The 56,661-nt window shown below is 74.9% G+C and carries 50 protein-coding genes, 1 tRNA gene, 1 pseudogene and 1 riboswitch (1 of these 53 only partly in view); of the genes and pseudogenes, 22 read left to right on the plus strand and 30 right to left on the minus strand.

Annotated elements, in window-relative coordinates; genetic code table 11:
- Positions 1 to 508 (minus strand): hypothetical protein (locus tag AB0O29_RS08735; RefSeq protein WP_365148231.1); only part of this gene is annotated, 508 nt, incomplete at its 3' end.
- Complete coding sequence (locus AB0O29_RS08740; RefSeq protein ID WP_365148234.1) at positions 505 to 1,281, minus strand: MBL fold metallo-hydrolase; 777 nt, start codon at positions 1,279 to 1,281, stop codon at positions 505 to 507. The genes AB0O29_RS08740 and AB0O29_RS08735, both read right to left, overlap by 4 nt.
- A 117-nt stretch (positions 1,282 to 1,398) precedes the next feature.
- Here AB0O29_RS08740 and AB0O29_RS08745 point away from each other — a divergent pair, with 117 nt between their 5' ends.
- From AB0O29_RS08745 to AB0O29_RS08755, 3 genes are all read left to right on the plus strand, one after another.
- Positions 1,399 to 1,803 carry a hypothetical protein gene (locus tag AB0O29_RS08745; RefSeq protein ID WP_365148236.1) on the plus strand — a complete coding sequence of 135 codons (405 nt, stop codon included), beginning with the start codon at positions 1,399 to 1,401 and terminating at the stop codon, positions 1,801 to 1,803.
- Between the two features lie 165 nt (positions 1,804 to 1,968).
- Positions 1,969 to 4,095, plus strand: coding sequence for an alkaline phosphatase family protein (locus AB0O29_RS08750; protein WP_365148412.1), 2,127 nt, complete (start codon positions 1,969 to 1,971; stop codon positions 4,093 to 4,095).
- A 75-nt stretch (positions 4,096 to 4,170) separates the two neighbouring features.
- Positions 4,171 to 5,583 (plus strand): amino acid permease, encoded by a 1,413-nt coding sequence (locus tag AB0O29_RS08755; RefSeq protein WP_365148239.1) that lies wholly within the window; start codon positions 4,171 to 4,173, stop codon positions 5,581 to 5,583.
- 78 nt (positions 5,584 to 5,661) lie between these two features.
- Here AB0O29_RS08755 and AB0O29_RS08760 read toward each other — a convergent pair whose 3' ends face one another.
- Together AB0O29_RS08760 and AB0O29_RS08765 are read right to left on the minus strand one after the other, a co-directional pair.
- The gene (locus AB0O29_RS08760) at positions 5,662 to 7,239 is read right to left on the minus strand and encodes an RNA polymerase sigma factor (RefSeq protein ID WP_365148242.1); all 1,578 of its coding nucleotides are present in this window, start codon (positions 7,237 to 7,239) and stop codon (positions 5,662 to 5,664) included.
- Between the two features lie 247 nt (positions 7,240 to 7,486).
- Positions 7,487 to 8,248, minus strand: a complete 762-nt coding sequence (locus AB0O29_RS08765) for a methyltransferase domain-containing protein (protein WP_365148245.1) — start codon at positions 8,246 to 8,248, stop codon at positions 7,487 to 7,489.
- A 70-nt stretch (positions 8,249 to 8,318) separates the two neighbouring features.
- A riboswitch (ZMP/ZTP riboswitch) is annotated at positions 8,319 to 8,418 on the plus strand.
- A 74-nt stretch (positions 8,419 to 8,492) separates the two neighbouring features.
- Here AB0O29_RS08765 and AB0O29_RS08770 point away from each other — a divergent pair.
- Complete coding sequence (locus AB0O29_RS08770) at positions 8,493 to 9,338, plus strand: bifunctional 5,10-methylenetetrahydrofolate dehydrogenase/5,10-methenyltetrahydrofolate cyclohydrolase (RefSeq protein ID WP_365148415.1); 846 nt, start codon at positions 8,493 to 8,495, stop codon at positions 9,336 to 9,338.
- A 35-nt stretch (positions 9,339 to 9,373) separates the two neighbouring features.
- Here the strand turns inward: AB0O29_RS08770 and AB0O29_RS08775 are convergent, their stop codons facing one another.
- From AB0O29_RS08775 to AB0O29_RS08785, 3 genes are all read right to left on the minus strand, one after another.
- The gene (locus AB0O29_RS08775; RefSeq protein ID WP_365148248.1) at positions 9,374 to 10,585 is read right to left on the minus strand and encodes an MAB_1171c family putative transporter; all 1,212 of its coding nucleotides are present in this window, start codon (positions 10,583 to 10,585) and stop codon (positions 9,374 to 9,376) included.
- Positions 10,582 to 12,063 (minus strand): pyridine nucleotide-disulfide oxidoreductase, encoded by a 1,482-nt coding sequence (locus AB0O29_RS08780; RefSeq protein ID WP_365148250.1) that lies wholly within the window; start codon positions 12,061 to 12,063, stop codon positions 10,582 to 10,584. Before AB0O29_RS08780 ends, AB0O29_RS08775 begins: the two co-directional genes overlap by 4 nt.
- Positions 12,064 to 12,170: 107 nt before the next feature.
- Complete coding sequence (locus tag AB0O29_RS08785) at positions 12,171 to 12,734, minus strand: toxin-antitoxin system, toxin component (protein ID WP_365148253.1); 564 nt, start codon at positions 12,732 to 12,734, stop codon at positions 12,171 to 12,173.
- 371 nt (positions 12,735 to 13,105) lie between these two features.
- Here AB0O29_RS08785 and AB0O29_RS08790 point away from each other — a divergent pair, with 371 nt between their 5' ends.
- A complete protein-coding gene (locus AB0O29_RS08790; protein ID WP_365148256.1) occupies positions 13,106 to 13,528 on the plus strand; it encodes a hypothetical protein in 423 nt (140 codons plus the stop codon).
- A gap of 10 nt (positions 13,529 to 13,538) precedes the next feature.
- Here the strand turns inward: AB0O29_RS08790 and AB0O29_RS08795 are convergent, their stop codons facing one another.
- The gene (locus tag AB0O29_RS08795; RefSeq protein WP_365148259.1) at positions 13,539 to 14,342 is read right to left on the minus strand and encodes a helix-turn-helix transcriptional regulator; all 804 of its coding nucleotides are present in this window, start codon (positions 14,340 to 14,342) and stop codon (positions 13,539 to 13,541) included.
- 152 nt (positions 14,343 to 14,494) lie between these two features.
- Here AB0O29_RS08795 and AB0O29_RS08800 point away from each other — a divergent pair, with 152 nt between their 5' ends.
- The gene (locus AB0O29_RS08800; RefSeq protein WP_365148262.1) at positions 14,495 to 14,800 is read left to right on the plus strand and encodes a 4a-hydroxytetrahydrobiopterin dehydratase; all 306 of its coding nucleotides are present in this window, start codon (positions 14,495 to 14,497) and stop codon (positions 14,798 to 14,800) included.
- Between the two features lie 42 nt (positions 14,801 to 14,842).
- Here the strand turns inward: AB0O29_RS08800 and AB0O29_RS08805 are convergent, their stop codons facing one another.
- The 7 genes from AB0O29_RS08805 to AB0O29_RS08835 form a co-directional block, all read right to left on the minus strand.
- A complete protein-coding gene (locus AB0O29_RS08805; RefSeq protein WP_365148418.1) occupies positions 14,843 to 15,244 on the minus strand; it encodes an RICIN domain-containing protein in 402 nt (133 codons plus the stop codon).
- A 94-nt stretch (positions 15,245 to 15,338) separates the two neighbouring features.
- A complete protein-coding gene (locus AB0O29_RS08810; protein ID WP_365148265.1) occupies positions 15,339 to 16,181 on the minus strand; it encodes an aldo/keto reductase in 843 nt (280 codons plus the stop codon).
- A gap of 126 nt (positions 16,182 to 16,307) precedes the next feature.
- Positions 16,308 to 17,096, minus strand: a complete 789-nt coding sequence (locus AB0O29_RS08815; protein ID WP_365148268.1) for an ABC transporter ATP-binding protein — start codon at positions 17,094 to 17,096, stop codon at positions 16,308 to 16,310.
- Positions 17,093 to 19,879, minus strand: coding sequence for an ATP-binding cassette domain-containing protein (locus AB0O29_RS08820; RefSeq protein WP_365148271.1), 2,787 nt, complete (start codon positions 19,877 to 19,879; stop codon positions 17,093 to 17,095). Before AB0O29_RS08820 ends, AB0O29_RS08815 begins: the two co-directional genes overlap by 4 nt.
- 10 nt (positions 19,880 to 19,889) lie before the next feature.
- A complete protein-coding gene (locus AB0O29_RS08825; RefSeq protein ID WP_365148274.1) occupies positions 19,890 to 21,155 on the minus strand; it encodes an ABC transporter substrate-binding protein in 1,266 nt (421 codons plus the stop codon).
- 123 nt (positions 21,156 to 21,278) lie between these two features.
- The gene (locus tag AB0O29_RS08830; RefSeq protein WP_365148277.1) at positions 21,279 to 23,102 is read right to left on the minus strand and encodes an AMP-binding protein; all 1,824 of its coding nucleotides are present in this window, start codon (positions 23,100 to 23,102) and stop codon (positions 21,279 to 21,281) included.
- Positions 23,103 to 23,226: 124 nt separating this feature from the next.
- Complete coding sequence (locus tag AB0O29_RS08835; protein ID WP_045951979.1) at positions 23,227 to 24,078, minus strand: LysR substrate-binding domain-containing protein; 852 nt, start codon at positions 24,076 to 24,078, stop codon at positions 23,227 to 23,229.
- A 145-nt stretch (positions 24,079 to 24,223) separates the two neighbouring features.
- On the opposite strand from AB0O29_RS08835, the gene AB0O29_RS08840 reads away from it, so the two are divergent.
- Both AB0O29_RS08840 and AB0O29_RS08845 read left to right on the plus strand, forming a co-directional pair.
- Positions 24,224 to 25,288 (plus strand): bile acid:sodium symporter family protein, encoded by a 1,065-nt coding sequence (locus tag AB0O29_RS08840; RefSeq protein ID WP_365148281.1) that lies wholly within the window; start codon positions 24,224 to 24,226, stop codon positions 25,286 to 25,288.
- On the plus strand, positions 25,285 to 25,713 hold the full coding sequence (locus AB0O29_RS08845; RefSeq protein ID WP_365148284.1) for a (2Fe-2S) ferredoxin domain-containing protein: 429 nt from the start codon (positions 25,285 to 25,287) through the stop codon (positions 25,711 to 25,713). The genes AB0O29_RS08840 and AB0O29_RS08845 overlap by 4 nt, the downstream gene beginning before the upstream one ends.
- Positions 25,714 to 25,720: 7 nt before the next feature.
- On the opposite strand, the gene fdhD is transcribed toward AB0O29_RS08845, so the two are convergent.
- A complete protein-coding gene (fdhD, locus tag AB0O29_RS08850; RefSeq protein WP_365148421.1) occupies positions 25,721 to 26,587 on the minus strand; it encodes a formate dehydrogenase accessory sulfurtransferase FdhD in 867 nt (288 codons plus the stop codon).
- Positions 26,588 to 26,795: 208 nt separating this feature from the next.
- Between fdhD and AB0O29_RS08855 the strand changes: the two genes are divergently transcribed.
- The 4 genes from AB0O29_RS08855 (at position 26,796) to AB0O29_RS08870 (ending at position 30,386) form a co-directional block, all read left to right on the plus strand.
- Positions 26,796 to 27,737, plus strand: coding sequence for a beta-ketoacyl-ACP synthase III (locus AB0O29_RS08855; RefSeq protein WP_365148287.1), 942 nt, complete (start codon positions 26,796 to 26,798; stop codon positions 27,735 to 27,737).
- Positions 27,738 to 27,907: 170 nt separating this feature from the next.
- Entirely contained in the window at positions 27,908 to 28,363 is a 456-nt protein-coding gene (locus AB0O29_RS08860; protein ID WP_365148290.1) for a hypothetical protein, read from the plus strand.
- A 167-nt stretch (positions 28,364 to 28,530) separates the two neighbouring features.
- Positions 28,531 to 28,615: transfer RNA gene (locus tag AB0O29_RS08865), tRNA-Leu, on the plus strand.
- Between the two features lie 112 nt (positions 28,616 to 28,727).
- A complete protein-coding gene (locus tag AB0O29_RS08870; RefSeq protein WP_365148293.1) occupies positions 28,728 to 30,386 on the plus strand; it encodes a serine/threonine-protein kinase in 1,659 nt (552 codons plus the stop codon).
- A 318-nt stretch (positions 30,387 to 30,704) separates the two neighbouring features.
- On the opposite strand, the pseudogene AB0O29_RS08875 reads toward AB0O29_RS08870, so the two are convergent.
- Together AB0O29_RS08875 and AB0O29_RS08880 are read right to left on the minus strand one after the other, a co-directional pair.
- Positions 30,705 to 31,448, minus strand: a pseudogene (locus AB0O29_RS08875) (IclR family transcriptional regulator C-terminal domain-containing protein); the annotation flags it as partial.
- A gap of 779 nt (positions 31,449 to 32,227) precedes the next feature.
- Positions 32,228 to 32,758: an RNA polymerase sigma factor gene (locus tag AB0O29_RS08880; RefSeq protein ID WP_365148296.1), complete on the minus strand. Its 531-nt coding sequence runs from the start codon at positions 32,756 to 32,758 to the stop codon at positions 32,228 to 32,230.
- Between the two features lie 443 nt (positions 32,759 to 33,201).
- On the opposite strand from AB0O29_RS08880, the gene metG reads away from it, so the two are divergent.
- Together metG and AB0O29_RS08890 are read left to right on the plus strand one after the other, a co-directional pair.
- Complete coding sequence (gene metG / locus AB0O29_RS08885; RefSeq protein ID WP_365148299.1) at positions 33,202 to 34,917, plus strand: methionine--tRNA ligase; 1,716 nt, start codon at positions 33,202 to 33,204, stop codon at positions 34,915 to 34,917.
- Positions 34,918 to 35,062: 145 nt separating this feature from the next.
- Positions 35,063 to 36,262, plus strand: a complete 1,200-nt coding sequence (locus AB0O29_RS08890) for a glycosyltransferase 87 family protein (RefSeq protein WP_365148302.1) — start codon at positions 35,063 to 35,065, stop codon at positions 36,260 to 36,262.
- Positions 36,263 to 36,273: 11 nt separating this feature from the next.
- On the opposite strand, the gene AB0O29_RS08895 is transcribed toward AB0O29_RS08890, so the two are convergent.
- The 5 genes from AB0O29_RS08895 to AB0O29_RS08915 form a co-directional block, all read right to left on the minus strand.
- Positions 36,274 to 37,095 (minus strand): hypothetical protein, encoded by an 822-nt coding sequence (locus AB0O29_RS08895; RefSeq protein WP_365148305.1) that lies wholly within the window; start codon positions 37,093 to 37,095, stop codon positions 36,274 to 36,276.
- Between the two features lie 172 nt (positions 37,096 to 37,267).
- Complete coding sequence (locus AB0O29_RS08900) at positions 37,268 to 37,939, minus strand: response regulator transcription factor (protein WP_365148307.1); 672 nt, start codon at positions 37,937 to 37,939, stop codon at positions 37,268 to 37,270.
- Entirely contained in the window at positions 37,927 to 39,255 is a 1,329-nt protein-coding gene (locus tag AB0O29_RS08905) for a sensor domain-containing protein (RefSeq protein ID WP_365148310.1), read from the minus strand. The genes AB0O29_RS08900 and AB0O29_RS08905 overlap by 13 nt, the downstream gene beginning before the upstream one ends.
- Positions 39,256 to 39,320: 65 nt before the next feature.
- Positions 39,321 to 40,793: a YfcC family protein gene (locus tag AB0O29_RS08910; protein WP_365148424.1), complete on the minus strand. Its 1,473-nt coding sequence runs from the start codon at positions 40,791 to 40,793 to the stop codon at positions 39,321 to 39,323.
- 56 nt (positions 40,794 to 40,849) lie between these two features.
- Positions 40,850 to 41,179: a hypothetical protein gene (locus AB0O29_RS08915; protein ID WP_365148313.1), complete on the minus strand. Its 330-nt coding sequence runs from the start codon at positions 41,177 to 41,179 to the stop codon at positions 40,850 to 40,852.
- 253 nt (positions 41,180 to 41,432) lie between these two features.
- On the opposite strand from AB0O29_RS08915, the gene AB0O29_RS08920 reads away from it, so the two are divergent.
- Both AB0O29_RS08920 and AB0O29_RS08925 read left to right on the plus strand, forming a co-directional pair.
- On the plus strand, positions 41,433 to 42,002 hold the full coding sequence (locus AB0O29_RS08920) for a hypothetical protein (RefSeq protein ID WP_365148316.1): 570 nt from the start codon (positions 41,433 to 41,435) through the stop codon (positions 42,000 to 42,002).
- A 64-nt stretch (positions 42,003 to 42,066) separates the two neighbouring features.
- Positions 42,067 to 42,843, plus strand: coding sequence for a hypothetical protein (locus AB0O29_RS08925; RefSeq protein ID WP_365148319.1), 777 nt, complete (start codon positions 42,067 to 42,069; stop codon positions 42,841 to 42,843).
- Between the two features lie 98 nt (positions 42,844 to 42,941).
- Here AB0O29_RS08925 and AB0O29_RS08930 read toward each other — a convergent pair whose 3' ends face one another.
- From AB0O29_RS08930 to AB0O29_RS08940, 3 genes are all read right to left on the minus strand, one after another.
- Complete coding sequence (locus AB0O29_RS08930) at positions 42,942 to 44,132, minus strand: MAB_1171c family putative transporter (protein ID WP_365148322.1); 1,191 nt, start codon at positions 44,130 to 44,132, stop codon at positions 42,942 to 42,944.
- Positions 44,129 to 44,686, minus strand: a complete 558-nt coding sequence (locus AB0O29_RS08935) for a toxin-antitoxin system, toxin component (RefSeq protein ID WP_365148325.1) — start codon at positions 44,684 to 44,686, stop codon at positions 44,129 to 44,131. The genes AB0O29_RS08930 and AB0O29_RS08935 overlap by 4 nt, the downstream gene beginning before the upstream one ends.
- Positions 44,687 to 44,750: 64 nt before the next feature.
- Complete coding sequence (locus AB0O29_RS08940) at positions 44,751 to 45,419, minus strand: helix-turn-helix transcriptional regulator (protein ID WP_358897047.1); 669 nt, start codon at positions 45,417 to 45,419, stop codon at positions 44,751 to 44,753.
- 335 nt (positions 45,420 to 45,754) lie between these two features.
- Between AB0O29_RS08940 and AB0O29_RS08945 the strand changes: the two genes are divergently transcribed.
- The 3 genes from AB0O29_RS08945 (at position 45,755) to AB0O29_RS08955 (ending at position 50,339) form a co-directional block, all read left to right on the plus strand.
- On the plus strand, positions 45,755 to 46,627 hold the full coding sequence (locus AB0O29_RS08945) for a helix-turn-helix domain-containing protein (protein ID WP_365148328.1): 873 nt from the start codon (positions 45,755 to 45,757) through the stop codon (positions 46,625 to 46,627).
- A gap of 221 nt (positions 46,628 to 46,848) precedes the next feature.
- On the plus strand, positions 46,849 to 48,207 hold the full coding sequence (locus AB0O29_RS08950; RefSeq protein ID WP_365148331.1) for a 6-phospho-beta-glucosidase: 1,359 nt from the start codon (positions 46,849 to 46,851) through the stop codon (positions 48,205 to 48,207).
- A 77-nt stretch (positions 48,208 to 48,284) separates the two neighbouring features.
- The gene (locus tag AB0O29_RS08955) at positions 48,285 to 50,339 is read left to right on the plus strand and encodes an MDR family MFS transporter (RefSeq protein WP_365148334.1); all 2,055 of its coding nucleotides are present in this window, start codon (positions 48,285 to 48,287) and stop codon (positions 50,337 to 50,339) included.
- A gap of 56 nt (positions 50,340 to 50,395) precedes the next feature.
- On the opposite strand, the gene AB0O29_RS08960 is transcribed toward AB0O29_RS08955, so the two are convergent.
- Positions 50,396 to 50,890, minus strand: a complete 495-nt coding sequence (locus AB0O29_RS08960; protein ID WP_365148337.1) for an NUDIX domain-containing protein — start codon at positions 50,888 to 50,890, stop codon at positions 50,396 to 50,398.
- A gap of 186 nt (positions 50,891 to 51,076) precedes the next feature.
- Here AB0O29_RS08960 and AB0O29_RS08965 point away from each other — a divergent pair, with 186 nt between their 5' ends.
- A complete protein-coding gene (locus AB0O29_RS08965; RefSeq protein WP_365148340.1) occupies positions 51,077 to 52,534 on the plus strand; it encodes an FAD-dependent oxidoreductase in 1,458 nt (485 codons plus the stop codon).
- On the opposite strand, the gene AB0O29_RS08970 is transcribed toward AB0O29_RS08965, so the two are convergent.
- Entirely contained in the window at positions 52,501 to 53,565 is a 1,065-nt protein-coding gene (locus tag AB0O29_RS08970; RefSeq protein WP_365148343.1) for an ATP-dependent DNA ligase, read from the minus strand. The two genes, AB0O29_RS08965 and AB0O29_RS08970, sit on opposite strands and share 34 nt — an antisense overlap.
- A 75-nt stretch (positions 53,566 to 53,640) precedes the next feature.
- On the opposite strand from AB0O29_RS08970, the gene ligD reads away from it, so the two are divergent.
- Positions 53,641 to 54,684 carry a non-homologous end-joining DNA ligase gene (ligD, locus tag AB0O29_RS08975; protein ID WP_365148345.1) on the plus strand — a complete coding sequence of 348 codons (1,044 nt, stop codon included), beginning with the start codon at positions 53,641 to 53,643 and terminating at the stop codon, positions 54,682 to 54,684.
- A 42-nt stretch (positions 54,685 to 54,726) separates the two neighbouring features.
- On the opposite strand, the gene AB0O29_RS08980 is transcribed toward ligD, so the two are convergent.
- Positions 54,727 to 55,665 carry a GDSL-type esterase/lipase family protein gene (locus AB0O29_RS08980; RefSeq protein WP_365148348.1) on the minus strand — a complete coding sequence of 313 codons (939 nt, stop codon included), beginning with the start codon at positions 55,663 to 55,665 and terminating at the stop codon, positions 54,727 to 54,729.
- A gap of 114 nt (positions 55,666 to 55,779) precedes the next feature.
- On the opposite strand from AB0O29_RS08980, the gene AB0O29_RS08985 reads away from it, so the two are divergent.
- The gene (locus AB0O29_RS08985; protein ID WP_365148351.1) at positions 55,780 to 56,016 is read left to right on the plus strand and encodes a WhiB family transcriptional regulator; all 237 of its coding nucleotides are present in this window, start codon (positions 55,780 to 55,782) and stop codon (positions 56,014 to 56,016) included.
- A gap of 50 nt (positions 56,017 to 56,066) precedes the next feature.
- On the opposite strand, the gene AB0O29_RS08990 is transcribed toward AB0O29_RS08985, so the two are convergent.
- Positions 56,067 to 56,661, minus strand: partial view of an acyl-ACP desaturase gene (locus AB0O29_RS08990; RefSeq protein ID WP_365148354.1) — the 3' portion only. It continues 377 nt past the right edge of the window; 595 of the gene's 972 nt are visible here — the last part of the coding sequence; the start codon falls outside the window, past its right edge; the stop codon is at positions 56,067 to 56,069.

Genomic DNA, 56,661 nt, shown 5'->3' on the forward strand with positions numbered 1-56,661 from the left:
AGGGAAGCGGATCGCTGACCCACCCCGCGGCCAGGACCAGCCGCGAGGCGCGGTGCACGGCCAGGAAGCCGAAGGGGCGGTCGAAGCGCACCTCGATCCGGCCCGCCGGAACCAGCCGCGACAGCACCAGGACCAGCACCCCGTGCTCCTCCAGCCCCGCCCGCGCCCGCTCCAGCCGCTCCGGCGCGGCCCGCCCGCGCAGGGACTCCAGCCACCGGGAGCCGCCGCGCGAGCGCACCCCGCGCTGCCCGAGCCAGTACAGGGCGAGGTCCCCGGCGAACGCCGCCAGCGCCGCCACCCCGAACACCAGCAGCACCCCGAAGGGCAGCGACCGCTGGTGGAAGGCCACCACCGCCGCCGAACTCACCAGCGCCCCCGTGGGGATCACCGGCACCAGCGCCCCCAGCGCGACCAGGACGAACAGCGCCGGGTAGCCCACCGCCCGCTGGGTGGTCTCCGGCGGTACCCGCCCCACCACCTCCGCGGCCCCCTCCCACCACCCCGTCACGGCAACGGCACCCGCTCCCCGTGCGCGGGGACCCGTACCGCCGTCTCCGGCGCGAGCACCCCCGCCAGCCGGGCGAACTCCTCGCCCGGCGCGTGGAACTCGTGCGGCCGCACCGCGTCCATGCCGATCGGCCAGTACGTCCCGTAGTGCACCGGCACCGCCGCCCGCGGCGCCAGCCGCGCCAGGGCCCGCGCCGCGCCCTCCGGGTCCAGGTGCCCCGGCCCCAGGTACGGCCCCCAGCCGCCCACCGGCAGCAGGGCCACGTCCACCGGCCCCGTCTCCTCGGCCATCGTGTCGAACAGCCCCGTGTCCCCGGCGAAGTACGTCCGCTCCGCGCCCTCGACCACGTACCCCAGCGCCCGCACCCGGCGCGGCCCGAACGGCAGCCGCCGCCCGTCGTGCCGGGCGCTCACCGCCCGGACCCGTACCCCCGCGCGCACGCCGACCTCCTCGCCCGGGACCACCTCCGTCACCACCAGGCCCCGGACCGCCGCCAGCCGCGCCAGCCCCGGCACCGCGCGGGGCGCCCCGCGCGGCACCACGAGCCGCGTGCCGGGCGCCAGCCGGGCCAGCGACGGCAGGTGCAGGTGGTCGGAGTGCAGGTGCGACACCAGCACCACGTCCGCCTCGGCCGCCTCCGGCGGGGGCACCGCCCCGCGACGGCGCCGCAGGTGCGCGAACCGCCGTACGAACAGCGGATCCGTCAGCACCCGCACCCCCGAGTCCCGCACCGTGCAGGTGGCGTGCCCCCACCAGGTGATCTCGACCGGCACCCCGCACCCCCTTCCCTCACCCAGTCGAGCCTAGGCTTTCCCCCGCCGGTTCGCCCCGAAGCGGAACTCCGCACCACCCCTCCTCCCCGGGCCCGGATCGGAGTAGGGTCGGGCGCCATGGATGCGTTGCGCGTGGCCGCGATCGCCAGCCTGGCCCCGCTGGAGGAACTCGACGCCGACCCCTTCGCCGTGGACACCCGGAGCCAGCACGCCATGTGCGCGCGCTGGGCCGCCGCCCAGGGCTACGTGGTCACCCGGCAGCTGCTCTTCTACGGGCTGCGGGCCGACCACTGCGGGCTGTGGAGCGACGTGGACGAGGGCCGGGTCGACCTGTTCGTCGCCCCCAGCCGGCGGGTGCTGGCCCGAGCCCTGCGCTCCGTCGAGGAGTTCACCGCGGAGTGCGCGCGGCGCGGGGTGCGCCTGGAGACCGCCGGGCTGGAGGAACCGCTCTACACCTCCGCCATGAAGGCCGAGGTGCACCGCCGGCTGTCCATGCCGACCGCCGGCTACGACGGCACCTGAGAGCCCCCGCCCCCCCGTGCGCCATCCGTGCGGACCGGCCTCCCGCGCCGCCCTGTGCGACGCTGGCGGGGGGACCGCGGGCAGACGTCCGGGGGAGACGCGAGGCGGTGGGCCGTGGGGCGTTGGAGAGGGCGGTGGCGGGCCGCGGGCGGCGCGCTGGTGCGGATGCTCCTCGTGTGGGCGGCGTCCACGCTCACCCTGCTCGTGCTCGCGGCGGTCCTGCCCGACTTCCGCCTGGAGTCCGCCGACGGGGACAGCGTCACCCGGGTCGGGCTCACCGCCGCCTGGGGCGCCGGGGCCTTCGGCCTGCTGACCGCCCTCGTCTGGCCCGTCGTCGTACGGGCCCTGCTGCTGGTCCCCGCCCTCGTGCTCGGGCTGCTCGTCTTCTTCCTCAACGGCTCCCTCCTGCTGATGGCCCTCAGCCTGATCCCCGCGGAACGCGGCGCGGCCGCCGCCCCCGAGACGGCGGTGGTCGTCGCCGCCGCCATGTCCGCCGTCGCCTCGGCCACCTCCACCGCGCTCGCCGTACGCGACGACGAGGCCTACCGGCGCCGGCTGCGCCGGCTCGCGGCCCGGCGCCGCCGGCGCCGCGGACCGCCCCCGGGCGGCGGCCCGGGGCTGGTCTTCCTCCAGCTCGACGGGGTCGGCTACCGGGTGCTGCGCAAGGCGGCGGCCGACGGCCTGATGCCGACGGTGGCCGGCTGGCTGGACCGCAGCCACCGGGTCATGCCCTGGCGCACCGACTGGTCCAGCCAGACCGGGGCCAGCCAGCTCGGCATCCTGCACGGCTCCACCTTCGACGTCCCCGCCTTCCGCTGGTACGAGAAGGACACCGGCGAGGTGATGGTCTGCAACCGGCCCACCAGCGCGGCCGAACTCCAGCGCCGCGCCGTGACCCGCACCCGGGACGGCGGGCTGCTCACCCTCGACGGGGCCAGCCGGGGCAACCTGTTCAGCGGGGGCGCCGACCAGCTGGCCCTGGTCCTCTCGGTCGCGGCCCGGCGCGGCCGCGCCAACCGCTCCCGCGCGGGCTACTTCGCCTACTTCTCCGACCCGGCCAACGCCGTCCGCACCGCCCTGTCCTTCGTCGCCGAGGCGGGCCGGGAGATCGGCCAGTCGCTGCGCTCGCGGCTGCGCGACGAGCACCCCAGGGTCTCGCGCGCCGGCCTGTACCCGCTGATCAGGGCCTTCGCCACGGTCGTCGAGCGGGACGTGGTGGTCTCGGCGGTGATCGGGGACCTGCTCGCGGGCCGGTCGGCGGTCTACGCGGACCTGGTGGCCTACGACGAGGTCGCCCACCACTCCGGCCCGCACGGCCGCGACACCGACCGGGTGCTCGCCCGGCTCGACCGGAGCCTCGCGCTGATCGCCCGGGTCGCCGAGCACGCACCGCGCGAGTACCGCTTCGTCCTGCTGTCGGACCACGGCCAGAGCCCGGGGGAGACCTTCCTCGGCCGCTACGGGCTCAGCCTGGAGGACCTCGTCCGGGCGGGCTGCGGACTGCCGGTGCCCCGCCGGGCCGGCCGCACCCGCAGCGGGGCCGAGGCCCGGGCGGCGGTCCTGGCCGCCCTCCCCCGGCCGGTGGAGGAGGACGGGGAGGAGGCCCACCCCCCGCCGGGCCCGGACCCGGTGGTGCTGGCCTCCGGCAACCTCGGGCTGATCTCCTTCCCCCGCCTCCCCGGCCGCGCCACCCGCCGGCGGATCGAGCGGACCCACCCCGGCCTGCTGGCCACCCTGGCCGGCCATCCGGGGGTGGGCTTCCTGCTGGTCGACGGGGAGGTGCTGGGCCCCGGCGGGGCCTCGGCGCGGCTCGACGTCCCCGGGGCGGCGGAGGAACTCCTGGCCGCGTTCGGACCGGGCGCGGCGGACGCGGTCCGCCGGACGGACTCCTTCCCGCACGTGGCGGACGTCATGGTCAACTCCGCGTACGACCCCCGCACCGGGACCGTGCACGCCTTCGAGGAGCAGATCGGCTCGCACGGGGGCCTGGGCGGGGAGCAGGGGCGGCCCTTCCTGATGTGGCCGACGGACCTCTCCGAGCCCGGCCCGGAGCCGGTGGGCGCGGAGGCGGTGCACGAGGTGCTGCGCCGCTGGCTGCGCGAGTCGGACGGCCCCCAGGTCCCGCTCCCGGCCCGGCCGGAGGAGCGGCGGCCCGAGGAGCGTCGGCCGGAGGAACGGCAGCCCGGGGAACCCCGGCCGGATGATCCCCGGCCGGAGGATCCCCGGCCGGAGGGCGGATCGGGCGCAACCCTTCCGCCCGCGGCGGGTCCGGTGCCGGACGAAACCCGGTGATTTGGTGCGGAGTTCACGGTGGTCAACCATGTGTTGACCTGCCCACCATGTGAGACACCCAGAGGCGCACCACCGATGACCAGCACCGCAGCCCCGCCCGCCGAGGAAAGCACCGCCCCCGGGGCCACCGGAACCGGAGCGCCTGCCTCCGCCGAGCCGGCCGACCGGCACGCCCGCCGCTTCGGCCTCCCCGTCGCCGTCTGCCTGGTCATGGGCAACGTCATCGGCGGCGGGATCTTCCTGCTGCCGGCCTCGGTCGCCCCCTTCGGCACCATCAGCCTGCTGTCCTTCGCCGTGCTGACCCTCGGCGCGGTCGCCCTCGCCCTGGTCTTCGCCGGCCTAGCCCGGCGCCACCCGCGCACCGGCGGCCCCTACGTGTACGTCCGCGCCGCCTTCGGCGACTTCGCGGGCTTCCTCGCCGCGTACAGCTACTGGATGACCGCCTGGGTCTCCAACGCCGCCCTCGCCGTGGCCTCCGTCGGCTACCTCGCCGTGCTCTTCCCCGCGGTGGGGGAGCACAAGTGGACGATGTGCCTGGCCGCCCTCCTCGTCCAGTGGCTGCCGGCCCTCTCCAACCTGGCCGGCACCCGGTACGTGGGCGCCGTGCAGGTGGTCGCGACCGTCCTGAAGCTGGTCCCGCTGCTGCTCGTCGCCTTCGGCGGGCTGTTCTTCTTCGACCCGGCCAACCTCGGCCCCTTCCGGGCCACCGACCAGAGCCCGGTCGGCGCGGTCTCGGCCTCCGCCGCGATCCTGCTCTTCAGCTACATCGGCGTCGAGTCCGCCGCCGTCAGCGCCGGCGAGGTCCGCGACCCGGCCCGCAACGTCGGCCGGGCCACCGTCCTCGGCACCGTCGGCGCCGCCGTCGTCTACCTGCTCGGCACCCTCTCCGTCTTCGGCCTGGTCGCCCACGACAAGCTGGTCGCCTCCCAGGCGCCCTTCACCGACGCCGTCGACACGATGTTCGGCGGGACCTGGGGCGGCACCCTGGTCGCCGCCGCGGCCGTGATCTCGGTGGTCGGCGCGCTCAACGGCTGGACCCTGCTCGGCGCCCAGACCCCGTACGCGGCCGCCAAGGACGGGCTCTTCCCGAAGGCCTTCGGGAAGAAGCGGCGCGGGGTGCCGGTGGTCGGCGTGATCGTCACGGTCGTCATGGCCTCCGCCCTGACCGTCTACAACTACACGGCGGGCTCGGCCGCGGTCTTCGAGTCGCTGGTGCTGATCACCACCTTCACGGCGACCGTCCCCTACCTGCTCTCGACGGCCGCCCAGCTGTACTTCCTGGCCTCGGGGCAGCGGGACCGGGTCCGGCGCGGGCAGCTGGTCCGCGACGGCGTCCTCGCCGGCCTGGCCTTCGCCTTCTCGATGTGGCTGGTCGCCGGCTCCGGGTACGCGGCCGTCTACCAGGGCGTGCTGTTCCTCTTCGCGGGCGTCCTGGTCTACGCCCTGATGTCCGCCCGCAGGGCCCGCGCGGCCGGCACGGCCGGCTGACCGGTACGCGGGCACGACGGAAAACGCGGAGGCCCGCGCCGAACGGCGCGGGCCTCCGCTTTCGTGCGTCCCCGGGGATCAGTCCAGGTAGTCGCGCAGCACCTGCGAACGCGACGGGTGGCGCAGCTTCGACATGGTCTTGGACTCGATCTGGCGGATGCGCTCACGGGTCACCCCGTACACGCGGCCGATCTCGTCCAGCGTCTTCGGCTGGCCGTCGTTGAGGCCGTAGCGCATGGAGACCACGCCCGCCTCGCGCTCGGAGAGCGTGCCCAGGATCGACTGGAGCTGCTCCTGGAGGAAGGTGAAGGACACCGCGTCCGCGGGCACGACCGCCTCGGAGTCCTCGATGAGGTCACCGAACTCGCTGTCGCCCTCCTCACCCAGGGGGGTGTGCAGGGAGATCGGCTCGCGGCCGTACTTCTGGACCTCGATGACCTTCTCGGGGGTCATGTCGAGTTCCTTGCCCAGCTCCTCCGGGGTGGGCTCGCGGCCCAGGTCCTGGAGCATCTGGCGCTGCACGCGGGCGAGCTTGTTGATGATCTCGACCATGTGCACGGGGATGCGGATGGTGCGGGACTGGTCGGCCATGGCACGCGTGATCGCCTGCCGGATCCACCAGGTCGCGTACGTGGAGAACTTGAAGCCCTTGGTGTAGTCGAACTTCTCCACGGCGCGGATCAGGCCGACGTTGCCTTCCTGGATCAGGTCCAGGAAGAGCATGCCGCGGCCCGTGTAGCGCTTGGCCAGGGAGACCACGAGACGGAGGTTGGCCTCCAGCAGGTGGTTCTTGGCGCGGCGGCCGTCCTCGACGAGGATCTCCAGCTCGCGCTTGAACGCGGGCTTGTGGTCCTCCTCCTCCTCGAGCTTGTACTCGGAGAAGAGACCAGCCTCGATGCGCTTGGCGAGCTCGACCTCCTGCTCGGCGTTGAGCAGCGGCACCTTTCCGATGAGCTTGAGGTAGTCCTTGACCGGGTCGGCGGTGGCGCCGGCCACCATGACGGTCTGCGCCGGGGCGTCGTCCTCGTCGTCGTCCGACAGCACGAAGCCCTGGCCGCCGGCCTTGGGCGCCTCCTCCTCGGGCTCCTCGGCGAGGTCCTCGACCGCCCAGTCCTCGCCCTCGACGGCCGGGTTCTCGGCGTCGTCGGCGTCCTTGGCGGTGGTCTTCTTCGCGGCGGTCTTCTTGGTGGCCGTGGCCTTCTTGGCCGCGGTCTTCTTGACCGTGCGCTTCTTGGGCTCGGCGCCGGCCTCGGCCGACACCTCCTCCGCGGCGGCGGCCGACGGAGCGGATATCGCCGCGGCGGTGGCCGGGGCGGCGGCCGAAGCCTTGCGCGCGCCGATGGGGCGCGGCGCGGCGGCCGCCTTCTTCGTCACGGTGCGGGCCGGGGCGGCGGCTGCCTTGCGGGGCTTCTTGGCAGCGGTCTTCGTGGCGGGGGCGGCGCTGACGTGGAGGGCGACACCCTCCTCGTCCAGGACCTGGTTCAGGCTGCGCAGGACCCGCTTCCACTGGTCCACCGGGATGCGGCCGGCCTCGAAGGCCCGGCGCACATCGTCACCGTTGATGTGACCCTGCTCGCGGCCGCGCTCGACGAGCGCGACGAGGGCCTCCGATTCGGCGATCTCCGGAGGGAACGTACGGGACGGGCTGAGCGACACAAGGAGCCTCTCGTTGCGAACAGATAGGGGGTGGGCGGGAATCATCGCGCGGACTCGGGAAACAGTCCCCAGGGGGGCTGTATTCCGGGGCCGCGCGAGGACACCTGTCGGTTCATCGCCTGCCCGAGTCGATTCGTTACGCGCTGAATTGAGTGACCTGCGCCACGCTGTGTCCGGGCAACCGATCCGGCGGGGCCGCGTCCGTGCCGGAACCGTGCCGGATCCGTCCCGTACGCCCCTCCCCGCGTCAGCCCGGTTTGCGGGCTTCGATGAGGAATCGGGCGGTATGCGCGACGAACGGACCGTCGCGCTCGATCCGTTCGTGGAGCTCGCGCAGCCGGTCCCGGTACTGCCCGACCGTGAAACCGGGCACCATCCAGATCACCTTCCTCAAGAAGTAGATCACGGCTCCGATGTCGTGGAACTCCGTACGCAGCCGCTCGGAGCGCAGGTCGACCACCTCCAGGCCCGCCTTCCGGGCGTCGGCCACCGCGTCGTCGGGGTGCCGGGAGCGGCGGACCTCCTCCGGCTGCGGGCCCAGGAAGTACTCGACGAGCTCGAAGACGCTCGCCGGTCCGACCTGCTGCGAGAAGTACGTGCCGCCCGGGGTCAGCACCCGGGCGATCTCCTCCCACCAGATGGTCACGGGGTGCCGGCTGGCCACCAGCTCGAAGGCGCGGTCGCCGAAGGGCAGCGGAGGCTCGTCGGCGTCGGCGACCACCACGGCGCCCAGCGGGTGCAGCAGCCGGGTCGCCTTCTCGACGTTCGGCGGCCAGGACTCCGTCGCCGCCGTCAGCCGCGGCAGCGGGCCCGCTCCCGCCAGGACCTCGCCGCCGCCCGTCTGGATGTCCAGGGCCGAGCCGGCCCGGGCCAGACGCTCGCCCAGCAGCCGCTGGTACCCCCAGGAGGGGCGCTGCTCGGTGGCCCGGCCGTCGAGCCAGGAGAAGTCCCAGCCGTCCACCGAGACGGATTCGGCCTCGGCGACGAGATGGTCGAAAGTGCGCGTCATGTCTCGATCGTCCCAGGCCGGGCTCCGGTCATCCACCGGATAACCGGGCCGGACCGGTCGACTACAGTGGGAGCCGGGCCGTGACTGGCGTTCGGGTGGATCACCACCGGGGAGCGGCCCGGCGTACGCACCTCCCCGTACGCCGTCTGCCGCGCGCCTGGGCGATCCGTGATCCGCGATCCGCGATCCGCAGCGACGTTCAGGAGACCCCGTGACGACCGCCCCCACCGCCACCGCCCAGCTCATGGACGGCACCGCCCTGGCCCGCCGCATCTCCGAGGAGACCGCCTCCCTCGCGGCGAAGATCACCGAGCGCACCGGCACCGCGCCCTGCCTGGCCACCGTCCTGGTCGGCGAGGACCCCGCCTCCGTCACGTACGTGCGCATGAAGCAGAACCGCTGCGCCAAGGCGGGCATCACCTCCCGCCACGTGGAGCTCCCCGCAGAGACCACCACCGAGGAGCTCGTCGCCACGATCACGGCCCTCTCCGAGGACCCGGAGATCAGCGGCATCCTGCTCCAGCACCCGGTCCCGCACCACATCGACGAGCGGGCCGCCTTCGAGGCCATCGCCCCCGGCAAGGACGTCGACGGGGTCACCATGCACTCCTTCGCCGCCATGGGCTTCGGCCTGCCGGGCTTCGTCTCCTGCACCCCCGGCGGCATCATGCGCCTGCTCGCCGAGTACGAGGTGGACCTCACCGGCAAGCACGCCGTCGTGGTCGGCCGCAGCGCGATCCTGGGCAAGCCCGCCGGGATGCTGCTGCTGGAGCAGAACGCCACCGTCACCTACTGCCACTCCCGCACCAAGGACCTCTCCTCGATCGTCCGCCAGGCGGACGTGCTGGTCGCCGCCGTCGGCAAGGCCGAGTTCATCCGGGGCGAGGACATCAAGGAGGGCGCGGTCGTCCTGGACGCCGGCTACAACGAGGGCAACGTCGGCGACGTCCACTTCGAGTCGGCCGCCGCCCGCGCCTCCCTGATCACCCCGGTGCCCGGCGGCGTCGGCCCGATGACCATCGCGGTCCTGCTGGAGCAGACCGTGCACGCCGCGGCCGCCCAGGCCGGCCTGTCCCTCGCGGACCTCTGAGCCGACCCCCTTCCCGCACGGCGAGCGCCCCGGCCCTACGGCCCGGGGCGCTCGCCGCTTCCCGGGGCCGGTACGAGGCTCCCCCGGCGGGCGGCCGCCACGACGGGGGAGGCGCGGAACGCGCGGGCGAGGGCGGCCAGCGGGCGGCCGGCCAGCGCGTCGGCGGCGGCCGGGTCGGCCGGACCGGCCCCGGCCCCTCCCGCCCGTTCGGCGGCCGCCCGCTCCCGGCAGGCGGCGGCGAGCATCGCCGCGTCCGCCACCAGCGCCGCCTCCGCCGCGTCCAGCCCCTGGCGCCGCGCCGCAGCGAGGGCCGCCCGGCGCACGGGCGGATCGCACCAGCCGGCCAGGGCCAGCAGCCCGTCGGCGATCACCGACTCGCGGTGCACCAGCCGGATCCCCGGAGGCGACCACCAGGTCAGCGGCACCGTCGTCACACTGCGGGACGCGAACCCGCGCAGCGCCTTCCACAGCGGCCGCAGCCGCCGGTACTGGCTCAGGTCCCGCCAGACCGGGGACCCGCCGACCACCGGCACCACGAACCCGCACCCCACCAGCAGCGCCGCCGCCGACGCCAGCGGCGGGGCCACGTACGTGGACAGGCCGTCCCAGTCGCGGCCCGCCCAGCGGGCACCGACCGCCGCCCACTTCGCGACGAGGTACCCGAGGTCCAGCACCCCGCCGGACATGATCAGCGCCAGCCCCGTGCGCAGCGGCCGCAGCGCGGGGTCCACGCGCAGCATCCACTTCAGCGACAGCAGGCTCAGCGCGGTGCTGCCGACCGTGTGCGCCAGCAGGTAGCAGACGATCATCTCGCGGATCCACGGCGTGTTCGCGTAGTACGTGTCCAGGTCCCGCAGCCGCTCCACCGGCGCGTCCCCCAGCGCGAACAGCACCGCGATCGCCGCGGTCACCGCGGCGAAGGCCCCCACCGTCAGCCGGGTCGCCCGCCGCAGACTCGCCGCCGGACCCCCCGACCAGTGCAGGATCAGCACCACCGAGGCCCCCGAGAAGGCGGTCAGCACCCCGTACACGAGCGGGGCGGCGAAGTTGACGACGCCGGTGAGCCCGTTGACCGCCGCCAGCGACGGCGGCGCCGCGAGGAAGGTCAGCAGGCAGCCCACCCCCAGCAGCGCGCACACCGCCCGGATGATCGGCTGGTCCCAGCTCCGGCGCATGGCCGGAGCCTTGATCAGCAGGGCCAGCGCCATCACCGAGCCGGCCAGGTACAGGACCAGCCCGTACCTCACAGGGAGAGGCCGGCCGGCCCGCCGCCCCGGGCGCGGCCGTCGGCCCCGGTCCGGCGGACGGGGCGGACGGCGCCGCCCGCCGCCCCGTCGAGTCCGGCGACCGTCCGCTCGGCGGCCGTCAGCGGCGGGGCCTTCAGGGCGGCCCGCTCGGAGGACCGCAGCACCCGCCACAGCACCTCCGGGCGCAGCCAGGCGGTGGGCGGGCTGGTCATCGTGATGACCTCGAAGAAGGCGGCCGTGAGGGGCTCCTCGACGGTGGCCCCGGCCATCAGCCGGCCGACGTACGCGTCCAGCAGCCCCGACCCCCGCTTGGGCCGCATGCCGGTGGCACCGGGGTAGAGGATGTCCTGCGAGGTCGCCAGTCTCCACGCGGCGGCCACCTGCGGGGCGAGGGCGCGCTGCGCCGCGTTGCCGAAACCGGGCCGCGACAGTCCCCCGGCGCGCAGCAGGGCGCGGACGGCGAGCAGCCCCTTGGCGGCGACGGACATGCCCTGGCCGTAGAGCGGGTTGAAGGTCGCGACGGAGTCCCCGACCGCGAAGAACCCGTCGGGCAGATCGGCCTTCTCGAAGTGCAGGCGGCGGTTGGTGGTGCTCTGGGTGACGGCGACGTCGGTGAGGGGGGTGCGCCCCTCCAGGAGCTGCCCGACGATCGGATCGCGCAGGTCCCGGGCGAACGGGATGAACGCGTCGGGGTCGCCGGTCGGCTGCCCGCCCCGGGTCCCGGACAGGGTGGCCTGCCACAGGCCGTTCTCGATGGGCACGATCGTCGCGGTGCGGCCGGGGACGGGAACCCGCGGGTCGGACTGGACGTTGACGATGGGGAAGCCCAGCGCGTGCGCCCCCTCGGGCGCCCGGAAGATCCGCGTCGCGTAGACCAGCCCGGAGTCCACCTCGGACTGGGGGACCGCGCCCGCGCCGAGCTCCTCCAGCCACAGCCGCGAGCGCGAGCCGCGCCCGCCGGCGTCGACGACGACGTCGGCCGGGACCAGCACGCCCTGCCCCTCCGGGGTGTCCACGCGGACACCGGTGATCCGCGCGGCCGTGCCCTCCAGGCCGCGCACCCGGCTGCGCTGCATCACGGTGACCCGGGGCAGGGCGGTGACCCGGGCCCGGACCACGGAGTCGAGCAGGTCGCGGCTGCAGGAGACGGTGAACTGCTTCTCGCCCCAGCGCGGCAGCCAGCCGTACGCGGTCATCGTCACCACGTCGGTGGGCAGCCGCCGGCGGATCGCCCCCGCCGCCGTCCAGGCGTCCGTGACGCCCGGCAGTATCTCCTCGATGGCGCGCGCCCCGCCCGACCACATCACGTGGACGTGCCGTGCCTGCGGCAGCCCGCGCCGGGGCTCCGGCCCCTCGGGGAAGGTGTCGGCGTCGATGATCGTGACCGTCGCGTGCTCGGAGAGCACCGCCGCCGTCAGGAGGCCGGCCATGCTGCCGCCGATGACGACGGCGTGACGCGGCGGGGAGGACTGGGTCATCGTGTGGTGCTCTCTGTCAGGCCGCCGGGAACCCGGCGCAGGTCCGGCGGCGGCTCGGGCGGGTGGAGTGGGGCCGGCGGCCGGGGCGGGCGTCCGGTGGCGGGTGCTCAACGGCTCCAGCCGAGCGAGGACCTGATCCGTTCGAGGTCCTCGGGGAAGGGGTCCTGCCGGGGCGGGGGCAGGTAGGTCCGCAGGATCGTGCCGAGGTGCAGGCCGAAGGTCTCGGCCCGGACCTCCGCCGGATCGTCGGCGTCGGCGCGCGCGGCCGCCTGCCGGACCACCGCCCCCAGCCCCGAGTCCGTCCGCAGCAGCCCGGCGAGCCCGCCCCGGGGGCCCGTGAGCCGGGCGGCGACGGCCATGCCCGGGCCGTGGCCGTCGCAGGCGCCCTCCTCCAGGTGCCACAGCTCGTGGCAGGCGATGACGAGCTGGTGCTCGGGCCGGGTGCGCGCCTCGACCACGATCAGGTCGCGGTCCTCCAGCTCCAGCCACAGCCCGCTGGCGGTGTCCGGGGGGAACGGGACGAACCGGGACTCCACCGGCCGGCCGCCGCGCCGGCGCGCGTAGGCGCCGCACAGCCCCGCGATGATCCCGGCGGCCCCGCAGGGCCGCGCGATCCGCGCCTCCGCCAGCAGGTCGGAGCCGAGCCCGCGCATGGTCCGCGTGGTCCTCATCGCGCCTCCCCCTCGGCGACGTCGGCGAGCGGCCGCTCCCGGCCGTCTGCGTCGCGGCGGGTGGCGTCTCGCACCGGGAGGTTCTCCGTACGTCGACAGGGCGTTCGAGGGGGCTCGGTGCGACGAAGCCTAACCGCCGCTCCCGCGCCGAACCAGCGCATCCCCAAACATTGGCGCCATACGGACGGGTAGCTTTCCGGCCACCCCGGAATCCGCCCCTCCGCAGGGCCGGACGGCCGCCATGACCCCGGAGGTAATCGACCCCGCCCCGCCCCCGTCGGCACAGTGGGGCCATCGGGTCCCGGGGCCGCGCACTCGGCCCCGGAACCCGTCCCCGCCGTACGCTCCGACCCCGATGGAGGCTGACCGCCGTGTCCGCGACCCTGATCTCCGGCCTCGCCCGCACCACCGTCCCGCAGACCGCGCTGCGCCGCTTCCTCGCCCTCGACGCCGTGGTCACCGCTGGGAACGGCCTCGCCTACGCCGCCTTCTCCGGACCGCTGGGCCGGCTGCTCGGCGTCGGCCCGTCCACCCTCCTCGCGCTCGGCCTCCTGCTGACCGTCTACGGAGCCGGCGTGGGCCGGCTGGCGGCGAGCCGCCGCCCGCCGGTGCTCCCGGTGCGCCTCGTCATCGAGGCCAACTACCTCTGGGCGGTCCTCAGCCTGGTCTCGCTCCTCGTCTGGTTCTCGCCCACGACGGCCGGCGCGCTGTGGATCCCGGCACAGGCCCTCGTCGTCGCCGCCTTCGCCCTCGTCCAGCAGACGGCGCTGCGCGCCACCGCCGCCGGCCGCTGAGCGCCGGGCCTCAGCCCAGGCCGCGCAGGTACTTCACCGTCGCCGGGTCCGCCGGGAGGAGGGTCTCGATGGCCAGCTCGGCGACGGTCACGTCCATCGGCGTGTTGAAGGTGGAGATGGACGACACGAACGACAGCAGGTGCCCGTCGTGCTCGATCCGCAGCGGCAGCGCGATGGGCGGGACGGGCTCGTCCGGCTCCGTGTCGCCGGGCCGCTCCGCCACCGGGTACGCGGCCACCTCCTCGTACAGGGCGCGCAGCGGCGCCGAGCGGGCCAGCGCGATCTGCCGCTCCATCTGGGCCAGCAGGTGGCCCCGCCACTCCCGCAGGTTGTGGATCCGCCCGGCGAGCCCCTCCGGGTGCAGGGTGAGCCGCATGGCGTTCAGCGGCGGCACCAGCAGGTGCTCCGGCATCCCGTCCAGCAGCATCGCGACGCCCCGGTTGGCCGCGATCACCGTGTACGTCCCGTCCACCACCAGCGCCGGGTACGGCTCGTAGCCGGTCAGCAGCCGCTCCAGGCCCTCCCGCAGGGCGCCCATGGACGGGTCGTCGAGCGGCGTGTGCGCGTACCGGGGCGCGTAACCGGCCGCCAGCAGCAGGTCGTTGCGCTCGCGCACCGGCACGTCGAGGTGCTCGGCGAGGCGCAGCACCATCTCCTCGCTCGGCCGCGAACGGCCCGTCTCGATGAAGCTGATGTGCCGGGACGAGGAGTCGGCGCGGCCCGCCAGCTCCAGCTGGCTGATCCCGCGCCGCACCCGCCAGGCGCGCAGCAGGGGGCCCACGGAGGTGCCGTCCGGCAAGGTCGTGGTCGTCATGGCCACGACGGTAACCGAGCGGCTCCGCCCCGGACCGCGACGCGGAAGCACCCGGGCGCACCGGCGCGGGAGGGGTTCACTCCGGCGCACACCGTGGAAAACTGACCGCACATCACGCCGGAGGACCGCTGACGAGCACGAGGAGGCCGCGGATGCCGAGCGAACCGCTGTCGCAGAAGGAGATCGAGGACCGGCTCCGGGAACTCCCCGGCTGGGCCTTCGAGGACGACCGGATCCTGCGCACCTACCGCGTGGGCTCGCACCGCGCCGCCGGTGCGCTCGTGGCCCACATCTGCGTGGTCCAGGACGAGTTGAACCACCACTCCGACCTCACCCTCGGCTACGACACCGTCCGCCTCGCGGTGAACAGCCACGACGCCGGCGGGCGCGTCACCGAGAAGGACTTCGCCCTCGCCGAACGCGTCGAGGCCCTCGCCCCCGCCCACGGCGCGAGCTGACCCGGAGCGCCGCGACCCCGGGCCGGCCGGCCCGGGCGGGGCTCAGGCCGGCTCCAGCCGCCACCACTGCGACGGGGAGTCGGCGTCCTCGCCCTGCCGGGCCCGGCCCTCCCCGTCGGCCTCCAGCAGCAGGCCGCTGATGCAGGCGACCAGGGAGACCACGCCGGGATCGTCGAGGTGCTCCTCGACGATCCACTCCTGGGCGCCGAAGGCGTTGGCCCGCCACACCTGCACCCGCGCCCCCTCGTCCGTCGACGCGTTGGCCACGTCGAGGCGCCGGCCGTTGTCCTCGCTCACCACGTGGTACACGCCGGCGCCGCCGTGCGTCGGCTCGAGCCGCCACCGGCGGGCCGCAACCGGGGCGGGCGGCCCGTCGGGGCCGACCCGCACCCGGGAGGCGCCCTCCAGCTGGAGCACCAGCCCGCTGCCCGCGTTGCGGATCAGGTAGACCCCCTCACGAGGGCCCGGAGTTCGGGCGGGGCCGGAACCGCCCGAGGAGGCGGCGGAACCGGCGGATCCGGGAGCGTCCACGTCCGCTTCAGACGTCGAACTCGGCCGGGTCCGGACCGATGCGGCGCCCGTCCGCGCCCAGCGCGTCCAGCGCCGCGAGGTCCTCGGCGTCCAGCTCGAAGCCGAACACGTCCAGGTTCTCCCGGATCCGCGCCGGGGTCACCGACTTCGGGATCACGATGGTGCCCAGCTGGAGGTGCCAGCGCAGCACCACCTGCGCCGCGCTGCGCCCGTGCCTGGCGGCCACCGCCGCGACCGCCGGGAGCTCCAGCAGCTCCTTGCCCTGGCCCAGCGGGGACCAGGCCTCGGTCGCGATGCCGAGCGAGGAGTGCAGCGCGCGCAGTTCGGCCTGCGGGAACAGCGGGTGCAGCTCGATCTGGTTCACCGCCGGGACCAGCGGGCTCTCGGCCCCGAGCCGCTCCAGGTCCGCGGGGCGGAAGTTCGACACGCCGACGGCCTTGGCGCGGCCGCTCTCCGCGATCTCCTCGAAGGTCTTCCAGATGGTGAGGAAGTCGTCGCGCATCGGGCGCGGCCAGTGGATCAGGTACAGGTCGACGTGGTCCAGGCCCAGCTTGCCGAGCGAGTCGTCGAAGGCGCGCAGCACCGCGTCGCGGTCCCAGCGCCGGTCCGGTCCGTTCCACAGCTTGGTGGTGACGAACAGCTCCTCGCGCGGCAGCCCGGAGCCGGTCACCGCCCGGCCGGTGCCCCGCTCGTTGCCGTAGACGGCGGCGGTGTCGACGCTGCGGTAGCCGGCCTCCAGCGCGGTCCCGACGACCCGTTCCGCCTCGTCGTCGGGAACCTGCCAGACGCCGAAGCCGAGCTGGGGCATGAGCGTGCCGTTGTTGAGCTTGATGTTCGGGACCTGGTGCACGGTGGGTGTTCCTCGTGGTCGGGGCGCGGTGGCGTACGGGGGGCGACAACCGGCCACCCGTACGCCGTATTCCCCTCCCCGCCCGCCACCGCGCCACACCACCCGTACGGCCCAGGCCGCCGCCCCCTACGAGGTCCCCGGCGCACCCAGGTACGCCTCCCGGACCCGGGGGTCCGCCCGCACCTCGGCGGGGGTGCCCTCGGCCAGGACCGTCCCCAGGTCGAGGACGACGACCCGCGCGCACAGCTCCATCACGAAGGCCACGTCGTGCTCGACCAGCAGCACCGCGCAGCCCTCCTCCCGCGCCAGCCGCCGCACCACCCGCGCGAGCAGCTCCCGTTCGCCGGCCGACGTCCCGGAGGCCGGCTCGTCCAGCAGCAGCACCCTCGGCGGATCGGCCACCGCACGGGCCAGCTCCGCCATCCGGGCCCGCCCGACGGGGAGCCCGCCCGCGTACGAGGCCCCCAGCGCGCCGAGTCCGCAGTCGGCCAGCACCCGTTCGCCCCGCTCCCGCCGGGCCCGCTCCCGCGCCCGGCGGGCCGGGAGGGCCAGCAGGTCGGCGGCGAGCCCGCCCCCGCCGCCCCGCCACTCCTGCGCGACCAGCACGTTGTCGGCCACGCTGAGCTGCCCGAACAGCTGCCGGTGCTGGAAGGTCCGGCGCATCCCGTGCCGGGCCCGCCAGACGGGGGAGCGGCGGGTGACGTCCGTCCCGTCGAGCAGCAGCCGGCCCCGGTCGGGCCGCCGGATCCCGGAGAGGACGTCGAACAGGGTGGTCTTCCCGGCCCCGTTCGGCCCGATCAGCCCGCACACCTCCCCGGCACGGACCCCGAGGTCCACCCCGTCCAGCGCCCGCACCCCGCCGAACCGAACCCCGACCCCGCGCGCCTCCAGCACGTATCCGCCCGCGCCGCTCACGAGCCCGTCCCCAGGTAGGCGTCGGCGAGCCGGTCCGCCTCGACCTCGGCGCGGGGGCCGCACCAGGAGACCCGGCCCCGGGCGAGGAAGGCCACCGTGTCGGCGGCCCCGAGGACCTCGGCGGCCCTCTCCTCCACCAGCAGCAGCGCGGTCCCGGCCGCGCGGAGTTCCCCGAGGAGCGCGTACACCTCGTCCACGACGCGCGGGGCGAGCCCCAGGGAGGGCTCGTCCGCGATCAGGACCCGGGGCGGGCGCTGGAGCAGCGGGGCGAGGGCGAGCATCTGCTGCTCCCCGCCGGACAGCGAGCCCGCCGCGACGCGCCGCCGCTCGCGCAGCCGGGGGAAGCGGTCGTACACCGCGTCGCGGTCGGCCGGGTCCGCCAGGCGGAGGGCGAGGTTCTCCTCGATGGTGAGCGCGGGGAAGACGCCCCGCCCCTCCGGCGCGAGCAGCACCCCGGCACGGGAGCGGCGTACGGCCCCGTCGCGGGTGGCGTCCCGCCCGGCCACCCGTACCGTCCCGCCGTCGACGGGCAGCAGCCCGGCCGCCACCCGGCACACGGTGCTCTTCCCCGCGCCGTTGGGTCCGAGCACGGCGAGGATCTCCCCTTCCCGCACGGCGAGATCGACCCCGCGCAGCACGCTCCCGCCGCCGTACCTGGCGCGGACCCCGCACAGTTCGAGCAGGGTCCGCCCGGCGGAGGCCTGCCCCGCGGGGCCCCCGGGGGCCCCGCCCCCAGACCCCCGCGCCTCAAACGCCGGCGGGGCTGGATGTGGGCGCGCGGCGCCCGGAACGGGGTCCGGGGCGGGGTCCGGGGCGGAGTCCCGGGGAACGGGCGAAGGGTGGGTGGGGGACGGCCCCGCAGGGACACCCGCCCCCGCCCGCCGCCGGGCCCACCGCACCGGAACCGCCGCGCAGTACCCGTCAGGATCATTGGCCAGGGCCAGCCCCGCCAGCCCGAACAGGACCAGCGGCAGGTGGGAGGAGGCCGTCAGGTGGTCCGACAGCAGCCGCGGGGCCACCGCGAAGACCAGCCCCGCCACCACCGCGTACGGCGCCCGCCGCACCCCGGCCGCCACGACCACCGCCAGCCACACCAGCCCCGTCATCGCGGTGAAGTCCGTCGCCGTGATCCGCGTGTTGTACGAGGCGTACATCACGCCCCCGAACCCCGCCAGCCCCGCCGACAGCGTGAACAGCAGCAGCTTCGTCCGCAGCACCGACACCCCGGAGGCCTCCGCCGCCGCGGGGGCCGACCGCACCGCCAGCATCGCCCGCCCGGTCGGGGAGTTCCGCAGGGCGCCCAGCCCCGCCGCGACCACCGCGGCCAGCACGACGAGGACCACCCCCAGCGCCCGGTCGTCGGACAGGTCCAGCGGCCCGATCACGGGCCGGGGCACCGCCCAGCCCGCGTCCCCGCCGCGCAGCCACCGCATCTGGAACAGCACCTGGTCGGCGAGGAACGCCAGCGCGAGGGTGGCCAGCGCCAGCGAGCGCCCGCCCAGGCGCAGCGCGGGCAGCGCCACCAGCGCCCCCAGCGCGGCGGCGACGCACGTCCCCGCCGCCAGCGCCGCCGCGAACGGCCAGCCCCGGCTCATCAGCAGCCCCGCAACCAGCGCCGCCCCGGTGACGAAGGCGGCCTGGGCCAGCGAGACCATCGCGCCCAGCCCGGTCACCACGGTGAACGACATGAACACCAGGCCGAGCGCCAGCCCTTGCGCCAGCAGCCCGCTCCAGAACGGGGTGGTGACGGTGTAGAGGGCCGCGCACAGCAGGGCCCCGGCCGCCGCCCACGCCCCCCACCGCCTGCCCCACGGGGCCCCGGCCAGGGGGTCGGGCGGGGGCGGTGGCCCGTCGGCGGCCATCCCCGCGGTGCGGGCCCGCCGGGTCAGCACCAGCAGCCCCGCGAACAGGATCAGGAACGGCACCGCCGTACGGAACCCGGTCAGCCCCTCGGCGAAGGAGGCGTACCCGGCCACCAGGTTCTGCACGACCCCGAGCCCCAGCCCGCCCGCGAAGGCCAGCGGCACCGACGCGAACCGGCCGATCACGGCGGCCGTCGCCGAGACGAACAGGAAGAGGGTGAAATCGTGCGCCGACAGCCCCAGCAGCGGGGTGGCCAGCACCCCGGCGAGCCCGGCCAGCCCGGAGGCCAGCATCCACGCCACCGACGACAGCCGGTCGGCGCTGATCCCGCGCAGCTCCGTCAGCGTCCGGTCGTCGACGGCGGCCCGCAGCCGCAGTCCGAGCCGGGTGTGCCGCAGCAGCACCCACAGGGCCACCGCGACGACCGCCGTCACCGCCCAGGTGATCAGCTGGTCGGAGTCCACGCCGACCCCGTCCGCGAGCCGCCAGGACCGGGCCGGGCTCGGCCCGACCCCCGGCAGCCCGAACTGGTTCTCGGCGGGCAGCACCGGCGCCCCGGCGTCCCCCAGCAGCTCCACCGCCCACAGCCCGGCCGCCGGCAGGGCCACCAGCAGCCCGATGGTCGCCACGATCTGGGCGGTCTCCCCGACCCGCGCGAGCCGCCGGAACATCAGCCGGTCCAGCCCCCAGCCCAGCCCCGGCGCCAGCACGCACACCACCAGCAGGGCCGTGGGCAGCGCCGGCCAGCCCAGCCCCGAGTGCAGTTCGTAGAAGGCGAGCGCGGCGAGGTAGGCGGTGGCGCCGTGCGCGAAGTTGAACAGCCCGGACGCCGAGTACGAGAGCACCAGCCCGGTCGCGAGCAGCGCGTACAGGGCGCCCGAGACCAGGCCGCTCAGGACGAAGGCGAGCAGATCCCCCATGAGGCCGCGCCTACTTGAAGGGGACGGGTTCGTGGCAGGCGAACGGCACGGCCACCTCGTAGGCCCCGCCCGTCAGCCGGACCAGGGCCCCGCAGCCGAAGCTGTCCTTCTGCCCCTTGGGTTCGGCGCGGTCGCCGACGAGGGTCCCGGTGTCGGAGAAGGACTGCGCGGCGTTCTGGAAGTGGGTGAGGGTGAGGTCCCTGCCCGCCTTCTGCGCGATGGACAGGAACAGGTCGGCCGACATGTACCCGGTGAGCATGTGCATGTTCAGGGGTACGTCCTGGCCGCCCGACGCCGCCTTGATGTCGGCCTTGAACTGCGCCATCTTGGGGCCGGTGGACTCGAAGGGCTCGAACTGGAGCAGGACGTACACCCCGTCGAGGGCCTGCCGGGCGGCGTCCTTGGCGAGCAGGCCCGGGTCGTAGTCGGTGGGGTCGGTGAGCACGCCCCGGTAGCCCGCCCGCTTGAGCGCGGTGAACAGCCCGATGTTGTTGGGGGTCTGCATCACGGAGACGATCGCGTCGGGCGCCCGTCCGCCGTCGCCGCCGAGGATCTCCTTCACGTACGCCGACCAGTCGCTGGGCACGGCGGCCGCGGGGACGGAGGCCTTGGCGTAGGAGACCGTGAACCCGGCGGCGGCGAAGCCCTGCTGGAAGGTGCGGATGCCGAACTTCCCGGCGTCGCTGTCGTTGGCGACGATCGCCACGGACTTGCCGCCCGCCCCGCCGAGGACCTTGGCGATGCCCTCGGGCCAGGTCTGGTTGAGGGTGCCGCCGGGGGAGGGGACCAGGCAGCCGTTGAACCCGTAGGCGTACTGCGGGCCGCAGAAGGAGGGCAGGGTGCCCCAGCCGAAGGTGGGCACCTTCTCCTGTTGGAGGAAGTCGGCGCCGGAGAAGGTGACCGAGCTCATCGGAGCCACGGCGAAGACCTCGTCCTGCTGGACGAGTTTGCGGGCGGCCGCCAGGTTCCTCCCGGGGTCCTGGCCGTCGTCCTCCGCGCCGATGTAGTCGATCCTGCGGCCCTGGACCCCGCCCTCGGCGTTGGCCCGCAGGAAGCGGGCGCGGGCCCCGAGGTCGGTGTCCTTCTTGCTGTAGCCGCTCGCGCTGGTCATCGAGACGATCCCGCCGACCTTGACGGAGGTGTCGGTCACCCCGCGGGTGGGGCCGGAGGCGTTCGAGGCCCCGTCGCCGTGCCCGGAGGGGGCGGCGGAGTTGCAGGCGGAGACGAGCGCGAGCGCGGCCGCTGCGGCGGCCAGGGCGCGGACGGTTCGCGACATGTGTGGATCCCCTCCGGTCGGAATCCCCGCATTCTGTGCGTGACCTGACGCACCGTCAATATTGCTGACGGAGTGAAATGACGCCTCGTCAGATTGTTGGCCGGCCGTTACCGCCGCGTGCCGTCAGGACGGGTACAGGCCCGCGATCTCCCGCGCGTACGCCTTCTCGATCGCCCGGCGCTTCAGCTTCAGCGAGGGCGTCAGCAGCCCCCGCTCCTCCGTGAACTGCCCGGCCAGCACCCGGAAGGCGCGGATCTGCTCGGCCTGCGACACCAGGGTGTTGGCGGCCACCACGGCCCGGCGCACCTCCGCCGTCAGCGCCGGATCGCCCACCAGGTGCTCCGCCGGCCGCTGCGCGAGCCCGCGCATCGACAGCCAGTGCGCTATCCCCTCCATGTCCAGGGTCACCAGCGCCGCCACGAACGGCCGGTCGTTGCCCACCAGAACGCACTGGGACACCAGCGGATGCGACCGCACCCGCTCCTCCAGCGCCGCCGGCGCCACGCTCTTGCCGTTCGAGGTCACCAGGATCTCCTTCTTGCGCCCGGTGATCGTCAGATAGCCGTCCCCGTCCAGCCGCCCCAGGTCCCCGGTGGCCAGCCAGCCCTCGCGCAGCACCTCCTGCGTGGCCCGCGCGTCGCCCAGGTAGCCGGAGAAGACGTGCCGCCCGTACAGCCACACCTCCCCGTCCTCGGCGATGTGCACCGTGGTGCCCGGGATCGGCGGCCCCACCGTCCCGTACCGCACCGCCCCCGGCGGGTTCGCCGTGGCCGCCGCGCAGGACTCCGTCAGCCCGTACCCCTCGAACACCGTGATCCCGGCGCCGTCGAAGAACAGTCCCAGCCGCCGCGACATCGCCGAACCGCCCGACATCGCGTGCCGCACCCGCCCGCCCAGGGCCTCGCGGACCTTCCCGTACACCAGTTTCTCGAAGAGCTGGTGCTCCATCCGCAGCGCCGCCGACGGCCCCGGCCCGGTCCCGAACGCCTTCTGCTCCCGAGCCTCCGCGTACCGCACGGCCGTCTCCACCGCGCGGTCGAAGGGCCCCGTCCGCCCCTCCGCCTCCGCCGTGCGGCGCGCCGCCGCGAAGACCTTCTCGAAGACGTACGGCACCCCCAGCACGAACGTCGGCCGGAAGGCGGCCAGATCGGGCAGCAGCTCCGAGGCGGCCAGCGCCGGCTGGTGCCCGAGCTTGACCCCGGCCCGCACGGCCGCCACCTCCACCATCCGCCCGAACACGTGCGCCAGCGGGAGGAACAGCAGGGTGGACGGCTGCTCGCCCGGACCCGCCCGGAACACCGACTCCCAGCGGGAGACGAGGGTGTCCGCCTCGAACATGAAGTTCGCGTGGGTGAGCACGCACCCCTTGGGCCGGCCCGTGGTCCCCGAGGTGTAGATGACGGTGGCGACGGCGTCGGGGGTCACGGCCCGCCGGTGCCGGTGCACCACGTCCTCGTCCACCCCCCGCCCGGCCGCGACCAGTTCCGCCACGGCCCCCGCGTCCAGCTGCCACAGCAGCCGCAGGTGCGGCAGCCCCTCGATCACCGAGCCGACCGTCATCGCCTGGTCCTCGTCCTCCACGACGCACGCCGTGCAGGAGGAGTCGTAGAGGATCCAGTGCACCTGCTCCGCCGAGGACGTCGGATAGACGGGGACGGGCTGGGCGCCGATCGCCCACAGCGCGAAGTCGAACAGGGTCCACTCGTAGCGGGTGCGCGCCATCACCGCGACCCGGTCCCCGAAGCGCACCCCCTGGGCCAGCAGCCCCTTGGCGAGCGCCAGCACCTCGCCGGCCAGTTCCGCGGAGGTCACGTCCCGCCACGCCCCGGCCGTCTTGCGCCCGAGTACCGCCCGGTGCGGGTCCCGCCCGGCACGCTCGAACACGACGTCGGCCAGGCCGCCGGCCGGCGAGCCGCCGACCACGGGCGGCACGGTGAACTCGCGCAACACTGCCTCCTTGGGTGCCGGGCGCCGAGACGCTACCCCACCGGCCCCGCCGCCCGGCACCCCTGAGGAAACCTCCACAAGATCCCCTCGCGCCACGCCCCGCGTGACCTGCGCACTCGCCGCTCTACGCCGGTCGGCTCAGCCGGTCGCCGCCCGCCAGGACGGCCGCCGCCAGGGCCTCCGCCGCCGGAGTCGGGCGGCGGCCCTGGAGCAGGGCGAACTCCACCGGCCCCAGCTCCGGCAGCCCGCCCACGCGCACCAGCCCCGGCGGGATCAGCCCCCGGGTGTGCGCCATCACCCCCAGCCCGGCCCGGGCCGCCGCGATCAGACCGCTCAGGCTCCCGCTCGTACAGGCGATCCGCCAGGCCCGCCCCTCCCGCTCCAGCACCTCCAGCGCCCGCGCCCGGGTGATCCCCGGCGGCGGGAAGACGATCAGCGGCACCGGCCGCTCCGGGTCCAGCCGCAGCCCCTCCGCCCCGATCCACACCATCCGGTCCCGCCACACCAGCCGGCCCCGCTCGTCCCCGGGCCCGCGCCGCTTGGCCAGCACCAGGTCCAGGCGGCCCTCGTCCAGCCGTTCGTGCAGGATGCCCGACAGCTCGACCGACAGCTCCAGGTCCACCTCGGGGTGCTCGTGCCGGAACCCCTCCAGGATCTCCGGCAGCCGCGTCAGCACGAAGTCCTCCGAGGCCCCGAACCGCAGCCGCCCGCGCAGCCGGGTCCCGGTGAAGAAGGCCGCCGCCCGCTCGTGCGCCTCCAGGATCGTCCGCGCGAAGCCCAGCAGCGCCTCCCCGTCCTCCGTCAGCGCCACGCTGTGGGTGTCACGGGCGAACAGCGGCCGGCCGGTGGCCTCCTCCAGCCGCCGCACGTGCTGGCTGACCGTCGACTGCCGCACGCCGAGCCGCCCCGCGGCCTGGGTGAAGCTCAGCGTCTGGGCCACGGTGAGGAAGGTGCGCAGCTGGACCGGGTCGTACACGCCCCCAGGGTAGTACGCGGCCATCACGACACGCGATGACAGTCAGTTCGGTGTACGGGTTTCCCGATGACCGGCGAACGGCGACGATGGAAGCCGCCCCTCCGCCACAGGGCGCGCCCTTCCCGACAGCAAGTGAGCACCGCCCATGCGACGCCCCCGCCTCCCCGCCCGGCTCCCCCTGGACCCCTACGTACTGGCGCTCCTCGCCACCGTGGGCCTCGCCGCGCTGCTCCCCGCCACCGGCCCGGCCGCCCCGGTCGCCGACGGCGCCTCCACGGCCGCCGTGGCCCTGCTCTTCTTCCTCTACGGAGCCCGCCTCTCCACCCGCGAGGCCCTCGACGGCCTGCGCCACTGGCGCCTCCACCTCACCGTCCTGGCCTGCACCTTCCTGCTCTTCCCGGCCCTCGGCCTGGCCGCCCGGCTGCTCGTACCCACCCTGCTGACGCAGCCCCTCTACAACGGCCTGCTCTTCCTGTGCCTGGTCCCCTCGACCGTCCAGTCCTCCATCGCCTTCACCTCCATCGCCCGGGGCAACGTCCCCGCCGCGATCTGCGCCGGCTCCTTCTCCAGCCTCGCCGGAGTCGTCCTCACCCCGCTGCTCGCCGGAGCCCTCCTCGGCGGCGCCGGCGGCGGCTTCTCCGCCGACTCCCTCCTCAAGATCGTCGTCCAGCTGCTGCTGCCCTTCCTCCTCGGCCAGCTCCTGCGCCGCTGGGTCGGCTCCTTCCTCACCCGCCACAAGAAGGTCCTCGGCTACGTCGACCGGGGCTCGATCCTCCTCGTCGTGTACGCCGCCTTCAGCGCGGGCATGGCCGCCGGGGTCTGGCACCGGATCAGCCTCCCCCGCCTCGGCGTGCTGATGGCCGTCGAGGCCGTGCTCCTGGCCGTGATGCTCCTCGTCACCTGGTACGGGTCCGCCCGCCTCGGCTTCGGCCGCGAGGACCGCATCGCCATCCAGTTCGCCGGGTCCAAGAAGAGCCTCGCCGCCGGACTCCCCATGGCCACCGTGCTCTTCGGGGCCCAGGCCTCCCTCGCCGTGCTGCCGCTGATGCTCTTCCACCAGATGCAGCTCATGGTGTGCGCCGTCCTGGCCCGCCGCCGCGCCGCGGACCCGCAGGCCCCGGACGCGGCCCAACTCCCGGCCGCCGTGTGGCGGAGGTCTCGCCCCGGCCCCAACACCCCGCTCCGCGGGCCCGGTAACGTGCGTCGGTGACCTGGATACGCCCGCTCGCCGCCCATGCCCCGCGCCCCTGCACCCTCGTGGTCTGCCGGGGCTGCTGCTGCGGGGACCCCCGCAAGAACCCCGGTACCGACCACGCCGGCCAGCTCGCCCGGCTCCGGGAGGCCGCCGACGCCTCCGGGGGCCGGCTCGCCGTGCGGACCAGCGACTGCCTCGGGCCCTGCGAGCGGGCCAACGTGATCGTGGTCCAGCCCACCACCGAGGCCCGCCGCCGGGGCGCCCGCGCCGTGTGGTTCGGCTGGGCCCTGGACGACACCGCGACGGACGAGATCATCGCCTGGGCCGAGTCCGGCGGCCCCGGCGCCACCCCGCTCCCGGCCACCCTCGACCTGCACCGCATCGACCCCCCGGAACCCAAGCCGGCCACCCCGTCCCCGCGCCGGGGCAGGCGCCGCTAGGGACGGGTCAGACCGCCTCGGGGCCGAGGCAGGCCGCCTCGGGGCCGGGCAGCAGGATCCGCTCCTCGCCCGCGTAGATGTTCATGTCCGGCCCCCGAAGGAAGCCCACCAGCGTCAGCCCCGACTCCCGGGCCAGGTCCACCGCCAGCGAGGACGGCGCCGACACCGCCGCCAGCACCGGGATCCCGGCCATCACGGCCTTCTGCGCCAGCTCGAAGGAGGCCCGGCCCGACACCAGCAGCACCGCCCCGGCCAGCGGCAGCCGCCCGTCCTGCAGCGCCCGTCCGACGATCTTGTCCACGGCGTTGTGCCGCCCCACGTCCTCCCGCAGGTCCAGCAGCTCGCCCTCCGCCGAGAACAGCCCGGCCGCGTGCAGGCCGCCCGTGCTGTCGAAGACCTTCTGCGCCGCGCGCAGCCGGTCCGGCAGTACGGACAGCAGGCCGGCCGGCACCCGTACCGGATCCGCCGCGAGCCCCGGGAAACGCGTCGCCGTGCGCACCGCGTCCAGGCTGGCCTTGCCGCACAGGCCGCAGGAGGAGGTGGTGTAGACGTTCCGCTCCAGCGTGATGTCCGGCACCGGAACCCCGGCGGCCAGCTGTACGTTGACCACGTTGTAGGTGTTGGACCCGTCCTCCGCGGCCCCCTCGCAGTAGGTCACGGCCCGGACGTCCGAGGCCTGCGCGATCACGCCCTCGCTGACGAGGAAGCCCACCGCCAGCGCGAAGTCGTCCCCGGGGGTGCGCATCGTGATGGCCAGCGGCTTGCCGTTCAGCCGTATCTCCAGCGGCTCCTCCGCGACCAGGGTGTCCGGCCGGACACCGGCCGCCCCGCCCCGGACCCGTATGACGCGGCGCCGCTCGGTGACCCGTCCCATCGCGATCAGCCCGCCTGCTCTCGTCCTCAACCTGTACCTGGCCAGTACATTCTCGCGGATCCGGTACGGGCCCGGTCCCCGGGCTGGAGCATGCTGGGAATTCTCCAAATTCCGGTGGCCTAATCCTGTTGGGTTACACGCAGACGTACTCATCAGTAGCAGGAGAAGGTGAATGATCCTGACTGCCGTACAAAGGGGGATCCCGCCCATGACCGGTTCACGCGTGGTGGCGCTTGGGCACTACCAGCCCGCGAAGGTGCTCACCAACGAGGACCTCGCGGCCATGGTCGAGACCAGCGACGAGTGGATCCTCTCCCGGGTCGGCATCAGGACCCGCCACATCGCGGGCCCCGACGAGCCGGTCGACGAGCTGGCCTACCAGGCCGCCGCGAAGGCCCTCGCCAACGCCGGCCTGACCCCGGACGACATCGACCTCGTGCTGGTGGCCACCTCCACCGCCATCGACCGTTCCCCCAACATGGCCGCCCGCGTCGCGGCCAAGCTGGGCATGAACAGCGCGCCCGCCGTGATGGACCTCAACGTCGTCTGCTCGGGCTTCACCCACGCCCTCGCCACCGCCGACCACGCCATCCGGGCCGGCTCCGCCACCCGCGCCCTGGTCATCGGCGCCGACAAGATGGCGGAGATCACGGACTGGACCGACCGCACCACCTGCGTCCTGACCGGCGACGGCGCCGGCGCGGCCGTCGTCGAGGCCTGCCCCGAGGCGGGGATCGGCCCGGTCCTGTGGGGCTCCGTCCCCGAGATGGGCCACGCGGTCCGCATCGAGGGCACGCCCCCGGTCTTCGCCCAGGAGGGCCAGTCCGTCTACCGCTGGACCACCAGCCGGCTCCCGGCGCTCGCCCGCAAGACCTGCGAGAAGGCCGGGGTCACCCCCGAGGAGCTCGCCGGGGTCGTCCTGCACCAGGCCAACCTGCGGATCATCGAACCCCTCGCCGCCAAGATCGGCGCCGTGAACGCCGTCGTCGCCCGGGACGTCGTCGACTCCGGCAACACCTCGGCGGCCAGCATCCCGATGGCCCTGTCCAAGCTGGTCGAGCGCGGCGAGATCCCCTCCGGCGCCCCGGTCCTCCTGTTCGGCTTCGGCGGCAACCTCTCCTACGCCGGCCAGGTCATCCGCTGCCCGTAGCGGCCGCCCCCCGCCGCACCCCGAGGCCCACCCCGACGTCCGCGTCCGGGTGGGCCTCGCGCGTGTACGACCTCAGGGGTACGCACGTTCGCCCGGCGGACTGACGCCCCCGCGCCCGGGGGCTCGCAGGATGGAATCACCCCATCAGCGAACAAACGGAGCAAGCCCCCATGAGCCGCCGCACGTCCCTCGTCCTCACCGGCGCCGGAGTCATCGCAGCCGGCGCCCTGGCCGCCGTCGTCGCCCTGCCGGCCGCGGCCGACTGGTACGACCACCGCCACGAGCAGTCGGACGACTACGCCACGGGCGCGGAGGCCAAGAAGGACCGGGCCTCGGTCCCGCGCTGGCTCGCGGACGACGCGGCCTCGGTGCGGTACGCCATGAAGACCACCGGCGGCGAGCGCCTGCTGAAGGCCGACCTCCCCGGCGGCCGCCTCCCGGCCGCCTGCGAGCCCGCCGCCCCCGCCGGGGCCAAGGCCCCGCAGATCACCGCCGCATGGTTCCCCAAGGGCGCCGAGTCCAAGGCCGCCGCCCGCTGCGGCCTCTACTACGCCTACATGGACGGGACCACCCTCTACGCCTGGCAGCACAACGACGACTGGATCAAGGACGGCGCCCGCACCTGACCCGGCCCACCCGCGCGAGACGATCCGTCTCACCCCCGGCCTCCGCGCATGCCCGCAGGTCAGCACGGCGTGGCGGGCCGGCGGCCGGACCGGATATCTGGTCGGAGGGGCGCCGATCCTTTGCTATTGTTGTCCATGTCGCCACGGGAAACCGGGGCCGACCACCGGTCCGGGTGGCGGAATGGCAGACGCGCTAGCTTGAGGTGCTAGTGCCCTTTATCGGGCGTGGGGGTTCAAGTCCCCCCTCGGACACAGACAGAGAACCCCACTTCGGTGGGGTTCTTTTTCGTGTTCCGGCCCGAGCCCAGGTGGCCGGATCCGCCGGTGCGGCATCATGGCCGTGACCGGGTCGAGGGGGAGCAGCGTGCCGCAGGACGAACCACGCAACGAGGTCGTGATCGCCGGGCGTTACCGCCTGGGGAAGAGGCTGGGCCGGGGCGGCATGGGCACCGTCTGGCGGGCCTCCGACGAGCTCCTGGGCCGCGCGGTCGCCGTCAAGGAGCTGCACGTCGGCGAGGGCAAGGAGACGACGGGGGCGCTGCGCGAGGCGCGCACCGTCGCGCAGATCAAGCACCCGCACGTGGTCGTCGTGCACGACGTCGTCGAGGACGACGGCCGCCCGTACATCGTGATGGAACTCGTCGAGGGCGGCTCCCTCGCCGACCGCCTCACCGCCGAGGGCCCCCTGGACGCCGGTGAGACCGCCCGCGTCGGGCTGGCCCTGCTCGGCGCCCTGAGCGCGGCCCACGAGCGCGGGGTGCTCCACCGCGACGTCAAGCCCGCCAACGTCCTCATGGAGGCGGGCACCGGCCGGGTGGTGCTCACCGACTTCGGGATCGCCCGCCTCGCCGGCTCCACCACCATCAGCGAGACCGGCGCGTTCGTCGGCTCGCCCGAGTACACCTCTCCCGAACGCATGCAGGGGGCCGCCGCCGGACCCGCCTCCGACCTGTGGTCGCTGGGGGCCCTGCTGTGCGCCGGGCTGACCGGCGAGTCCCCCTTCCACCGGGACTCCCTGGGCGGCGTCCTGCACGCCGTCGTCCACGACGAGATCCGCCCGCCCGCCCAGGCCGGACCGCTGACCCCGCTGGTCCGGGGCCTGCTGGAGCGCGACCCCGACCGCCGGCTCGGGGTGGCGGAGGCCCGGCGGATGCTCTCCGCGTACGTGACCACCGGCAGCCTCCCCCTCCTCGACCGCACGCCCGGCCCGCACCGGCCGGCCGTGCCCGCCCCCGGCCCGGCCGCCCCGGCCGGGTACTCGCCCACCGAACGCGCCACCGCGCAGACGGGCCCCGCGACCCCGGCCGGCCCCCGGGCGGGGCTGCGCGCCGGGCTGGTGGCCGCGCTCGTCGTGGTGGCCGTCATCGGCGCCGTGGCCGTGACCTTCCTGCTCTCCCGCCCGACGGGCGACGGCGGACCGGCGGCCGCCCGGGACGACCGCCCCGCCGCGTCCCCCGGCGCGGTCGCGCCCGCCGTCCGGCCCCCGGAGTCCGCCACCGCCACGGCCACCGCGACGACGACGGTGACCGCCCCCGCCCCCACACAGCCGGCGCCCGCCAAGCCGGTGCCCGCGAAGCCCGCCCCCGCCGGATACCGGACGGTGGCGGACCCGGCGGGCTTCACCCTGGCCGTGCCCCAGGGCTTCCAGCGCACCACCGACGACCAGCGGGTCTTCTACGTCTCCCCGGACGGCGCGTTCCGCATCGGCATCAAGGTCAAGCCCTCCGCGCCGGGCGGGCCCGTCGCCGCGATGCGCCAGTCCGACGCGAACGGCCCGTCCAACAACCCCGGCTACCGCGACGCCACCGTCCTGCCCACCAGCCACGACGGACTGCCCGCCGCCCTGTGGGAGTTCACCTGGAACGGCTTCGACGCCGCCGAGGGGGCCCGGCACACCTTCGACCTGTGCTGGGACGAGAACGGCCGGATGTACGACGTCTGGGTGTCGGCCCCCGTAGGCCGCCTCGCCCAGGCCCGGGGCCACTTCGACACCGCCCTGGACTCCTTCGCCCCGGGGGCCTGAGGCCGCGACCGCCCCTCAGGTACCCAGGACCACCAGCCCCTCCGGCGCCGACAGGCTCCCCGGGGCCAGCGGGCCCAGGGTCCGCGGGAGCGCCAGGCGCGGCCCGTCGCCGTCCGGGAGGGTGTCGAACAGGTACGCCGCCCCCGACGCGGAGTCGCTCACCAGGTGCGGTCCGGCGGCCGGCGCCGCGAACCGGGTCAGCGGGGTCCGGAAGAGCCGGCCCAGATGGCGCAGGGTCTCCGGGGCCGGGGCGGTGACCGCCGGAGCCGGGGCCGGAACCTGCGCCTGCGCCGGGGCGTCCGGGGGGATGGCCCCAGACAGCAGCAGGGCCAGCAGCACCGGGACCGCCTTGCGGCGCAGCGCCCGGGTCGCCTCGGGCAGCCGGTGGGCGTGGGCGGCGGGCAGGGACAGCGCCAGGCTCCCGGCGGCGCCGCCGGCGGCGATGGGCACCGCCGAGCAGACGACCCCGGGGGAGTACTCGCGCAGGTCGAAGACCGGGGCGCCGGGGGCCACCGCGTCCAGGGCGCTGAACAGGGCCCGGCTGTCGGTGATGGTGTGCGCGGTGAGCCGGGCCGGACGGTGGCGGGCCACGTGGTCGGCCCGCACGTCGTGGTCGAGCTGCGTCAGCAGGCACTTGCCGACCGCGCTGGCGTGCGCGGCGGCCCGGAAGTCCACCCACTCCCGCACCGGCGGAGCCCCCGGCCCGTCCGCCATCTGGGTGATCCGGACCTCGCCCTCCGCGTACCGGCTCAGGTAGACGGCGGCGCCCGCGCTGTCCCGGGCCAGCGCCAGGGTGCGCTGGAGCTGCCCCGCCAGGCCCCCGCCGCCCGGGGCCGCCAGCCGGTCCAGGGCCGGGCCGGGCGCGTACACCCCCGCGCCGGGACGGCAGGCGTACTCCTCCTCGCACAGCATCGACAGCAGCGGGCGCAGCGCCGCCTCCGTGAGCCCGGCCTGCCGCGCCAGCCGGTCGGCCCGCACCCCCAGCGGGTGCCGCTCCAGGACCCGTACGACCTCCAGCGCGCGCCGCGCCTGCGCCAGGGCCTCCCCGGTGTCGGAGCGCACCGCCGTGCCGCGCGCGGCCGAGGTCAGCGCGGGGTGGCGCAGCGGGCCCGCGGCCGGGCGGGGCCGGGGCTCCGGGAGCGGGGGCGGCGGCAGGAACGCGGCCAGCACCCCGGGCAGCTCCGCCCGCGGCACCGGCACCGGGCCCAGATCGGGGTCGTCGCACTGGTCGACGTACCGCAGGACGGCCGCCTGCGCGCACAGCCGCACCTCGCGCAGCTCCCGGCGGCCGCCGGGCCGGAACCCCCGGCGGCCCAGTTCGCGGGCCCACAGGCGGGCGTCGTGGTGCTCGCCGCGCCGGGAGTGGTCCAGGAACAGGCAGTAGGCGGCGGGGGCGGTGCGCGGGCCGCCGGATCCGGCGGCGAACTGCCACCAGAACCGGGCCCCCTCGCGCAGCCCCGCCAGGTGCAGCAGGCAGCCGAAGACGACGGACCCGGGCAGATCGGCGTGGCCGCCGTCGACGAACCGGCCGAGGTCGCGTCCGGCGTGCGGATCGCAGACCACGGAGAGGCAGGCGGCCTTGAGGTCCCGGCGGGCCCGCTCGGAGTCCAGCGGCCGGTCCCGGGCCGGGTCGCTCCAGCCGAAGGAACGCCGCCGGCTCCTGGGGGCCGGCGGGGTGGGGGCGCCCGAGGCGCGGGGGGTGCGCAGCAGGCGGGCCTCGGCGCCGCCGAGGTCGTAGTGCGGGTAGCGGTCGCGCACCCCCGCGCGCAGCAGGAACTCGGACAGGGCGCGGGGGGCCGCGCCCTGTCCCTCCCGCGCGCCGGTGCGGCCGTCGGCGGCGCTCATGACTCGGCGGCGGCGTCGAGCAGCCGCGCGAGGCGCCGGCGGGCCTGGCCGAGCTGCGAGCGGACGGTGGCCTCGTCGACGCCCATCACGGCGGCGGCCTCACCCGGGGTGCACCGCAGCCCGTAGCTCAGCATCACGGTGTCCCGCTGCCGCTCGGCGAGGCGGGAGACGGCCCGGTAGAAGCGGATGGTGTCCGTCAGCACCTCGTACTGGTCGGGGTGGGCCTCCTTCAGGGCCGCCTCGAAGGCGCTGATGTCCATCGGCTCGGGCCGGCGCAGCCGGGGGTCGCGGCGCTGCTGCCAGTCGACGATGCGCTGCTTGAGCACGGTCCAGGCGTAGGCGTCGAGCCGGTCCATGTGCAGCATGCGGAGCCATTCGTGCATGATCGAGTCGAAGGTGGCGTCCACCGCGTCCTCGGCGTCCGTGTCGGAGCCGAGCTGGAGGTACGCGAAGCGCATGTACGCGGGCCGCCGGTTGGTGTGGAAGGCCCAGTACGACAGGCGCGCGGTCGGATCCCACTGACTCATGGGCGTCGGGTGCCGCCGCCGGCTGGGCAGTCCCACGGCCCCGCCGGACTCCTCCGGTCCGCCATCGTTCACCGTTCCCCACCTCATCCCCTGATGCCGGTCCATGAGAGCAGTACCGGCGCACTCGGGGGGCGTGGAGGAGAAACCTGAAGGGATTACGTCGGGTGGTGACCGCTTCGTGAACGATGTCGATCAAGCGGAGGGCCCGTCGGCCCGTACGCATATCCCGTCGGCACCTCCGCCCGCCGGGCGCCGCGGGCGCCGTCCGGCGTCCCCGTGCCCGGTCCCGGTCCGCCCACCGGATACCGGTCGGGGTCCGCGCCCGCGGTTCGATACGATGAACCGCCTCACCATGCGTATTCGGCACGGCACGCCCCGGGCGGGCCGCCGCCGCGCACGGCCGCATGGACCCGTAGAAATGAACTGAAATGGAGCATCCGAGGATGGCTCGACACCTGATCACCAGCGCGCTTCCGTACATCAACGGGATCAAGCACCTGGGCAACATGGTCGGGTCGATGCTTCCGGCGGATGTGTACTCCCGGTACCTCCGCCAGCGCGGCCACGACGTCCTGTACATCTGCGCCACCGACGAGCACGGCACCCCCGCCGAACTCGCCGCCAAGGAGGCCGGGATCTCGGTCGCCGAGTTCTGCGCGCAGGCCCACGACGCCCAGAAGGCGGTCTACGACGGCTTCGAGCTGTCCTTCGACCACTTCGGCCGCAGCTCGTCCGCGCAGAACGCCGAGATCACCCAGCACTTCGCGCGGCGGCTCCAGGAGAACGGCTTCATCGAGGAGCGCGCGATCCGGCAGGTGTACTCGCCCGCCGACGGCCGCTTCCTGCCGGACCGCTACGTCGAGGGCACCTGCCCGCACTGCGGCTACGACAAGGCGCGCGGCGACCAGTGCGAGAACTGCACCCGCGTCCTGGACCCCACGGACCTGATCGAGCCCCGCTCGGCCATCTCCGGCTCCACCGAGCTGGAGGTCCGCGAGACCAAGCACCTCTTCCTGCTGCAGTCCAAGCTCCAGCACGAGGTCGAGGCCTGGGTCGCGCGCCACGAGGAGGAGTGGCCGCAGCTGGCGTCCTCCATCGCCCGCAAGTGGCTGACCGAGGGCCTGCACGACCGCGCCATCACCCGCGACCTCGACTGGGGCGTCCCCGTCCCGGCCGACACCTGGCCCGAACTGGCCGCCGAGGGCAAGGTCTTCTACGTCTGGTTCGACGCGCCGATCGAGTACATCGCCTCCACCAAGGAGTGGGCCGACGCCGACCCGGCGAACCGCGACCACAAGGCGTGGTGGTACGAGGCCGAGGACGTCCGCTACACCCAGTTCATGGCCAAGGACAACGTCCCGTTCCACACGGTGATGTTCCCGGCCACCGAGCTCGGCACCCGCGAGCCGTGGAAGATGGTCGACTACGTCAAGGCCTTCAACTGGCTGACGTTCTACGGCGGCAAGTTCTCCACCTCGCAGAAGCGCGGCGTCTTCACCGACCAGGCGCTGGAGATCCTCCCGGCCGACTTCTGGCGCTACTTCCTGATCGCCAACGCCCCCGAGTCCGACGACTCGTCGTTCACCTGGGAGCACTTCGCCGCCACCGTCAACAAGGACCTCGGCGGCACCCTCGGCAACTTCGTGAACCGCGTCCTGACCTTCTCCCGCAAGAAGTTCGGCGACGAGGTCCCGGCCGGCAACCCGGCCGGCGAGGCCGAGGCGAAGCTGGGCGAGCAGATCGCCGAGCTCCTCGCCGAGTACGAGGGCCACATGGAGGCCCTCCAGTACCGCAAGGCCGCGGCCGCGCTGCGCGCCCTGTGGTCGGCGGGCAACGCCTACCTGGACGAGAAGGCCCCCTGGCTGGAGGTCAAGACCGACCTGGAGGCCGCCGCGCTCACCCTGCGCACCGCGATGAACCTCATCCACCTCTACTCGGTGGTCTCCGAGCCGTTCATCCCGGCCTCGGCGCGCACCATGCGCTCCTCCTTCGACCTGCCCGGCGACACCGCGACGTGGGTGACCCCGGAGCAGGCCAAGGCCCTGGACGCGGTCCCGGCCGGCACCCCGTTCACCGTGCCGCCGGTGCTCTTCGCCCGGATCGCCGAGGAGGACCTGGAGTCCTACCGCGAGCGCTTCGGCGGTTCCCCGGAGGCCTGAGCCCCCTGACCGCCGTCCGAAGGGCGCGACCCCGCCGGGGTCGCGCCCTTCGGCGCATCCGGAGGCCGTGGTAGGGAAAACCCCACCGTGAAAGCTCCGCCCAGGCGTGCAGACCGGGGCGGGGCCGCGCGGCTGGAATGGGTCCATGACCCCTTCCCCCACCGCCCGGTGGACCGCCGGCTGGCTGCTCGCCGCCGCGTGGGCCCTGTCCTTCCCGCTGTTCTCCACCCTGGCCCCGCACCGCCTGTGGGGGTGGTGCGCGGCCGCCGGATACCTCGCCGCCGCCGCGGCCACCGCCCTCGGACGGCGCCGTGAGGCGCTCGGCGCGGCCCTGCTCGGGGCCGTCGCCGTCCCCCTCCTGTACCTGGTCCTGACCGGGCGGGGCCAGTCCGAGGTCGGCGTGATCGAACGCTCCGGGCGGCTCCTGCTCGACACCGGCAGGATGTACGTGGACCACCCGGCCGGGGTGGGGGACTACACCCCCTACCTCCCGGCCATGTCCCTCCTCGGCGTCCCCCGCGCCCTGCTGGACGGCGCCTTCGGCGGGGGAGGGGGATGGGCGGTCCGACTCCTGGGCGACGCCCGCATCTGGTGCGCCGCCGCCCTCTTCGGCGGGATGGCCGCGGGCCGGCGCCTGCTCGGCGCGGCCCCCTCGCCGCTGCTCCCGCTGCTGGTGGCCTCGCCGGTGGTGGCGCTCCCGCTGGCGGTGAGCGGGGTGGACCTGCCGCTGGCGGGGCTGTGCTGCCTCGCCCTCGCGGGGGCCGCCTCCGGCCGCCCGGCCCTCGCGGGGCCGGCCCCGGGCGCGGCGTGCGCCCTCAAGTGGACGGCGCTGCCCGCGGTCGCGGTGGCGGCGGCGCTCCTGGGGGCCCGCTGCGGCGCCCGGGCGGCGGTCCGCTGCGCGGTGGTGGCCGGGTCGGTCACGGCCGCCCTGGTGCTGCCGGGGGCCCTGCTCCAGCCGGGGGAGCTGTGGCGGCAGGTGTTCGCCTTCCCGACGGGCCGGGCGCCGGTGCCGACCCCGGCGAGCAGCCCCCTGCCGGGGCATCTGCTGGCGCAGCTCGGGCCGTGGGGCTGGTACCTCACGACGGCCCTGCTGGTGCTGGGCGGGCTGGGGGTGGCCCTCTCGCTGTGGGTGCGCCCGCCGCGCACGGCGGCCGCCGCCGCGGACCGGCTCGCGCTCGGGCTGACCCTGGCCTTCCTGCTGGCCCCGGCGGGGCGCTTCGGCTACCTGGCGCTGCCGGTGCTGCTGGTGGCGTGGGCCCGCTCGGCCGTGCCCGCCGGGCCCGTCCCCTCGCGGGTGGTGGCCCGGTCGCGGAGGCGGCCCGGGAGCCCGGCGCCGGTCCGGTGACGGGTGCGGGGTCAGGGCGCGCCGGGTCCCTCGTACCGTTCGACCCGCTCGTCGACCGCGCGCTGGAGCGGCCGCAGCCGGTCCGTCAGCTCCCGGAGGTCGGCCGTCCGGCCGTCCGACCACTGCCCGAGCCCGGCCACCACGACCCGTCCGGTGCCGGAGAACGACTGCACCAGCCCGCTCCCGGGGCCGAGGGCGGCCAGTCCGGAGGCGGGCGGCGGGGCCTGCACGCCGAGCTGGTGGTCGTCGGGGGCCGACGCCAGCCCGGTCACCACCCGCACCGTGTCCTGCGGGTCCCTGAGCGTGAAGACGGCGATCTCGAACCGGTTGTCCCGGGCGTCCTTGTAGAGGGCGGTCTGCCCGCCGAGGCAGCCCCTGCCCTCGGCGAGCATCGCGGCGAGGCGGGGGCCGACGGAGGCCGGCTCGGCGCAGGAGGGCAGCACCTTCGAGTCGACCCGGGTGAAGGCGCCCCCGGCCCCGTCCGGCACCTCGGCGGGGAACACGTCCGCCTGCGGGACCATGCTCCGGTCGGCGGCCGGGGAGGCCGGGGGAGCCGGGGCGGGGGACGCGGCGGCGGAGGGCGTCCTCCTCGGCCGGACGGTGACGTGCTCCTCGTCGGACGGGTCGGTCAGGTCGAGCGTGACGAGGGCCAGGAGGCCCATCAGCAGCAGCAGCCCGAGGACGAGCGGCCACGTCCGCGTGGGCCCCGGCGCGGCGGACTCGTGGATCGAGGCGCCGCGGACGAAGTCCTCGTCGAGGACCACGTTCCACTCGTCCTCGTCGGGACCGTCCGGCCCGCCCGCTCCTGGGGGCATCGCATCGTTCTTCGCCACCCTGAGACCCTAGTGAGCCCTTCCGCCGATCGGCACATCCGCAGGTCACAGCCTCATCACTATGCGCCCCCGGGGTCTTGCGCCGGGGGCGCGGCGGCCACGCGCCGCACGGCGTGCCCGAATGCCGGCACGGCACCCGCCCCCGGCGGGGTGCGGGGAGGCCGCGGCGGGGTCAGTCCGCGGTGGTACGGGGGCCGGCGCCGCGCAGGTGCGCCAGTACCGCCAGGACGCGGCGGTTGCCCTCGGACGGGTCCAGTTCCAGCTTCGTGAAGATGCTGCCCGCGTGCTTCACGACGGAGGCCTCGGTGACGAACAGCCGGGCCGCCAGGGCCTGGTTGTTGAGCCCCTCCGCCATCAGGGCCAGCACCTCGCGCTCGCGCGGGGTCAGCCGGGCGAGCGGGTCGCCGTCCGGCCGCGCGGCCAGCAGGACGCGGACCACCTCGGGGTCGAGGACCGTCCGGCCCTCGTACACCCCTCGCAGGGCGTCGAGGAACTCCTCGACCTCGCCGACCCGGTCCTTGAGCAGATAGCCCAGGCCGGCCGCCGAGCCGCCGGTGAACAGCCGCGCCGCGTAGGCGGTGGCCACGTACTGCGACAGCACCAGGACCGGCAGCGAGGGGTCCCGGGAGCGCAGTTCGAGGGCGGCCCGCAGCCCCTCGTCGCTCTGCCCGGGCGGCATCCGCACGTCCGTGACCACCACGTCGGGCCGCTCGTCCGCCACCGCCCGCAGCAGGGCGGGGGCGTCGCCCACGGCGGCGACGACCCGGTGGCCGCCCAGAGCCAGCAGCTCCGTCAGGCCCGCGCGCAGCAGGACGGAGTCCTCGGCCAGGATCACCCGGAGCACGGCACCTCCACCCGCAGCCGCGTCGGCCCGCCCACCGGACTCGACACCGTCAGCCTGCCCCGCAGCATCGCCACCCTGTCCGCCAGTCCCGCCAGGCCCGCTCCCGCGCCGGGATCGGCCCCGCCGCGGCCGTCGTCGGTGATGGTGAGGGTGAGCCGGCCGTCCTCGACCCTACCGGCGACGCCGACCCGCGAGGCACCGCTGTGCTTGGCGGCGTTGGCGAGGGCCTCGGTGACGGTGAAGTACGCGGTGACCTCGACCGGTCCGGGCAGCCGGGGCACGTCGAGGTCCACCGCGACCGGGACCGGATGGCGCAGCGCCACCTCGGCGACGGCCGCCGCCAGCCCGTGGTCCGTCAGCACCTGCGGGTGCATCCCCCGCACCAGGTCCCGCAGTTGGGACAGTGCCAGCTTCGCCTCCCCGCGCGCCCGGCGCACGAGCACGGCGGCCCCGTCCAGCGCGGGCGGGCCCGGGGCCGCGTCTTCGGCGTCCGGGGCCGGTGGCGCGGCGGCCTTGCGCAGCTCCATCTCGGCCAGGCCCAGGGTCATGCTGAGGGCGACCAGCTGCTGCTGGGCCCCGTCGTGCAAGTCCCGTTCGATGCGCCTCCGTTCCGCCTCGAAGGCCTCCACCAGCCGGACCCGCGACCGGGTCAGCTCCAGCACCCGGGCGTCCTCCTCGCGGGGCCCGAGCAGCAGCCGGGCGGTCTTCACCTGCGCCCCGGAGACCAGCGCGGCGGCGTACCCGGCGAGCACCACTCCGGCCAGCCCGACGGCCGTCCCGCCAAGGGCCTCCAGCGGCCCGGCCACCGCCTCGCCGGGTACCAGCATCACCGGCTCCGGGGCCAGGGCCCACACGATCACCGGGGCCGCCACCAGCATCAGGGAGAGGGCCAGCAGGCAGAGCACCCCGAACCCGGCCGCGCCGAACACCACCCCGAACAGCAGGGCGTACCCGAACTCCCGCCAGGTGGCCCGCTCCCGCAGCCGCGTCCGCAGCCAGGCCGCCGCGCCCGCCCCGGCGAGCGAGACGTGCGGATCGGCGACGGGCTCGGGCTCCACCCACCGCAGCCGGCGCCGCTCCAGCTCCCCGAGCGGCACCGCCCCGGCCAGGGCCCCGACCAGCAGCACCAGCCCGATCCCGGCGACCGCCAGCAGCAGCCCGAGCCCGAGCAGCAGGGCCAGCGCGCACAGCACCCCGTACCCGAGCGCGAACCCGCTGCCGAGGTACGCCCAGCACCGCCACGGCCACCAGGACCCCAGGAACCGCACCGGCCGCCGCAGCACCCGCCAGACGGCCACGGGCGGTTCGGGGGGCATCACGTCAGGGGAGGATCCGGGCACACCCCCAGCCTAGGCGACGCGCCCCCGTACCCGAGGGGCCGTCACATCGCCGCCCCCAGGGCCACGAACCCGCAGATCAGCACGAACAGCAGGGCCAGCAGGGGCCAGACGAAGCGGAGGTACTTGTCGTAGCCGACCTTCGCCAGGGCGACGCCGCCGATGGTGACGGCCGTCGTCGGCACCCACAGGTTCATCCAGCCGCTGGCCGCCTGCCAGGCCGTCACCACCACCGCGCGGGAGACGCCCGCGAAGTCGGCCAGCGGGGCCAGGATGGGCATGGCGAGGGTGGCGTGGCCGGAGGTGGAGGGGATCAGGAAGGCCAGCGGCAGGTTGACCAGGAAGACGATCACCGCGAAGAGGCTGGAGGAGGTCCCCTTCACCACGCCCTCGATGGAGTGCAGGACGGTGTCGGTGATCCTCGAGTTGTTCATGATGACGGTGACCCCGCGCGCCAGCATGATGACCAGGGCGGGGGAGATGAAGTCGGCGGCGCCCTGGATGATCGTCGAGCTGAGCTTCGCCTCGCCCATCCGCGCCACCAGCCCCACCAGCACCGCCGCGCACAGGAACAGCGCCGACAGCTGGGGGAAGGACCAGCCCAGCTCCCAGGAGTACGGGGTGGCGTCGGCCCTGCCGGTCAGCGCGCTGGACCAGGGCACCACCGAGAAGATCATGAAGGCGAAGACCAGGACGAGCAGCACCAGCACGGCCCGGTGCAGCGGGGTCAGCCGCGGCTCCTCGTCGGAGTCGGCCTCCGCCTTGCGGTCCAGGTCCCCCGGCAGGAACCCGCACAGGGACCGGCCCGGGTCGCGCTGGACGCGCCGCGCGTAGCGGATGACGTACAGGACGGTGACGGCCGTGAGCACCACCCACATCGCGAAGCGCAGCACGATGCCGTCGCCCAGCGAGATGCCGGCCGCCGAGGAGGCCACCCCGGTGGCGAAGGGGTTGACGGTGGAGCAGAGCACCCCGATGCCCGCGCCCAGGATCGAGGCGCCGACCGCGACGAGCCGGTCGTAGCCGAGCGCCAGCATCATCGGCACCAGCAGGCCGTAGAACCCGAGGGTCTCCTCGGCGAAGCCCTCCACCGTGCCGAGCACGGAGAAGACCACCATCACGGCGGCGATCAGCAGGGCCCCGCGCTCGCGCAGCCGGTGGGCGAGGCGGGCGATGCCCCGGTCGAGGGCGCCGGTGGCGAAGACGACGGTGATGAAGGCACCGATGGCCAGCACGAACAGGAAGACGCCGGCACTGCCGTACAAGGCGCCGGTGAGGCTCGGGCCGACCTCGTGGGTGGTGGGGTCCTGGATGCCGTAGAGGCCGTTGACGGGGGCGAGGAACAGGTCGTTCAGGCGGTCGGTGAGGCTGCGCGTGCCGGAGACCCGGTGGTAGGTGCCGGAGACCGGGGCGCCGTCGGCGTCGCGGTCGTACTGGCCCGCCGGGATCAGGAAGGCCAGCAGCCAGATGGCGACCGTGACCAGGGCCAGGATGGTCAGGGCGCTGGGGAAGCGCAGCCCCCTGGGCGGGACCTCCGGCTCCGCCTGCGGGGCGCCGGCCTGCGGCGGGGCCGTCACCGGGGGGCTCCCGCGGCCCGGAAGTCCGCCGCGTACTCCCGTACGCAGGCCTCCTTGAGCGCGGCCGGGGCCGCCCGGTGGGCGGGCCCCCCGGTGCGGGCCTCGAAGCCCGGGCCGGTGTCGCCGGGGGTCACGGTGAGCGGGATGCCGGACGGCCGCTGCGCCCGCAGGTGCCCGACCAGGCGGGTACGGGCCCCCACCGGGTCCCGGTGCGGATGGAAGCGCGGGTTCAGCTTGGCCCGGGCGTACGGCACCACCGCCGAGGCGGCGTGGTCCACGGCCGGCGCCCCCAGACCCTCCTCCGCGCCCCGCCCGTCTTCTTCCACGCGCGCCACCGTCCCTCGGCCGAGCCGCGAACACGTCCCTCCGAGCATGGCCCGGGGGCCGGGCGGCCGCCGTGGCGGACTGGTCCGCACGGGTGACCGGCCGGGCGGCCCGCGCCCCGCGCGGGCCGTCGCCCGCGGGCCCGAAATCACCCCTCGGACAAGGATCCCGACCCGTCCGGCGCGTGTCGAACCGGGCCCTTGATCGTTTCTTCAGCCGTAACCCACATATCGGCTGCCGAATCGGAGGACCGCGGTGACGGCCTGGCAGTACTACGCCGGTGCGGGCATGGTGGCCGCGCTCTGCCCGTTCCACGGTTACGTGGCGGTCGCCGGCGACGGCCACGGCGGCGGGGCCCGGGTCGACGTCTGCGTGCCCGCCGGACGCCCGCCCGCCGGACGCCCGCCGATGCCCCCGCCGCCCGTGGCCCGGCCCGGCTCCCCGGCCGTCGTCCCGCCCTCCGTACGGGTCACCCTGCCCGGCGCCGAACGGCCCGTCCACCACCCCGGCGAGGCTCCGGGCCTGCCGCCCGCGCCCGAGCCCGGGCCCCCGGCGCCGGACGGCGCGGCGCAGCCGCCCCCGGCCCCGCCGGCGTCCGCGCCCGGGCCGGAGCCCGCGCCGGCGGCGGCCTCCGGTCCGCCCGCGCCCGGCGCCGCCGCACCCGTGAGCGCCTTCCACGTGCGCCCGTACCGCTCCGCCGCGCTGGAGCGGCGCGGCCCGAACGGGCTGAGCACCATGATGCTGATGGTGGTCGTCACCACCCCGGCCGTGCTCGCCGCCGCCGCGCTGCGCCCCCGCTCCAAGAGCCGGGGCACGGCCTCCTGAGACACCGCCGCACCGCGGCTCGAACCACCGACACACCGACGCATCCACGAACGGGAGATCCCTCGTGTCCGAATGGCTGGTCCTGGCCATCGCCCTGGCGCTCGTCTGCGCCCTCGTCCTCGCCATGACCGCGATCCGGCACCGCCGGGTCGCGGAGGACGAGGACACCAGCGAAACCCCCGACGTCATCGAGTACATGACGATGATGGTCGGCGTGGTCTACGCGATCGTCCTGGGCCTGGCCATCGCGGGGGTCTGGGAGGCGCGCGGGGCCGCCGAGGACGGCGTGCGCCGCGAGGCCCAGTCGCTGTACGAGGTGACCCAGCGGGCCGACGTCTACCCGGCGCCGGTCCGCGACCGGATCCGCGGCGAGGTGGACGCGTACGTCACCCACACCGTCTCCGTCGACTGGCCGCGGCTGATCGCCGGCAAGGAGGCCTCCCCCGAGGGCGCGGAGCTGCTCGGAAAGCTGCGCAGCGACGTCACCCACCAGAGCCCCGCCAACGAGCTCCAGGCACAGGCCTACCAGCCCCTCCTCGACCAGATCGCGGCCGCCGACGACGCCCGGCACTCGCGCACGCAGAGCGACGAGTCCACCCTGCCGAGCGTGGTCTGGGTCGGGCTGCTGGTGGGCGGGGTGGTCACCATCGGGCTGATCTTCACCCTGCAGATCCGCCGCTCCGGCCGCGAACTGCTGATGGCCGGTCTGTTCAGCGCCCTGATCGTGTTCCTGCTCTTCATGGTCTGGAGCTTCGACGCCCCCTACGGGCGCGACGGCACCGACTCGGCCGGCGCCTTCCAGGACCTCTTCCCGGCCCTGTCGGTGACGGCCTCCCGCTGAGGGCCCGGGTCCTGAGGATCAGGGCCCCGAGGGGCCGGGTCCTGAGACCCCCGGCCCGGGGCCCCGGGCCCCGGGCCGGCCGCGCGGCCCCGGCGGAGTCAGCTCCCCGCCGGGGCCGCGTGCCGTCGGGCGGCGGCCACCAGCGGCGAGTGCCGCAGGGCCTGCGAGATCCGGACGAGGTCGCGCGGGTCGTCGGCGGTCACGAGCACCCGCTCCCCGTCCGCCGCCTCCTCCTCGGTCCCGTCCGCCGCCTCCGGGTGGGCGGCGCAGACCAGCACCGCGGCCGCCACCATCGCGGCGTCGGCGACGGCGCGGGCCGTCTCCTCGTCGGCCCCCGTCTCCAGGGCCCGCTCGTAGGCGGTGTCGCGGTGGCGCCGGTCGAAGCAGGGGCCCAGCCTCAGGAACCCGTCGTGGATGTCGGACTCGCGCTGGATCACCCGGATCGCGGCCGGGGACCACCAGGACATCCGCACCCCCGGGGTGCCGCTCGGCGCGGTGGACTGCACCTCGTGCCAGAGCGCCCCCAGGTTCCGGTAGGTGCTCCAGGTCCGCCAGCTGTCCGACACCCGCTGGTACACCAGCGGCAGCACGAAGCCCACGGAGCTGACCAGAGCCCCGGCGGAGGCCAGCGGCGGGGCGACGAAGGTGCTCAGGAAGTCCAGGTCGTGGCCCAGCCAGCGGGCGGCGACGGCGGACATCTTCGCGGCGTCGTAGGCCAGGCTGATGGCGTAGCCGGACACGATGATCAGCAGGCCCGCCCGGAGCCAGCCGCAGACCTGGAGGGACCAGCGCCAGCACATCGACACCATCATCATCACGGCCACGTTGTGCGCGAGCAGGTAGGAGGCGATCATCAGCCGGATGTACGGGGTGTTCGCGTAGTACGTGTCGAAGTCGCGCAGCCGCTCGACGGGCACCGAGCCCAGGGAGAACAGCACGATGATCGCGAGGACGACGACGGAGTAGCCGGCGATCCAGCGCAGCGAGGTGTTGCGGATCTCCTCCGCCGGGCCGCCGCGCCAGTTGAACACCAGGACGAGGCAGGAGGCGCTGAAGGCCGTCATCAGGCAGTAGACGAGCGGGGCGGAGAAGTTGGGGATCCCGGTCCAGCGGTTGACGGCCTCGATGGTGGGCGGCGCCGCGAAGGTGAAGACCGAGCCGGCGAGGAGGAGCAGGAAACAGACCGACCGCAGGAGCGGATCGCGCCAGTTGGTGCGCAGGGCCGGCAGCTTGCAGACGAGGGAGACCGCCATGGCGGCCGCCGGGATGTAGTAGTCCGGTCCTTTCAACGGTCGTTCCTGTGCCCCCGGTAACCGAGGGAGGTCTCGATCCGGCTCGCCAGCTCGTCGCGCCCGCCGGCGGGCCGCCTGCCGGCGGACCCGGCCAGCCAGGTGCGGCACCGGCTGCCCAGCAGGAGGCCGAAGGTCTCGGCCTCCGTCTCCTCCTGGACGTCGGCGCGGGTGCGCGCGGCGACGCTGCGGACCGTCTCGCCGAGGTCGGCCCCGTCGGTCAGCAGCCGGGCCGCGACCGCGGCGCCGTCGACGTGGTGGCTGCAGTGGCCGGCCTTCATGTGCCACAGCTCGTGGCCCAGGATGACCAGCTGGTGGTCCGGCGCGGTGCGCTCCTCGATCACGACCAGGTCCCGGTCCGCCATGTCGAGCCACAGCCCGCTGGCGGTCCCCTGCGGGAACGCCGCCATCCGGAACTGCACCGGGCGGCCCCGGTGCCTGCTCATGCCGTCGCAGAGGGCGGTGTAGAGGTCCACGGGTTCCACGGGGGCGGCCAGCTTGATGCCGGACACCAGCTCCGCGCACAATCGCCGCTGCGCTCTGCCTATGCTCACCGTTCTCCCCGTCGACGCGGATCCGGATCAGGACTCAAGGATCAGATCCAGACTTTCGACTGGGTCATGATTCGTTCGGTTTGACGCTTTCGAGAAGCATGTCCAGCCATTCGGTCACCTTGTCCCGGTGCTTGTCGCTGGGCAGTTGGGCGGCGCGCCAGGCGATGCCCCGGACCCCGTGGTTCTGCAGGAGCCGCGCCAGCGGGTCGCCGGCCGCGGCGGCCTCGGCCGGTACGGGCTGCCGCTCGCGCCCCGCGAAGTCCTGGAGGAGCTGCTGCTCGGTGCGCTGGAGGGCGTCGGTGAGCGCGTCCGCGTCATGGGCGGTGAGGAAGCCCGCGTGCACCCCGAAGAAGCGCTGGATGGCGTCGCAGTGCTCCATGGTGGGGCGCCGGTCGCCGTTGATGAGGGCTCCGGCCTGCTGCCGCGACATTCCGGCGCCGTCCGCGATCTCCTGCTGGGTGTAGCGGCGGCCGTTGGGTTTCACCCGGGTCCGCCGGAGCAGGTCGAGGCGCTGCAGGAACCGTGCCTGGAGGTCGGGTTCGCCGGCCCGCCTGCCGTCGAGCAGGGATCTGATCACGTCCGTGGGAACCCCGGAGGCCTCGGAGAGGCGGCGGAGGTCGAAGACCTGGTTCGGGTCGCGGCCCATTTTGTTCGCCAGCTCGGCGACCCGCGTGACGGTTGCCGCCAGGGGCGCGTTGGCCACCGCGACGGGAGCCGGGAAGCCGTCTGTCACCAGTGGTTCTCCTAGATCGCGCGAGGTCAGTGGGCACGTGGTCGGCCTCAGGGAATCTATCCGGTTTGTTTTGGGAGAGCCAGAACTTGCCACAGCTGTGGCGCGAATGAGCTGTCGCCAGGCTGGAATTGCCACAATAGTTGACACTCGAATGAAGTCGGTAGCAGGATCGCCACACGGAAATGAAGATCCAGACCGTTGAGGAGGGGGAGCTCTCGGTGCCACATCTCGCAGCGGTGGGCCCGTCTGATGGCCTCGTCCGAGCCGGTGATGAGCGCCTGGCGGGCGACGAGTCCGCCCGTGGCGCAGTGCGGACGGAGCGGCGCAAGGAGATTTTGCGCCAGCGCCGTGAAGAACTGGGCCTGAGCCAGGAAGACGTCGCGGCGCGCCTGCGCATCAGCGTACGCGCGTACGGGAACTGGGAGCGCGGCCTGGTCAAGGAGTGGACGGACCGCAAGCTCCTCGCCCTGGCCGAGGCCCTGGAAATGAGCGAGCGGCAGTGCTTCTGGCTCTTCCGGATCATGGTCGACCGCGACCCGCCGCCCACCTGGCGCGCGGCCGAGGAGAACCGGCTGCCGCAGGACCCGGCCCAGCGCGACTACCTGGTCGACTACGCGGCCCTGATGGAGGCCGTGCCCTACCCGAGCTTCCTGGTGGACCACCGCTGGGACGTGGCCCTCACGAACTCGGCCTTCGACCGGCTCTTCCAGACGGTGCGGCCGCACCCCACGGCCCTGCCGGACGACAACTTCCTGCGCTTCGTGCTGTTCCACCCGGACGCCGCGGCCGTGCTGGAGGACCACGAGCCGGCCTGGTGCGTGCCGCTGCTGGCCCAGTTCGCGACGGCCCTGGCGGCCGCCCCGGAGGACGAGGGGCTGCGCAGCATCCGCCAGGAGGTGGCCCGTGATCCCTTCATGGAGGCGGCCTACCGCTACGGGGTCCCGCACTGGCTGACCACCCACGGGCAGGAGGCCGCGGAGCAGGACGGCGCGGTGCGCACGGTCCGCCACCCCGACCCGGGCTGGGGTCTGGTGCGCTGCCGGATGGTGGCCGAAACCAGCCGGATGCTCGACGGGATGGGGCTCACCCGGATCACCCTGGTGCTCTCCGCCCCGCAGGGTCTGCCGACCGGCCCGGCGCGCGGTGGCGCCGGGTTCGCGCAGCAGCAGGGCGCCCGGCTGCGGGCGGTTCCGGCGCTGGGGGACTGACGCGGCGGGGGACACTGGTCCCCGAGCGCCCGCCACGGCGCGCGGCCGCGGGTTCCGGCGACGCTCCGGTACGCCCCCGCCGTGCGCCGAGGTACGGATGCCACGATCGGCGACATCGGGATGATGTCGCCGATCGTGGCATTCGTGTCGGTGCCCGGGGTGCGTCGCCCCGGGCCGTGGCGGCGGGCGGTACCTCGAAAGGCCGGAAGGACGGTAGGGGCGTGCGGTTGACCATCCTCGGCGGGGGCGGATTCCGCGTCCCGCTCGTCTACGGAGCACTGCTCGGCGACCACGCCGAGGGCCGGGTGTCCCGGGTGACCCTCTACGACGAGGACCCCGCGCGGCTCGCCGCGATGGCCCGGGTGCTCGCGGACCAGGCGGCCGCCTCCGGAGCGGCGGACGCCCCGGAGGTCACCGCCACCCGGGACCTGGACGAGGCCCTGCGCGGGGCCGACTTCGTCTTCTCGGCCATCCGCGTCGGCGGCCTGGACGGGCGCGCGGCCGACGAGCGGATCGCCCTCGCCGAGGGGGTGCTCGGCCAGGAGACGGTCGGCGCGGGCGGGATCGCGTACGGGCTGCGGACCGTGCCGGTGGCCCGGGAGCTGGCGCGCCGGATCGCCCGCAACGCCCCGGACGCCTGGGTCATCAACTTCACCAACCCGGCCGGGGTGGTCACCGAGGCCATGTCCGAGGAGCTGGGCCGGCGGGTCATCGGCATCTGCGACTCGCCGGTCGGCCTCGGCCGCCGGATCGCCCGGCTGCTCGGCGTCACCCGCCCCGAGGAGGCCTGGATCGACTACGTCGGCCTCAACCACCTGGGCTGGGTGCGCGGGCTGCGGGTGGGCGGACGCGACGAGCTGCCCCGGCTGCTGGCCGACGAGGCGGCACTGGAGTCCTTCGAGGAGGGGCGCCTGTTCGGGGCGGAGTGGCTGCGCTCGCTGGGCGCGATCCCCAACGAGTACCTGCACTACTACTACTTCAACCGGGACACCGTACGGGCCTACCGGGAGGCGGAGCAGACCCGCGGGGCCTTCCTGCGCGACCAGCAGCGCGGGTTCTACGCCGAGGCCGGCCGGCCCGGGCAGCCCGCCGGGGCGGCGCTGGCCGCCTGGGACCGGACCCGGGCCGAGCGCGAGGCCACGTACATGTCCGAGAACCGCGAGGTGGCGGGCGTCGGGGAGCGCGAGGAGAGCGACCTGGAGTCCGGTGGCTATGAGAAGGTCGCCCTCGCGCTGATGCGGGCCATCGCCCGCGACGAGCGGGCCACGCTGATCCTCAACGTCCGCAACGGCTCGACGCTCTCCGTGCTCGACGCGGAGGCGGTCATCGAGGTGCCCTGCCTGGTCGACGCCAACGGGGCCCACCCGGTGTCCGTGGCACCCCTGCCGCTGCACGCGGTGGGGCTGGTGACCTCGGTCAAGGCGGCCGAGCGGGCCGTGCTGGCGGCCGCGGCGAGCGGCTCGCGGGCGGACGCGGTGAAGGCCTTCGCGCTGCACCCGCTGGTGGACTCGGTGGCCGTGGCCCGGCGGCTGCTGGACGGGTACGCCGCCGAGCACCCGGGGCTGGCCCACCTCCGCTGAGCCGGGCCCGCCGACGGGTTCACCCGTACGGCGGCTTGCGGGGTGCGGGGCGGGTGGGCGGCTGTGACAGTGCGAGGGTGACCACTGCCCCCGCCGCGGCCGCGCCGCCGCCCGTGCTCGACCGGCGGCGGCGCAACGTCGTCTTCGGCACGATCATGCTCGGTGTGCTGCTGGCCGCCCTCGACCAGACGATCGTGGGCACGGCCCTGCCCACGATCGTGGGGGACCTGGGCGGCGGGGACCACATGGCCTGGGTGGTGACCTCGTACCTGCTCGCGGAGACCGTCGCGACCGTGCTGGTCGGCAAGTTCGGCGACCTCTTCGGGCGGAAGGTCGTATTCCAGATCTCCGCGATCGTCTTCATCACCGGCTCGTTCCTGTGCGGGCTGGCCGGGAACATGTCCCTGCTGATCCTGTGGCGGGGCGTCCAGGGCATCGGCGCCGGCGGCCTGATGGTCACCTCCATGGCGCTCATCGCGGACGTGGTGCCGCTGCGCGAGCGCGGCACGTACCAGGGCGCGATCGGCGCCGTCTTCGGCGTGGCCACCGTCATCGGGCCGCTGCTCGGCGGACTGTTCACCGACCACCTCAGCTGGCGCTGGGCCTTCTACGTCAACGTCCCCATCGCCGTGCTGGTGGTCGCGGCGGCCGCCCGCACCATCCCCTCCGTCCGGGCCGGGGGCAGACCCCGCATCGACTACCTGGGCATCGCCCTGATCGCGGTGGGGTCCAGCGCGCTGATCCTGGCCACCAGCTGGGGCGGCAACGAGTACCCCTGGGGCTCCGGGGTGATCATCGGGCTGCTGGCGGGCGGGGTGCTGGCGCTCGCGCTGTTCTGCCTGGCGGAGAACCGGGCCGCCGAACCGATGCTGCCGATGCGGCTGTTCCGCAATCCCGTCTTCACGGTGTGCTCGGTGCTCAGCTTCGTCGTCGGCTTCGCCATGCTCGGGGCGATGACCTTCCTGCCCACCTACCTCCAGTACGTGGACGGGGACTCGGCCACCCTCTCGGGCGTACGGACCCTGCCGCTGGTCATCGGCCTGCTGATCGCGTCCGTCTTCAGCGGCAACGTCACCAGCCGGACCGGCCGGTACCGGATCTTCCCCATCGTGGGCTGCGCGGTGATGGGCGCCGGCCTCTACCTGCTGTCGCGGATGGGCCCGGGCACCGGCGCCTGGCTGGAATCCCTCTACATGTTCGTGCTCGGCGTCGGGATCGGCCTGTGCATGCAGGTGCTCACCATCGCCGTGCAGAACACCGTGGACTACGCCGACCTCGGCACGGCCACCTCCGGCGTCACCTTCTTCCGCACGCTGGGCAGCTCCTTCGGCACGGCCGTGTTCGGGACGATCTACGCCAACGGCCTGGGGCCCGCGCTGAAGTCCGCCGTGGCCGAGGCGGCCCGCGCCACCGGCCAGGACCCGGCCCGGCTCGCGGCCGCCGCGCAGAGCCCCCAGGGTGTGCACGCGCTCGACCCGGCGGCGTCCGGCCCGATCGTCGGCGCCTACACCGAGGCCCTGCACACCGTGTTCCTGTGGACCGTGCCGGTGGCGGCCGTCGGCTTCGTCGTCGGCCTCTTCCTCAAGCAGGTCCGGCTGCGCGACAGCGCCCGCGCCGCGTCCACGGACATGGGCGACGGCTTCGCCTCCCCGGCCACGGCCTCCGGGGACTCGGCCAAGCTGCTGGAACTGGCCGTGGGCAAGCTGGTGCGGAACATGGGGCCGCAGCAGGCCCGGGGCATCGTCGAGGCCTCCGACACCCGGCTGGACATGGCCGGCGCGTGGGCGGTCATGCAGGTGGACCTGCTGACCCGCACGGTCGGGCACGCCGCCCTGGGGCTGATCGCCTCGCGCCGGTCGCTGCCGCCGGAGGTGCTGCTGCCGGTCTTCGACCGGATGGTGGAGGAGGGCTACCTGACCCGGCAGAACGGGTTCTTCAGCCTCACCCGGGGCGGCCAGCGGGAGGCCGACGTCATCTCCGCCGCCTGGGCGGGATGGCTCGGCGACCAGCTGGAACGGGACCGGGGCCGCCCGCGCAGCGCGGAGCTCAGGGCGGCGGCGGACGCGATCGCCAAGCGGCTGCTGGCGGAGGACCTGCGCGAGGGCAACTTCGCGCCCCGGCAGGGGGTCTAGGCCCTTTCTTCCGGATGAGCCCGGCGTGAGGCCGGACAGGAGCGGGCGGGGTCGGCCTAGGCCGTCGCCCGGACGGCGTAGTCGTGGCCGGGGACGTCGGGCAGGGTGGTGAGGCCGGGGTGCCAGGCGCGCAGGACCGCGGCCGAGGGGGCGTACAGGGCTGCGGGGATCTCCTCCGGGGCGAACCAGCGCCACCGGGCGATCTTGTGCGGTTCGGTGACGGCCGGGGTGCCCTCGGCGGAGCGGGTCAGGGCTGCCGCCGTCAGCCGGGTCACGTCGGTGGCCGTGGCGGCGATCTGGACGGCCAGCACCTCGACCGCCTCCGGGGCGGTGCGCAGGGAGGTCTCCTCGGCGAGCTCCCGTGCGGCGGCCTGCTCGAAGCCCTCCCCGGGGTCGACCTTGCCCCCGGGCAGTTCCCAGCGCCCGTCGTGCGCCTGGCCGAGGAGCACCCGGCCGTCGGGGCCGAGCACGATCAGCCCGACGCCGACCACGGCGTTGGGCCGGGGGACGGCCCGCGGGGCGCCCGTGGGTTCGGGGTTCCGGGATGTCACGCGCGGGTGTCCTGTTCCTCGTCCGGCGGGGGAGGGCCATTGTCCCATCCGCCGCCCCGAGGAGACGGGGCGTCAAGGCCGCGCCCGACGGCTCCCTCGGACGGGTGTACGAGTTTCGGCCAGGGGTCGTGTGTGCAGGCTCTGTCGGTCTGATCGTCGTACGTACGTCGGTTCGGGGGGCGCGCAATGGCACATGTGCTGGTGATCGGCGGCGGGGTCGCGGGGCTCGCCACGGCCCTTCTCGCGGCCCGGCGGGGGCACACCGCCGAGGTCTTCGAACGGGACACCCGCGCCCCCGGTACCGCCCTCGACCGGGACTTCTTCGACTGGCGCCGCCCCGGCGTACCGCAGGCGGTCCAGCCGCACGTGCTGCTCGGCGCCGCCCGGGCCGTGCTGCGGGCCGAACTGCCCGACGTACACGCCGAGATGCTCCGGCTCGGCGCCACCGAGCGGCACGAGCTCGACTGGTTCGACGCACGGCCGCCCGCCCGGCCCGGCGACGAGGACCTGGTGCTGCTCCAGGCCCGGCGCATCGTGCTGGAGAGCGCGCTGACGACGGCCCTGCGCGCGGAGCCGGGCGCCGTGGTGCGCTACGGGGAACCCGTCACCGGGCTGACCGCCGACGGGGGAGCGGAGCCCCGGGTGACCGGGCTGAGCACCCCCTCCGGCCGGTACGCGGGCGACCTCGTCGTGGACGCGGGCGGCCGGCGCGGCGGATCGGACTCCCTGCTGGCCGGGGCCGGCTGCCGGCCGGGCGCCGTCGAGCGGCACCGCACGGGCCTCGCCTACTTCTGCCGCTGGTACCGGCTGCCGCGGGGCACGGGCGAGGGGCCCCGCCGGCCCTGGACGGTGACCGGGGGCGCCTTCGCCGGCTGCGCCGTCTTCCCGTCCGACAACCGGGCCTTCGCCGTGACCGTCTTCGCGCACACCGGGGACCCCACCCGGGGCGCCCTGCGCGATCCGGCCGTCTTCGAGGCCGCCGCCCGGTCCTTCCCGCCCGGCGCCGCCTGGCTGGGGCTGGGCGCCGAACCGCTGTCGGGGGTGCTGGCCATGGCCGGGCTGGACAACCGCTGGAGCCCGCCGGCCGACGGGCGGGGACCGGTGGTGAACGGGCTGGTGGCCGTCGGGGACGCGCTCGCCCACACCAACCCGACCCTGGGCCAGGGGACCTCGCTCGCGCTGTGGGCGGCCGACCGGGTGGCCCGGACGGCCCACCGGGACACCGCCTCCCCCGGCTTCGCCGCCGGCTACCACGCCTGGGCACTGCGCACCCTGAAGCCCTGGTTCGACTACCAGGCGGGCGCGGACGCGGCCGTGGGGGAGCGGCTCGCGGCCGGGGCCGGGGCGGGCGGGCCGGACCGGGCGGACCGCGCGGACCGGGCGCGGAGTGCGGCCGCGCTGTTCGAGTGCGCGCTGGAGGACCCCGAGGTGATGCGGGCCCGCGCCAGGGTCCGGCACCTGGCCGAACCCCCCGGACGGGCCTACGCGGACCCGGCGGTCCGCACCCGCGTGGCCCGCTGGCTGGCGGCCCGCCCGGGCTGGACCCCCCACACGGTGGGCCCGGACCGCCCACAATGGGAGAAGCTCACCGCCTCCGCCACCCACACCCCTCAGCCGCCGCCGAGGACCTCGGCCAGGTCGTAGCCGACGACCTCCTCCAGCTGCGCGTACGTACAGCCCTCCGGGATGCGGTCGGGGCGCCAGCGGACGAACTGGGCGGTGTGCCGGAAGCGGTCGCCCTCCATGTGGTCGTACTTGACCTCGCAGACGCGTTCGGGGCGCAGCGGGACCCAGGACAGGTCCTTCTTGCCCGTCCAGCGGCTCTGCGCGCCCGGCAGCCGGGCGCTCTCGTGCGCGGACTCGTCGGTCCAGGACGCCCACGGGTGCCCCTGGGCGTCGGGCATCCGCAGGGGTGCGAGCTCCTCGACGAGCTCGGCGCGGCGCTTCATGGGGAAGGCCGCGCAGACGCCGACGTGCTGGAGCGCGCCGTGGCCGTCGTACAGGCCGAGGAGCAGCGATCCGATGATCGGACCGCTCTTGTGGAAACGGAAACCGGCGAGGACGACGTCGGCCGTACGCTCGTGCTTGATCTTGAACATCAGGCGGGCGTCGGGCCGGTAGGGGAGGTCGAGGGGTTTCGCGACGACCCCGTCCAGCCCGGCGCCTTCGAACCGCTCGAACCACTCCCGCGCGAGCGCGGGATCGGTGGTCGCGGGCGCGAGGTGCACGGGGGGCCGGGCGGTGGAGAGGATGCGGACCAGGGCGCTGCGGCGGTCGGCGAGCGGGGTGTCGAGGAGGGCCTCGTCGCCCAGGGCGAGCAGATCGAAGGCGACGAAGCTGGCCGGGGTGGTCCCGGCCAGCAGTTTCACGCGGGAGGCGGCCGGGTGGATCCGCTCGGTCAGCCGGTCGAAGTCGAGCCGCCCGCCGTGGACGATCACGATCTCCCCGTCGACCACGCAGCGGGCCGGCAGGTTCTCCTTCAGGGCCGCCACCAGCTCGGGGAAGTACCGGGTGAGGCTCTTGCCCGTGCGGCTGCCCAGCTCCAGCTCGTCCCCGTCGCGGTGCACGATCGCCCGGAAGCCGTCCCACTTGGCCTCGTACTGCATGCCGGGCGGGATCCGCGCCACGGACTTGGCGAGCATCGGCTTCACGGGCGGCATCACCGGCAGGTCCATACGAGGCATTCTCCGGTGGTGCGCCCGGGCCCGCTCGGTGTGCGCGTCCGGCCGAGCCCGCCTACCGTGGCGGCCATGGGCGGTAGCGCGGGTGGTGCGATCGAGCTCGACGCGGGCGGCCGGGCGGTGCGCCTGTCCAGTCCGGACAAGGTGTACTTCCCGGAGCGCGGGTTCACGAAGCGGGACGTCGCCGAGTACTACCTGGCCGTCGCCGACGGGATCACCCGCGCCCTGCGCGACCGTCCCACCACCCTGGAGCGCTACCCGGACGGGGTGGAGGGCGAGTCCTTCTTCCAGAAGCGGGCCCCCAAGAACCTGCCCGACTGGATCCCGACCGCCCACATCGCCTTCCCCAGCGGCCGCACGGCGGACGAGATCTGCCCCACCGAGCCCGCCGCCGTCCTGTGGGCCGCCAACCTGGGCTGCCTCACCTTCCACCCCTGGCCGGTGCGGCGCGGGGACACCGACCGGCCGGACGAGCTGCGCATCGACCTGGACCCGCAGCCGGGCACCGACTACCACCACGCGGTGGCCGCGGCGCACGAACTGCGCGCCCTCCTGGACGAGGTGGGGATGCGCGGCTGGCCCAAGACCTCCGGCGGACGCGGGCTGCACGTCTTCGTGCCGATCGAGCCGCGCTGGACCTTCACCGAGGTCCGCCGGTGCGCGATCGCCCTGGGCCGGGAACTGGAGCGGCGCATGCCGGGCCGGGTCACCACCGCCTGGTGGAAGGAGGAGCGCGGCGAGCGGATCTTCGTCGACTACAACCAGACCGCCCGCGACCGCACGATCGCCTCGGCCTACTCCGTCCGCCCCCGCCCGTACGCCCCCGTCTCCGCGCCCCTGCGCTGGGAGGAGGTGGATGACGCGGAGCCGCGCGACTTCGACATCGCGACGATGCCGGCCCGCTTCGCCGAACTCGGCGACCTGCACGCCGACATGGACGAGCACGCGTTCAGCCTGGAACCCGTGCTGGAGCTCGCGGCCCGCGACGAACGCGATCACGGCCTGGGCGACATGCCGTACCCCCCGGACTACCCGAAGATGCCGGGCGAACCCAAACGCGTCCAGCCGAGCCGCGCGAAACACGACCCCCCGGACGAACCCCACGCGACCTGAACGTCCGGCCGCAGGACGCGCCGCGCGCGCGGGGGTCGCGGTTCAGGGTGCCAGGTGGCGGTAGAGGAGCTCGTGGCCCTCGGGGGTGGGGTGGATGCCGTCCGTGAGGAGGTCGGGGCGGTTGTGGAGGGGGGACCACGGGTCGATGTGGTCGACGTGGTGTTCCGCGCACCAGGCGCGCAGGGTCTCGCGCAGGGCCAGGGCGCGTGACTCGGTGAAGCGCAGGCCCTCGTAGTCGGCCGTGCGGGACTCGTCCAGCCAGACGGGGCCGAGGACGACCAGGCGGGCCCCGTGCTCCCGGGCCGTGGCCGCGAGGGCGGCGAGGGAGTCCGCCAGGTGAGCCGAGTCGGAGGGGTCCGCCCCGTCCGCCTCCGGGGCCCCAGCCGGCAGCGCCGAGTCGTTGATGCCGGCGGCGACCAGGAGGGTGTCCGGGCGGCGCGCGGCGAGCAGGGCGGGCGTCTGCTCGGCGACGGCGGTCAGGGTGCTGCCCGGGACCGCCAGGTTGAAGACCCGGTGGTCCACCTCGTTCGCGGCGATGTGGCGCGCCGCGAGCCGGGCCGCCCAGCCGCCCCGCGGATCGCAGCGCCCGTAGGCGATGCTGTCGCCCACGATCACGATCCGCGCCGCCGAGCGCAGCGGATCGGCGTCCAGGTAGGCCCAGGCGCTCTCCCCGGAGGACAGCGGCACGCGCCGGCGGACGTAGTCGTCCACCTCGTAGGCGTCGGCGGCGGCCAGCTCCGCGTCGGTGAGCCGCAGGACGGCGCCCTCGACCGAGGAACCGAGGCGGCACTCCAGGGTCAGGTGGACGTCGAGGCCGCTGGCGGCGATCACGTCCGGGTCGGTGATCTTCAGCGGACGGGTCGCGTAGCCGACCAGCGAGGCCGGTGAACTGGGCACGGACCGGCCGAAGAGGGAGATCTGGACGCGCTCGTCCCGCAGCGTGCCGAAGGAGAACAGGGCGTGGGGTCGTGACTCGGTCACCGTGAGGACCGGGGCCTTTCTTCAGCGGATGATCATCAGCTCACCCTAACGGCCCGCGGACGGTGTTGATCAGGCGTTGATCGGACGTCCATCGCCCCCGTCCAGGATCGCCGCATGTCGATGAACACCACCACCGCCCCCGCCTGGTACGACCTCGCCCTGTGCGCCCAGACGGGCCCGAGCTTCTTCTTCCCGGACCCGGGCTCCTCGCTCCGGGACGCGAAGCGGCTGTGCGGGGCGTGCGAGGGCCGGGCCGCGTGCCTGGAGTACGCCCTGGCCAACGACGAGCGCTTCGGCGTCTGGGGCGGCCTCTCGGAGACGGAGCGGCTGGCCCTGCGCCCGCGCGGCTGAGCCCCGCGCGGGCGCGCCCCGGCGCGGCGCCGCGCGGGGCCGGAAGGGCCTCAGGCCTTGCGGGCCGCCAGGCGCGCGGCGCGCGCGGCCAGGCGCTCGTCGAACTTGCGGGCCTCCGCGTCCAGGCCGTTCATGAAGAGCCCGAGCTCCTCCTGGGCCTGCCGGCCCTCGGGGCCCAGCCCGTCGATGTCCATGATCTTGAGGAAGCGGATCACCGGGCTCAGCACGTCGTCGTGGTGGATCCGCAGGTTGTAGATCCCGCCGATCGCCATCTGCGCGGCCATCCGCTCGAAGCCGGGCATGCCGTGTCCGGGCATCCGGAAGTTGACGACCACGTCGCGCACGGCCTGCATCGTCAGGTCGGGGGCGATCTCGAAGGCCGCGCCCAGCAGGTTCCGGTAGAAGATCATGTGCAGGTTCTCGTCCTGCGCGATGCGGGCCAGCATCCGGTCGCAGACCGGGTCACCGGACTGGTGGCCGGTGTTGCGGTGCGAGATGCGGGTCGCCAGCTCCTGGAAGGCCACGTACGCCACCGAGTGCAGCATCGAGTGGCTGTTGTCGGACTCGAACCCCTCCGACATGTGCTGCATCCGGAACGCTTCCAGCTTGTCCGGGTCCACGGCGCGCGAGGCCAGCAGGTAGTCG

It is taken from the genome of Streptomyces sp. NPDC089915 (assembly GCF_040684675.1).
Lineage (GTDB): Bacteria > Actinomycetota > Actinomycetes > Streptomycetales > Streptomycetaceae > Streptomyces.

Excerpts from the sequence above, each read along its gene's own strand:
- metG (WP_365148299.1), top strand. The coding sequence starts at position 33,202 with ATGGCTCGACACCTGATCACCAGCGCGCTTCCGTACATCAACGGGATC.
- AB0O29_RS08745 (WP_365148236.1), top strand. The coding sequence starts at position 1,399 with ATGGATGCGTTGCGCGTGGCCGCGATCGCCAGCCTGGCCCCGCTGGAG.
- AB0O29_RS08890 (WP_365148302.1), top strand. The coding sequence starts at position 35,063 with ATGACCCCTTCCCCCACCGCCCGGTGGACCGCCGGCTGGCTGCTCGCC.
- AB0O29_RS08880 (WP_365148296.1), bottom strand. The coding sequence starts at position 32,758 with ATGAGTCAGTGGGATCCGACCGCGCGCCTGTCGTACTGGGCCTTCCAC.
- AB0O29_RS08785 (WP_365148253.1), bottom strand. The coding sequence starts at position 12,734 with ATGAGGACCACGCGGACCATGCGCGGGCTCGGCTCCGACCTGCTGGCG.
- AB0O29_RS08970 (WP_365148343.1), bottom strand. The coding sequence starts at position 53,565 with ATGGACCTGCCGGTGATGCCGCCCGTGAAGCCGATGCTCGCCAAGTCC.
- AB0O29_RS08780 (WP_365148250.1), bottom strand. The coding sequence starts at position 12,063 with ATGACCCAGTCCTCCCCGCCGCGTCACGCCGTCGTCATCGGCGGCAGC.
- AB0O29_RS08770 (WP_365148415.1), top strand. The coding sequence starts at position 8,493 with ATGGACGGCACCGCCCTGGCCCGCCGCATCTCCGAGGAGACCGCCTCC.
- AB0O29_RS08800 (WP_365148262.1), top strand. The coding sequence starts at position 14,495 with ATGCCGAGCGAACCGCTGTCGCAGAAGGAGATCGAGGACCGGCTCCGG.
- AB0O29_RS08795 (WP_365148259.1), bottom strand. The coding sequence starts at position 14,342 with ATGACGACCACGACCTTGCCGGACGGCACCTCCGTGGGCCCCCTGCTG.
- AB0O29_RS08840 (WP_365148281.1), top strand. The coding sequence starts at position 24,224 with ATGCGACGCCCCCGCCTCCCCGCCCGGCTCCCCCTGGACCCCTACGTA.
- AB0O29_RS08965 (WP_365148340.1), top strand. The coding sequence starts at position 51,077 with ATGGCACATGTGCTGGTGATCGGCGGCGGGGTCGCGGGGCTCGCCACG.
- AB0O29_RS08820 (WP_365148271.1), bottom strand. The coding sequence starts at position 19,879 with ATGGGGGATCTGCTCGCCTTCGTCCTGAGCGGCCTGGTCTCGGGCGCC.
- ligD (WP_365148345.1), top strand. The coding sequence starts at position 53,641 with ATGGGCGGTAGCGCGGGTGGTGCGATCGAGCTCGACGCGGGCGGCCGG.
- AB0O29_RS08825 (WP_365148274.1), bottom strand. The coding sequence starts at position 21,155 with ATGTCGCGAACCGTCCGCGCCCTGGCCGCCGCAGCGGCCGCGCTCGCG.
- AB0O29_RS08860 (WP_365148290.1), top strand. The coding sequence starts at position 27,908 with ATGAGCCGCCGCACGTCCCTCGTCCTCACCGGCGCCGGAGTCATCGCA.
- AB0O29_RS08855 (WP_365148287.1), top strand. The coding sequence starts at position 26,796 with ATGACCGGTTCACGCGTGGTGGCGCTTGGGCACTACCAGCCCGCGAAG.
- AB0O29_RS08985 (WP_365148351.1), top strand. The coding sequence starts at position 55,780 with ATGTCGATGAACACCACCACCGCCCCCGCCTGGTACGACCTCGCCCTG.
- AB0O29_RS08765 (WP_365148245.1), bottom strand. The coding sequence starts at position 8,248 with ATGACGCGCACTTTCGACCATCTCGTCGCCGAGGCCGAATCCGTCTCG.
- AB0O29_RS08750 (WP_365148412.1), top strand. The coding sequence starts at position 1,969 with ATGCTCCTCGTGTGGGCGGCGTCCACGCTCACCCTGCTCGTGCTCGCG.
- AB0O29_RS08755 (WP_365148239.1), top strand. The coding sequence starts at position 4,171 with ATGACCAGCACCGCAGCCCCGCCCGCCGAGGAAAGCACCGCCCCCGGG.
- AB0O29_RS08905 (WP_365148310.1), bottom strand. The coding sequence starts at position 39,255 with ATGCCCCCCGAACCGCCCGTGGCCGTCTGGCGGGTGCTGCGGCGGCCG.
- fdhD (WP_365148421.1), bottom strand. The coding sequence starts at position 26,587 with ATGGGACGGGTCACCGAGCGGCGCCGCGTCATACGGGTCCGGGGCGGG.